The organism is Micromonospora echinospora (assembly GCF_900091495.1).
Taxonomy (GTDB): Bacteria; Actinomycetota; Actinomycetes; order Mycobacteriales; family Micromonosporaceae; genus Micromonospora; species Micromonospora echinospora.
This window is the reverse complement of record NZ_LT607413.1, coordinates 1,660,880-1,716,064: the sequence shown is the minus strand read 5'-3', so window position 1 is coordinate 1,716,064 and position 55,185 is coordinate 1,660,880. Positions and strand designations below refer to the sequence as shown.

Here is a 55,185-nt window from a genome sequence, read left to right as displayed (position 1 = left end):
GCTCTCCATCGGCGTGAACGAGATGCGCGCCCTGGTGCTGCGGGCGGCGAGCACCCCGTCCGGTGGGCGGTGGCAGGTCGTGATCATCTCCGACGCCGACCGGCTCACCGAGGCGGCCGGCAACGCGCTGCTCAAGGCGATCGAGGAGCCGCCCCCGCGTACGGTCTTCCTGCTCTGCGCCCCGTCCACCCACCCGGACGACATCTCGGTGACCATCCGGTCGCGCTGCCGGGTCGTACCGCTGCGGCAGCCGCCGCCCGGTGCGGTGGCCGAGGTGCTGGTCCGCCGGGACGGGATCGCCCCCGACGTGGCCGAGTGGGCGGCGTCCGCCGCCCAGGGCCACGTGGGCCGGGCCCGCCGGCTGGCCGGAGACGCGGAGGCCCGCGCCCGGCGGGATGCCGTGCTGGCCGTGCCGCGCCGGCTGACCGGGGTCGGGGCCGCCTTCGACGCGGCGTCCGCGCTGATCGAGGCCGCCGAGGCGGAGGCCGCTGCGGCCGTCGCGGAGACCGACGCCGCCGAGAAGGCCGCGTTGCAGACCGCGCTCGGCGCAGGCGGCACCGGCCGGGGCGCCGCCGGGGCGATGCGGGGGGCCGCCGGGCAGATCAAGGACCTGGAGAAGCGGCAGAAGTCCCGGGCCACCCGGGCGCAGCGGGACGCGTTGGACCGGGCCCTGGTCGACCTGGCCGGGTTCTACCGGGACGCCCTGGTCACCGCGCTGCGGGCCCCGGTCGCGCCGGTGCACACCGACACCGTGGCGATGGCCCGTGCCGGCGCGGAGAAGTGGGACGCCGAGGGGGCGCTGCGCCGGCTGGAGGCGGTGCTGGAGTGCCGCGTCGCGATCGAGGCCAACGTCAAGCCGAAGATCGCCGTGGAGGCGATGATGCTCGCCCTGTGGAAGGGCTGAGCCCCATCCGGTACCGCTCGACCGGCACTTCCCCTGCTCCCCGGGCCATCGACAGTGTCGATTGATTGCGGTACGGTCCCTGTGCCGTGGTGACGGCGACGGCACCCTCAGTGACACCGCTTGCGGGAGGAGTCCGCCCATGCCGCGGGGGGAGATCGACGAAGCCTGGATCGAGGAGGCCGTCCGGCGGTACCGCCGGATCGAGTCCCTCCAGGCCGAGTTCGACGCGGCGGTCGCGGGCGTCCAGGTCACCGTCCGCTCCCCCGACGGACTAGTCGAGGTGGTGGTCACCGCCGCCGGCACGATCACCGACGTCCGTTTTCTCGGCCCGCTGCACAACCGCCACCCCCGGGACGTCGCCAACTCGGTGCAGGCGGCGGTCACCGCGGCGGCCGACGCGGCGCAGTGGGCGCGGGAGAAGCTGCACAACGAGACGTTCGCCGCGTACCGACCGCTGGCGGGGGCCTGAGATGGAGAGCCTGTACGCCCTGGCCGCCCGCCTCGACGAGGCGAGCGCCACGCTGGCCGCCGTCGCCCACGCGGCGACCGTCGCCGGCCCGGCCCCGACCGCCTTCGGCGCCGACGGGCCCGGCCGTCCCGGTGACCTCGGCCGGGCCCTGCACCGACAGTGGGTCACCGCCACCGACAACCGGGCCCGGGAGGCGCGGGCCGCCGCCGCCCGGCTCGCCGCCGCCGCGTCCGCGATCCGCGACGCCGCCGACCGGTACGCCGACACCGACGCCGCCGCCCGGCACCGCCTCGCGGCCCACACCCCCGACCGGCACACCGACGCCTGGTCCCGGCCCGCCGCGCCCGACGTCGCCGACCCGTGGTCCCGGCCTGCCGTTCCCGCGCGTGACGTCGCCGACCCGTGGTCCCGGCCCGCCGTTCCCGCGCGCGACGTCGCCGACGCCTGGTCCCGGCCTGCCGTTCCCGCGCGTGACGTGGCCGACGACCCGTGGTTCGGTGCCGCCCCGACCGCTGCCCCGCTGCACGCGGCGGGCTTCCGGGCGGGGGTGGACACCGTCCCGGCCGGATCGGGCTTCCCGTTCACCGCCGACCTCCCGCCCCGGGTGCCCCGTCCCCGGTCGGGTGACGGCTGATGGACCTGCTCGACCGACTCGCCGAACCCGGCCTGGACCTGCTCGGCCGGGTGGACACGCTGCTCGCCTCCGGGGTGCCGGAGGGACACCCGGTCTGGCCGCTGCTGCGCCGGATGCAGGCCCTGCCGGGCGAGGCCGTCCGGGCCTTCCTCGACCTGCGTCCGCCCCCGCTGGCCGGCGCCGGTCGCACGGTGCGCCAGCTCGTTCGCGACTACGACGACGCCTGCGCCGCGCTGACCGACCAGGCCGCCTGGTCCGGTCCGGCCGCCACCGCGTACGGGCAGGCGCGGGCGGGGCTGCTGCGGCATCTCGACGAGGGACCGGACAGCCTGGTCGGCCGGCTCGAATCGACCGCCGGCTACGCTGACGCGCTCGCCGACTGGGCCGAGCGCAGCCGCCTGGCGCTGGCCCGTGCCCTCGCCGACGTGCTCGGGTCCGCCGAGGCGGTGACCGTGGTGGCCGCCACCCCGCCCCGGGTCGGCGCGACCGTTCCCGTGTCGACCGTCCCGCCCTGGCCCGGCGACCCCGCCGGCCCGGCCCGGACCGGCGGCGTACCCACCCCGGCCGGGCCCGGTGGGGCACCCGGAGCCGCTGCGGGCGGCCCCGGCGCGGGTGCCTCCGCCCGTGCCGCCGCCGAGATCGCCGCCCGGGTCCTGGCCGTCCTCGCCGTCGCGTACGACGGGGCGGAGACCCTGTTGCGTCAGTGGGCGCCGAGCCTCGCCGAGGTGCCCTGGCGGCCCCGGCCGACCGGCCCCGCCACGTCGGAGCCGCTCCGCGTCCGGTGGCGGGACGATTAGCCGACGGTCGATGGCTGCGAGGGGTGACCGGGTGACGACTCCGGGGTGGGTGGGGACCGTCACTTGGTCGTAGGGTGAGGGCATGGGGATGCTCTGCGCGGTCAGCTTCAACCGGTACGGCCGCCTCTACTACCTCGACCCAGGCGAGTTCCGCCCGCAGGTGGGCGACCGCGTGCTGGTGCCCACCGACGACGGCCCCGAGGTGGCCGAGTGCGTCTGGGCACCCCAGTGGGTCAGCGAGGACACCGACGGCTTCCCCAAGCTCGCCGGCCTCGCCGCCGACGAGGACCTGCGCCGCGACGAACTGCTGCGCCAGCGCAAGGCCGAGGCGAAGGTCGCCTCGAAACGGCTGATCCGCGAGCACGGCCTGCCGATGAAGGTGGTCGCCGTGGACCACGTCCCCGGTGTCGAGGTCGGCGGCAACGGTCGGACCACCATCTACTTCACCGCGCCGCACCGGGTGGACTTCCGGTCCCTGGTCCGTGACCTCGGCGCGACCCTGCACTGCCGGGTCGAGCTGCGCCAGCTCTCCGCCCGCGACTCGGCCCGGGTGCAGGGCGGGATCGGCTCCTGCGGCCGGGACCTGTGCTGCGCCACGTTCCTCAACGACTTCGAGCCGGTGACCATCCGGATGGCGAAGGACCAGGACCTGCCACTGAACCCACTGCGCATCTCCGGAGCGTGTGGCCGGCTGATGTGCTGCCTGAAGTACGAACATCCGCTGTACGCCAGGTTCCAGGAGTCCGCCCCGGCGATCGGCACCCGCGTCACCACGCCGGAAGGGGAGGGCCGCGTGGTCGGGCACAGCGTCCCGAGAGACGCGGTGACCGTCCGCCTGGAGGCCGACGGGTCGCGCTCCATGTGCTCCCGCGCCGACGTCTGCGGCTCCCGCCGCGCCTACGAGAGCCGTGACCGGTCCGGCCCGGAGGGTGCCGCGCGATGATCAGCGCGCCTCGTCGCGGGCCGACCCCGGCGGGCGACGGCACGGCGGCCGGCCACAGCATGCGGTGGACGGACCGGCGGGTCAGGGACGCAGGACCACCGGGGGCTCGGCCAGGCGGGGCGTGAGGGGAGCCTGCGGGGTGAGCCAGGAGGCGGTGCGGGACTGATCCGGGTTGACCTGCCAGCGTCGGGAGACCCGGTCCACGGCGATCGGGTAGATCGTCAGGGTGCCGTCCGGATCGATCCGCAGGCGCAGGAACGACTTGGCGTCCTCGATGCCCTGACCGGCGAAGAGTTCGTTCACGTTCACCCCGAAGCCCGACGCGACCAGCAGGTACGCCGCGGTCAGTTCGCTCGCCACGAAGCCGATCACCGGTCCGTAGAGCACTGCGGCGGCGACCACCGGCATCGGCCACGGCCAGTCGTGGAACGGCAGCGCCAACCAGAGCCAGGTGCCCCCGGCGGCGAGCGCGACGTGCGCCAGCCCGTGCGTGATGCCGAGGATCCAGTGCCGGGAGTGTCGCTTGCCGCTCGCGCTGGGCGGCTTGGCGAAGAGGCCGGCCCCGAGGACCGTCACCAGCAGCATCGCGATCAGCGGCACGCTGAACAGCCGCTGCTCGGCGCTGTCCGCCCGGTTCGCCGCCACTCCGGCCATCGCCAGCATCAGCAGGGTGTGCAGGGTGCCGAGCAGCGCGGTGAAACCGGGATTGCGGAACGGCAGCCGCTGGAAGATCCCCCAGCCGTACCGTCGGGAGCGGGCCGCCTCGGGGTAGCGGCCCGCCAGGTCGTACGGCTCGGAACGGCTGGCCCGCCGGGCGAGCGTGTCGCGCGGCGGCACCTCGATCTGCTCCGGGAGCTTGTGCGTGGGGTAGAGGTACGCCCCACCGCCGCCACAGGTGACCAGGTGCCGGTCCGGTCCCGCGTAGCGGGCGTAGTGGTGCAGGTCGCCGGTGACCACCAGTCGTACCGTCGCCCCGGTCGGCGCGACGACCGTACGGATGAAGTAGTCGAGCGAGTCGTACGCGGTGGGGGTGTCCACGGCCCGCACCCAGGTCGGCGCCGGCACCGCCAGGATCACCCGCGACTGCGGGCCGAGCCGCGCGGCGGCCGTCTCGAAGTAGGTGAGCTGCGGATCGTCCAGGTACGACCCGGACTGGTCGTCGAGCCCGAACAGCCACCAGTCGGCGGGCAGCTCGACCGCGAAGTAGGAGCGGGACTGCTCGGTGCGCCAGCCGCCGAAGTACTGGTCCCGGGAACGGACGAACAGCCGCAGGAACGCGGTCAGGCCGTCGTACCAGTCGTGGTTGCCGGGCACCGCGAACAGCGTCGGTCCGCCCGGCGTGGCCAGCGGCAACGCCGCCTGGTACGGCCCCTTGCAGCGGTCCTCGTAGGCCTCGTACCCGGCCGACGGGTAGACCTGGTCGCCACCCATGACCAGGGTCTGCGCCCGGGGTAGCCGGTGCCCGTCGACGTCCAGTTCGGGCTGGGCGATCAGGTACGCCACCGAGTACGTGGCGTCGAACCCGTCGCCCAGGTCGGCGACGTAGTCCAGCCAGAGCCCGCCGTCCGGCCCGACCTGGCGGAACACCCCGTCCCCGAAGGCGTTCTGCAACTCCCGCTTGTCGAGGTACGCCCCGAAGAACATCGCGAGCAGCGTACGGATGCCGGTGCTGATGAGCAGGAGCGGCGCGAGCCACGGCACCGCCCGGCGCGGAGTGAACCCCAGTTCGCGGGGCTCGGTGCTGCGCGGGCGGCGGGGGTGACCCTCGTCGGAGCTGGTCGCCTCCGGCGGGGTGGTGGGCGAGGGGCGGTCGTCACTCACGCCGCGGAGCGTATCCGGCCCGGATGGGTACCGCTGTCTGCTGGTGGACGCTTCGGCCAACCTTGCCCGATTCGCCGGCTGACCACCCGTGCGGGTTGGGTGGTAGCAGGGGTCCCCTGCTACCGCTTTTTGCGTAGCAGGGGACCCCTGCAACCACCTCCACCCGGCGAAGGGCGACCGTCGGCTCGGCGGGGACGGCGACGGGGGATCCCGGGAGACCCGGGCGGGGTACGTGCCGTACACTTGACGATCGTTGCCGCCTTAGCTCAGTCGGCTAGAGCGACGCACTCGTAATGCGTAGGTCGACGGTTCGATTCCGTCAGGCGGCTCCATAGGAAAGGCCCAGGTCACCGGCTTGATCGCCGATCATGACCTGGGCCTTCTTCGTGCCCCCGTGCCGCCGGCGGTGGGACGAATGCCTTCTTGCTAGGTGGCGGCTCTATCTAGATAGCTGTGCTACCTTGTCGCCCGTGGATCACGACCGGCGGGGGCAGTGGCTGTGCGGCATCCTCGATGTCTGTGTGTTGGCGCTGCTGGGCCGGCGGGAGTCCTACGGCTACGAGTTGGCGCAGGCGCTCGACCAGGCCGGATTGGGGCAGATCCAGGGCGGCACGCTCTACCCGGTGCTGCTGCGGTTGCAGCGCTCCGGGCTGATCACCGCCGAATGGCGCGAGGGCGAGACCGGCCCGGCGCGCAAGTACTACCGCCTCACGCCATCCGGCGAGCAGACCGTGCGCCGGCTGGCCGCCGACTGGACCGCGTTCGCCGGCCGGGTGGACGCCATCTTCCGGGAGGGACTGCCGTGAACAACGACAGTTGGTTGCACGCGCTCGGCCAGGAGTTGGTCCGGCACCAGCTCGGCCCGGACGTGATCGGCCACGTCATCGCCGAGGCCGCCACACATCTGCGCGACAGCGGCCAGCCTGCGCTGCGGGCCTTCGGCACACCGCAGGGCTACGCCGCCGCCGTCGCGGACAGCCTCGCCGCCCGGCGGCCACCGCGCCGCCCGCTCGGCCGCGTCCGGCTCGACGTGCGTGGGGTGACCAAGCGGTACGGCCGCCGCACCGTCCTGCACGACGTCGACCTGACCGTACGCGCCGGCGAGGTGGCGGCAGTCGTCGGCGCGAACGGGTGCGGCAAGAGCACGTTTCTGCGGGTCTGCGCCGGCCTGCTCTCTGCGGATGCGGGAGCGGTGGTGGTCGACGGCGTGCTGGGCTACTGCCCGCAGGACGCCGGGACGTACGACTTCCTCCGGCCCGACGAGCACTTCGTCCTGGTCGGTGCCGGCCGGGGCCTGGACCGGAGCCGGTCGCGGCGGCTGGGCCGAGCCGGTGCCGCCGCGCTCCAGTGGGATCCGGCGGACGGAACGCAGGCCCGGCACCTGTCCGGCGGTACCCGGCAGAAGCTCAACCTGGTGATGGCCTCGATGGGCGACCCCGACGTGCTGCTGCTCGACGAGCCGTACCAGGGCTTCGACCGGGGCACGTATCTCGACTTCTGGCAGCACGTGTGGCGATGGCGCGACGAGGGCCGGGCGATCGTCGTGGTCACTCACCTGCTCAGCCACCTGGACCAGGTCGACCAGGTGCTGGACCTGACCGTACGGGAGGCGGCAGCATGAAGATCGTTACGGTCGCCGAGATGGCACTGCGCGAGATGCTGCGCCGCCGGGGCGTACTCGTGTTGCTGCTCGCCCTGCCACTGGCGTTCTACCTGGTCCGTCGCGGCGACTACGTCGGACAGTCGATCCGGTTCCTGCTTCTCGGGATCGCCTGGGCGGTGAGCACCGCGGCGCTCTTCGCCAGCGGCACCAGCCGGCCGATCGAGCCCCGGTTGCGCCTGTCCGGCTACCGGAGCCACCACCTCTACCTCGGCCGGCTGGCGGCGATGTGGACGCTTGGGCTGTCGATCGCCGTGCCGTTCTTCGCGCTGGTCGCGGTCGACCACGGCGACCGGGTGCGACTCGGCGCCATCGCGCTGGCGATGCTGCTCACGGTCGCCGTGGCCGCGCCGTTCGGACTGCTGATCGGCGCGGCCGTGCCGCGTGACCTGGAGGGGACGCTGCTCCTGCTCGTCGTGGTCGGCGTGCAGATGATGATCGACCCAGCCGACGCGATGACCCGGCTCCTGCCCTTCTGGTCCAGCCGGGAGATCGGCACGTACGCCGTCGACCACACCGGGTCGGAGTACCTGACCCGGGGCCTGGCGCACGGCGTGCTGTTCGGCGTCCTCGCCACCGCCCTGGTGGCGGTGCTGGCGACGATCCGCCTCCGCCGCCGCCCACACGTCCGCTTCGTCACCCGCTAGCCACGGCTACCAGAAACGGACGTCCCCCCGGTGAAAACCGGCTCCAGATCTGGTTCCCTGCGTCCGTTACGCCGGGCGACCTGCAACAGGTACTCCCCGTCGAGGTCGAAGATGTGCCGAGCATGCTCCTCCAGCAGCCAGCCGGTACCGGCGGAACGCCGTCGCGATGCGCTCCTCCTCGGTGGGGAAGGTCGCACTGTCCAGGCACCCCGTCAGGTAGCCGACCAACGTCCCCCGGTCGGTGGCGACGAACAACGAGACCGGAGCGCAGAACCCGCGCACCCGGCAGCGGCACTCACGCCAGTTCGGCGATCACCGCGCGGACCATCCGACGGCCGTGCTCGGCCATCCGCGGGAAGGTGTGCCGGTAGTAGTCGATGCCCGTCAGCGACGGTGCGAGGGCCCAGCCGCAGGCACGGCGCCAGGTCGCGTCGTCGTACCCGATCGCCTCCCGGTAAGTTTCCCGCGCCGCGCCCGTGAAGGTCCACAGCGCCGGAGCCACGTCCGGTGCCGGATCGCCGACACCGAGCGCGCCGAAGTCGATGACCCCGACCAGTCGGCCGCTGTCGGTGATCAGGTTGCCCGGTTGCAGGTCACCGTGGATCCATACCGGGTTCCCGTGCCACTCGGGAGCGGCCAGGCAGGCGTCCCAGGCCGCCTTGGCCGCCGTCACGTCGAAACCGTCGTCATGCTCGGCCAACCTGGGCAGCACCCGGCGAACGGCGTCGTCGACGTGGCGCAGCGCCGACCCCCGGGATCCCGGGGGCTTGGCCGGACCTCCGCCCGGATCCACCCGGTGCAGGGCGCGTGCGAAGGCTGCCAGGTCGCGGGCCAGGCGTACGTCGTCGCAGCCGAGCCTGGGAGGCGTGCTTCCCGCGATCCACGGCACCACGGTCCACCGCCACGGGTACCCCGAGCCCGGCTCGCCCAGGTGAAGCGGAACCGGGATCCGGTGCGGCAGGCGGGAGGCCAGCAGGGGCAGCCACCGCGCGTCGGAATCGGCCTGGTCGACCGCGCCGGCAATCTTGGGCATCCGGGCGGCGAGCTCGTCGCCGAGCCGGAAGAGTACGTGGTCGGTGCCCTCGACCTCGTCGGGCAGGGGTACCACGGGAAGGCCGGCCCACTGCGGGCACTGGTCTGCTACCAGACGACGCACCTGCCCGACACTGGCTCGGATCTCGTCGTCATGCATGGGCACGGCTGGCACCGTAGTTCGGCCAGGCGGTGCGCCGCGAACCGATTAGGTCCCGCAGCCCGGCCAGCCGGCTGGGTTTCCCGATTCCGGAGGTCAGTCCAGCCAGTACCAGCCGTCACCGAGCGACCAGCGCACCCGGCAGGGGTCCGCGAAGCAGTCGAAGCTCGTGTCGCCCGGCGTATCGGCGAAGTACGCGTAGCCGGCCGCGCCATCCGGTATGCCGACCCGAACCGGCAGGAGGATTCCGGCCGGCCCGCTGCCCTCGGCGCCGATCCGCACCGCCCGCCCCTTGGACGACAGGTGCCCCAGATCCTTCGGCAGCACCTGGCCGTACCGGTCGCCGTACCGGGCCGTGACCTGGTCGGCGAGCGCGGCTGCGGCCTGGAAGTCGGCCCGGTGGAGGCGGTAGAAGCTGTGGACGAAGGTTGACGTCCAGTCGACGGCCACGATCGCCACCGGGGCCAGCACCCCGGGGACCAGCACCAGCGACAACGCCGGAACCGACCGGCCCCGACGCCACAGGGCCACCAGGGCGATCCCGGTGACGGCAACCGCCACCAGCCAGCCCAGCCCGGTGAGGAGCAGACCGAACAGCCACAGGTTGGCCAGCTTCAGGCCGAACAGGTGCAGCCCGGCGACGAGTCCCCATGCCACCACGACGCCCACCACCCATCCGACGACGACGCGACCACGCGGGCGTACGGCTGATGTGGTACCACCTGCGGCGACGGACATCGGCTCATTGTGGACCCGGACCGCAAGCCGGATGGTCACGATCCGGGTGCGAGGCGGCACCGAACTGGTGCTCGTGAGCAGGGCGTTCGAGGGCATCGAGCCGACCGGGCGCTCTCTCCTGGACTGGCGGGTGCGGCGATCGTCTGTCAATCCGCAGTCGGTTCGAATCCAATATCGAAAAATGGACGTGTGCGCGCTGGATCTGAGACGATTCCAGGGCCACGGGGGTTGGGTTCCCAACGACCGAAAGGAATGCCGTGTTGCGTCGATTCATCGCTGTGCTCGCCATGGTGGTACCGCTGGCCATTGGCGCGGCTGCAATTCCCGCGCACGCGAATGCGACCTCCCAGAAGAACGGCTTGATCGCGGAATCCGCGCCGGTGGTCCTCAGCCTCGACGGGACCTGGTCCTGTTCGGTGCCGAGCGGTTACACCTGGGACTGGGTGCAGGTCAGCAACTCCTGCGGATCGCTTCGGTACCAGTATCGACTGCGGACCCCGGTGAACGGCCTGTGGGCCTGCTCCATTCCGATGGGATGGGCGTACGACGCGATTCAGCCCACGAACCTGTGCGGTTCCAACCCCTACTATTACCGCCTGGTGGGCTGAGCGCCCGACGCGGAACACCTCGGAAGTACGCGAAGACCGACCGGGCCTGGTCGCCGGAATTGTGGGTCAGCGAACATCAGGCGACCAGGCCGGGCGGTCGGTTCTTGTGCCCAACACCGCCGCGCGGCTTCTCCCGAATCAGCCCCGCAGTTGTGCGGTGCTTCCCGTCTCCGTTGATTCCTGCCGCCGTCGGCCACTCGCATCGGGCAGCCTGTCGGCGGGCACCGGTACGTTCTCCCCGTCGCGCCGCCTCGGCGACGGCAGACAGGTGGGAGGCGATCCGTGGGTGTCCTGTACGACTACTTCCGTGCCCCGAACACCGAGGCCGTCGCGGAACTGATGGCAGCCGCGGGCGGCGGCCCCCTGGCGGGAGCGGGAGACTCCCGGCTCGCGGACGCAGTGGACGCCGTGGACGCCAAGGGAATCGACCCGTCGGTGATCCTCGGGCAGTTGGTGTCGTACGCCCTCGACGTACCGTGGGACACCCGGCTGGTCGGGGACCGGCTGGTCTGGCCGGACGGCGCGGGTCGGGACCCGGGCTACGAGGGCCCCTGGGTCGTCGTCCTCGGCGACAGCGCTCGCGACGCCCTCGCCGGCATCCCGGACGAGCGGATGTCGGCCCTGGCCGACCGGTGGTTACGCGTCGAGGAACTCTCCGACTTCGGCGACCCGCAACCGGCGGCCATGCTGGTGCTGCTCAGCGACCTCGTGGGCCTGGCCCGGAGGGCACGCGGGAACGGAGACCACCTCTACTGCTGGATGTGCCTCTGACCGGGCTGTCTCAGCTGACGTACCAGTCGAAGAGTTCCCAGCCGGGCGGCGTGGCCATCACCACGAGCATCAGCACGGTGAGGGCGCTGGCCACGGCGAGCCCGAGCGGGGAGGACCGTTCGGCCCGCAGGCGCGTGGAAGCCAGCCGGGGCAGGGCCACCGCCAGGCACAGCAGTGCGGGGACGAAGCCGATCCCGACCACGACCACGGCGGGCCACGACCATCCGGGCGGCGACTGCTCCGGGAAGAAGTCGGCATCGGTGGTGAGGTAGGCGACCGCCGCATAGGCGTACGCCGCGACGAGAAGCAACTGGATCGCCGTCAGCGGCCACACCCGCCGGGCGTCACCGGCTCGGGAGTCCGTCTCGGTTCGCACCGGTGGAGAATAGTCGGCGTCCGGATTCCGGTGTGTCTAGGCTGCCCGGGTGGATCTGAACGAGCTCACCGACCAGGTCGAGACGGTTTCCCGCAACTACGCCCGTCGGCACGGGATCACCCAGGACGCGACCTGGTTCCTGCTGAAGCTCCAGGAAGAGGTGGGCGAGCTGACCCAGGCCTTTCTGATGCGTACGGGGCAGGCGCGGGACAAGGGGCTCACCGAGCAGGAGATCGACGAGAGGTTCCGGGCGGAACTGGCCGACGTGCTGTGCCAGGTGCTGGTGATGGCCCGGCACCACGGCGTCGACCTGCGATCCGAGGTCGAACGGAAGTGGCTGAGGTGGAACCCGACCCCCGCACCGACGCCGAACCGGTGAACCCGGCGCGGCGGCGGGGTGAGCGGCAGCAGCGGTGAGCGGCACCGGTAAGCGGCGACGGCGACGGTAAAACCCGATGCGCCCTGGTGAGCCGCCGGCCACAATGCGTCGTGCTCATCGACCACTGGCCCCTGCTGGGACTGCGGGTGCGGACCGCCCGGTTGGAACTCCGACTGCCCACCGAGGACGAGCTGGCCGAGCTGGCGGAGGTCGCCGCGCACGGTGTGCACGAGCCGGGTAAGCGGCGCTTCCTGGTGTCGTGGGCGGAGGGCACACCCGCCGAACGGGCCCGCTCCGTGGTCCAGAACCAATGGCGTCGACGGGGCGAATGGACCCCCCAGTCGTGGTCGCTCGACCTCGCCGTCTTCGTCGAGGGACGGCCGGTGGGCGTCCAGGACGTCTGGGCCCGGGACTTCGCGGTACGCCGCGAGGTGGCAACCGGCTCCTGGCTCGGTCTGGCGTACCACGGTCGGGGAATCGGCACCGAGATGCGTGCCGCCGTGCTGCACCTGGCCTTCGCCGGCCTCGGGGCCGCGCACGCCACCAGCGGCTCGTTCGTCGACAACGCCGCGCCGCTCGCCGTCTCCCGCAAGCTGGGCTATCAGCCGGACGGGATCAGCCGTGACCTCTGCGACGGCGAGGTCCTCGTCTCCCAGTACCTGCGCCTGACCAGGGAGAACTGGGAACGGACGGACCGTCCGGAGGTCAGCCTGACCGGTCTCGAACCCTGCCTGGAGCTGTTCGGCGCGCGCTGAACCACCCGTCGGGCGGGTCAGGCGACCCGGGCGATCACCACGAGTTCGCCGTCGCCCGCCCCGACAGGCTCGCGCCGCCATCCGCCGTGCACATGCTCGACGGTGAACCCGCGTGCGTGCAGCGAGGCGCGGATCTGACCTTCGGTACGGAACCGGAGGGTGGCCGAACTTCGCAGCTCCAGTCCGGCATCCGCGGACGGTGATCGACTCGACTTACGGGATGTCGGGGTCTCCGGTCGACCGGAGACCCCGACATCCCGTATCTGGAGTGGATCACCGGCCGGTGACGGCGGGAACCGGTAGTGGTGGGTGAAGGAGACCAGGGCACCCCGGACCTCGGTGACCTCGGTCCACGCTTCGACCGTCCGACCGTCCAGTAGGCGCGGGTGACGCCGTGAGTCGACCGGGTTCCACCGTTCCCACCGTCGGTCGGCGGGGTCACGCGAGTCGAAGACCAGCCGCCCATCGGGCACGAGTGACCGGTGCAGGTCGGCGAGAACGCCGTCCCACGCCTCGTCAGTGGTGAAGAACTGCGCGACGTGGCTGGTCATCACCGCCACGTCGAAGGACCGGTCGGGCAGGAGCGCGGTGGTGCCCTCGATCCAGGTCACCCGGTCCGCGCCCGGCTTGGCACGGGCGGCGTCGAGGGAGGCGCGGGCCGGATCCACGCCGGTGACCCGGTGCCCGGCGGACGCCAAGGCGAGGGTGAGTCGTCCGGTGCCGCAGCCCAGGTCGAGCACGCGGGACTGCGGGGTCTCGTTGACCACCGCCAGGAAGAAGTCGTCGTCCGGCCCCCACCGGCACTCGGCGTCGTAGACGGCGACGAGCCGAGGGTCCTCGAACTCCCCGTGCCGCATGACAAGACCCCGTTCAACTCAGGTGATCGTGGTGGGAAGTGGCCCCCATATGGGCCGGAAGCCACCACGGTCCCGGCTACTTCTCCGCGACGAAGACCCCCCGCCCCGGCCGCCCCACCAGAACACCCCTGTCGCGCAGCGTGGCGACGGCTCTGCTGATGGTGGACTGGGAGACGTCGTACTCGGCGGCCAGGGCACGGCCGGACGGCAACTGGGTGCCGGGCGGATAGGTCCCGTCTTCGATCCTGCTCAACAGGCTGTCGAGCAGCTCATCCATGGTGGGCGGAATAGGCACGTCAGGGCCCCTTGCGGTTGGTTGGCCCCGCCAGTATCGATGCATCGCTCCGCCATAGGCAACATATGTACAACTGTTGACGGTAATAACTCAGTGAAAACTCTGGGTTGAAGACATCCTTGACATAGGTGGGTTGGTGGCAATAGCGTCACGGACAGCGATGCGGTGCTTGCGGTTGGTTGGCGCCTCGTGGGTGCGGCATCGGTGCTCCACCACGTACCTGCCCCGGCCGGGGTGGTCGGTCCCCTCCCCGGGCCGGCCGCCCGCCTTCCCCTGGCTGACCGGGGCGGCTCCGCCGTCGCTGCTGCTCGACGCCGCGCACGGCAGGGCGGGGGTGTCCCGGCCGGACCCGAACCAGCAGGGGCACCCCCGAACACCAGGAAACACCACTTCGGCGAACATCACCTGGCTTCCGGAAGGCGGTCACCCGTGCGCGTGCTCCTCCGTAGTCCCCGGCGACGGGGCCGACACCACCTCCGACCTCCGTCCACCAGCGACGATGCCGTCCTTCGGTATCCGCCGTTGACCCCGGAACGCATCCGGGACCACCGGTTCACCATCCGCCGGCGGGGACTGGACCCGGCCGAGATCACCGCCTTCCTCGCCCGGGTCGCCGACGAACTGGCCGTCGCCCGGACCGCCCTGACCGCCGTACGGGAGGAGAACCTGCGCATCAAGAACGCGCTGCGGACCTGGCAGACCGCCCAGGCCCCGAGCGCCCGGGGGCTGGCCCGATGGTGACCGATCCCCGGAACCCGGGCCGCTGGGTCATCCACCTGCCGATCGTGGTGCCCGACCTCACCCGGGCGCGGATCTTCGCCCGGACCGCTGCCCGGGCGCTCGCCCAGGTCACCGGCTGCGTGGACGCCGGTGAGGTGACCGTCTCCGAGGAGGACGCGCAGGGCGTACGGCACCGGGTGTTCTGCGACCGGCTGCTGCCCGGCGGCGGCCGGTGCGCCCTGCCCACCGAGCACAGCGTGCCCTGCACGGCGCGGCGGCGGCGACCCAACCCGGACCGGTTCCGCTAGCGGATCAGGCGTACATCGTGTTGACGTAGTCGGGGCCGTAGTGGCGTTCCAGGTCGGCCAGCGCCATCTCGGGGGCCTCGACCGCCTTGACGATCCGGGGCCGGGACGGCAGCACATCCGGCTGCCAGGTCTCCGGTCGCCACAGCTCGGACCGGAGGAACGCCTTCGCGCAGTGGTAGAACACCTGCTCGACGTCGACCACGATGGCGAGCTGCGGGCGGTGTCCCTGCACCACCATCCGGTCGAAGAACGGCGCGTCCCGGACCAGGGTCGCCCGGCCGTTGACGCGCAGCGTGTCGGACCGGCCGGGGACCAGGAAGACCAGCCCGACGTGCGGATTCTCCAGGATGTTGTGGAAGCCGTCGGCCCGCCGGTTGCCGGGGCGTTCCGGGATGGCGATGGTCCGGTCGTCCAGCACCAGCGTGAAGCCGGGCGGGTCGCCCTTGGGCGAGACGTCGCAGGTGCCGTCCGCGCCGGAGGTGGCGATCAGGCAGAACGGCGAGGCCGCCAGCCACTGCCGGTCCAGCTCGTGCAGGACACGGCGTTCCTTGGTGACCGCACGGGGTGTGGGCTCGCCGAGCAGTTCGCGTAGTTCTTCGGCTGAGGTGATCTCCGTCGTCACGTTGTCCCTCCCCGTGCGTTGACCTCGGTGACAGGAGCCGTGCCGAGGGCCGCCGACCAGCGTACGCCGGGCGGACCACGGCGAGGTTCGACCACCCGAGGCGGGGCAACCGCCCCACGCAGCGGATCCCACGGGCATCCGCGATCCGGAAGACCCTGGGAGGCCGCAGATGGAGAGCCGACTCAAGGTGCTCGGGCACCCCGTGCACCCGATGCTGGTGATGTTCCCGTTCGCCCTGCTGGTGACCGCCGTCTTCTTCGACGTCGTCGACACGCTCGGCGGGTCCGCCGTGTTCGGGGAGATCGCCTACTGGAACATCACCGTCGGGCTGGTCATGGGACTGCTCGCCGCGATCGCGGGCAGCTTCGACCTGCTCGCGATTCCGACCGACACGCGGGCCAAACGGATCGGGCTCACCCACGCCGCCGCCAACCTGGCGGTGATCCTGCTCTTCGCCGCCGTCTGGGTGGTGCGCTTCAACGCCGACTCACGGACGGCCGGCGGTGCGCTCATCGCCATCGAGGTGGTCGCGCTGGCCATCCTCGGCGTCAGCGGATGGCTCGGCGGTGAACTGGTCGACCGGCTCGGCGTGGGGGTCGACCGGGAGGCCGACCTGAACGCGCCCAGCTCGCTGCGCTCTCCGGCAGCCACGACACGGATCGGGGACATGCGGTGAGCGGCGGTCCGCTGCGACACGGGACCGCCGGGGCGGCCACCGCACGGATCGGGAAGATGCGGATCGGGGAGATGCGGTGAGCGAGCAGCAGGGCAGCGGCTCCGGCCGGGGCTGGCGCGGCCGGTCGTCGAGCTGGGACCCGATGGGCGAGTTGCAGTCGCTCCGCGCCGAGCTGGCCCGCCTGGTCGGTGGCCGCGCCGGGCCGCCGGAGGTGGAGCTGACCGAGACCGCCGAGGGGTGGGAGGTCGTCGTCCGGCTGCCCGGTGTGGCGCCCGAGGAGGTCGCCGTCGAGATCGACGACCGGGAACTCTGCGTACGGGCGCGGTCGGAGGCCGAGGTCAACGCCGACCACGGCATCCCCGGTGGGCTGGAGACCCGGGGCTTCGAGTACCGCGTGGACCTGCCCTCCCGGGTGGACCCCGACGCGATCGACGCCGTCATGGACCACGGGCTGCTCCGGGTCCGGCTGCCCCGGGCGACCCGCCCCGCGCCGCGCACCATCACCGTCGGCCAGCCGACCTCGCTCTCCCGGCCCGCGTCGAGGGCACGTTCCGCCAACGGCCACCCCGGGCGGGGCACGACCCCCGTCGACCCGGCCCGGGGTACGACCGCCGTCGACCCGGCCGCTGACCGGGAGCTGCACCACCCGGACGTCAAGCCCGGCTCCGCCGGACCCGCCACCGACCGGCCCGACCCCTCCGAGGGGTCGAGCGACATCGACCGGCCGTAGGGGATGGTGGATCCGTCCCTGCTCGGCCCGGTCGCCGGGCGCGTGCCGGACGTCGCACGGATCGCCGTGCTGCGCGCCAACGCGCTCGGTGACTTCATCTTCGTCCTGCCGGCACTGGACGCGCTGCGGGCCGCGTACCCGAAGGCGGAGCTGGTGCTGCTCGGCGCGCCGTGGCACGCGAAGCTGTTCCGCGACCGGCCGGGCCCGGTGGACCGGGTGCTGGTGGTCCCGCCGGCCCCGGGGATCCGGGGCCCGGACCCGGGCGAGCCGGAGTCCGCCATGGACGACTTCCTCGCCGCCGCCCGCGCCGAGCGATTCGACCTGGCGTTGCAGGTGCACGGCGGCGGGTCCAACTCGAACCCGATCGTCAACGGCCTCGGCGCACGGTTCACCGCCGGGCTGCGCGCCGAGGACGCGCCACCGCTGGACCGGTGGATCCGGTACGTCTACTACCAGCACGAGGTGATCCGCTACCTGGAGGTGGTCGCGCTGGTCGGGGCGCCGGCCATCACCGTCCTGCCGAGCCTGGCGGTGACCGACGCCGACCGGGACGAGGCTCAGGCGGTGCTCGGCGAACCGACCCGGCCCCGGGTGGCACTGCACCCGGGCGCGACCGACACCCGTCGCCGCTGGCCGGCCGACCGGTTCGCCGAGGTGGCCCGGGAACTGACCACCGAGGGGTACGAGGTGCTGGTCACCGGCACTCCAGCCGAGCAGGAGCTGGTCGACCGGGTGGTCGCGGCGGCCGGCGTGCCGGTCCGTCCCCAGGTCGGCACGCTCAGCCTCGGCGCGCTGGCCGCCTGCTACGCGGGCTGCGCGCTGGTGGTGTCGAACGACACCGGCCCGCTGCACCTGGCGGCGGCGGTCGGTACGCCGACGGTCGGCATCTTCTGGGTCGGCAACCTGATCAACACGGGGCACCCGCTACGTCACCGGCACCGGCCGATCATGTCCTGGACGGTGCACTGCCCGGTCTGCGGCGTCGACTGCACCCCGGGGGCGTACCCGGCGCGACCGGGCGACGGCGAGTGCCCGCACCGCGACTCGTTTGTCACCGACGTGCCGACGGTGGAGGTCGTCGAGGCCGCCCGCGAACTCCTCGCCACCGCCGGGTGAGCGGGGTTGGGTGGTAGCAGGGGACCCCTGTTACCGCTTTTTGCCGAGGAAGGGTCCCCTGCAAACACCTCAGCAAACGCCCTGCAAACACCTCAGCGGGTGGGCTGCGCCGTGCCGGGGGCGGCGTCGGTGAGGACGACCTCCCACGCCTCCACGTCCCGCTCGGTGACGGTGGTCGGCGACTCGAGGTGGTACGCCCCGCTGGGCAGGATGCCGGCGCCGCCGTACCGGGCCAGCACGGCGAGCTGTGCCGCCACGTCCTCGCCCTGATGCCCCTCGGGCAGCCGACGCCAGAAGTCGAAGCCGCCCGCCTCGACCAGCCGGGTCCGGTCGTAGAGCACGCAGCCCCCGATCCAGGACACCTTGTACGCCCGCCAGGTGCCCTCCGGCAGGTCCAGGCGTCCGGTCACGTGCAGCAGGTTCGCCGCGGAGTGGATGGTCGCGCGCTGCCACTCGCGGGTGCCGGGGCGTACCGTCTCCGGGACGGGTGGGCCGGTCCACTCCTCGTAGTGCCGGTGGGTCTGCGGCCGGACGTCGTCGAGGTAGGAGAGGCCGTGCACGGCGTTGCCGACGAACCCGCAGCCCAGCTCGGTGATGGCGGTGACCAGCCGGTGCAGGGCTCCCGGTTCGAGCCAGACGTCGTCGTCGAGGCAGAGCACGTACCGGGCCGCCGACCGGTCCAGCAGGTACGCCCGGTGTTCGGCCAGCCCACGCCGGGGCAGCCGACGGGTGAGCAGCACCGGATGCCCCCGGTGGCGTAACGCCCGGGCCATCGTGGCGACCGCCGGGTGGCGGAAGGCGGGTGCGCCGTCGGACTGGTCGCTGACCGCCACCCCGAATCCGGGTACGCCCTCCTGGGCGGCGAGCCCGGAGAGGGTGACCGCGAGTTCGGCCGCCCGGTTCCGGGTGGGGATCAGTACGTCCAGGGTGCGCTCGCGGCGGAAGTCGTCCGGCGAGCCCGGATCGAGCGGCCGGTCGACCACGTCGGGCGGGCTCTCGGCGCGCGGCCCGTCGGGAGTCTCGGGCGGACCCACGGTGTGTGACCGGCCGGCGGTCCCGGGTGGGGTTACGGCGTCCGGCCGGTTCACGGCGTCCGGCCGGTGAGGAAGGGGCCTCGGTTCCCCTTGCCGTGTCCGTTGCCGTTGTGGTGTCCGTTGCCGTTCGGGTGGCTGTCGGTGGAGGGGTGCGTGTTCCTGGAGCGGTCGATGCCGGCCGCGTTCGGCTTGCCAGTGCCAGTGCCAGTGCCAGTGCCGGTGCCGGTGCCGTGGCTGGTGCCGGTGGCAGTGGCGTGGCTGGTGGTGTCGAGGGGCGGCGCCTCGGCGACCTGCTGCGCGCGGATCCGTTCGATGATCGCCGAGGTGGAGCGGTCCGGGACGTAGCCGAGGGTGCGGACCTGCCCGCCGAGCCGGCGGACCAGGGGAGCCTCGGGGACCATCTCGGGCGGATAGTCGCCGCCCTTGACGTACACGTCGGGACGGATCGCCTCGATCAGCGTCGCCGGGGAGTCCTCCCCGAAGACCACCACGTGGTCGACGCAGGCCAGTGCGGCGAGCAGGGCGACCCGGTCCTCGACCGGGTTCACCGGCCGGTCCGGGCCCTTGAGCCGGCGGACGCTGTCGTCCGAGTTCACCGCCACGACGAGCAGATCGCCCAGTTCGGCCGCCTGTTCCAGATAGCGCACGTGCCCGCGGTGGAGCACGTCGAAGCAGCCGTTGGTGAAGACCACCGACCGCTCGGCGGCCCGGTGGGCGGCCACGATCGCGGCCAGGTCCTCCGGGCCGACCAGTACCGGCCGGTCGCCGCCGTCGACCGTGACGCCGAGGGCGGCGAAGAGGTCCTGTCGACGGCAGACGCAGGTGCCGGTGTCCGACACGGTGATGGTCGCGGCGAGCTGAGCCAGGTGGGCGGCGGTGGAGAGCGGGGCCTCGGCCGCGAGGGCCAGCGTCATGGCGGCCAGGTACGCGTCCCCGGCCCCCACTGCGTGGCTGGCCGGCACCGGGGTGGCATGGCTGCGCCTGGTCGAGCCCTCGGCGCTGCCGACCACGGCGCCCTCGGTGTCCAGGGTGACCGCCACGACGTCCGCCCCGGTGTGCGCGCGCAGTTCGGCCAGGCTGGACTCGGCGAGGCTCGCCCGGTCCGTGCCGGTGCCGTCGGCGGAGACGGTCACACCGGTGCCGGTGACGCTGAACCCGTCCCCGGTCAGCGCCACCCGGTCCTCGCCGGGGGTCGGCTCGCCGGTGGGTCCGGTGGGTGGCATGTCGGCCGGGCCGGGGACCGGCTCGTCGGGGTACGGCGGCCGGCCCGGGGCAGTGTCGTCGTGGGGCACGACGGCCGTCCGGGTGGTCCGTCCCTCGCCCGGGGCGGTGCCGACGACGAGTTCGGAGGGCCCGTCCGGCGGGTCGGAATGGTCGAGGTGCAGGACGTCGACGCCGGTCGGCCGGACGGTGGCCCCGGCGGCGGTGGCCCGGGCGAGCAGTCGGGTCGCCTCGGCGAAGCTCGGCGTCACCACGGTCGGTGCGAGCCCGCGCCAGTCGGCGAGGTCGTGCGCGTCCAGGGCAACGGTGGCGAAACGGTGCCGGTTGGCGACCAGCCAGGCCCGGATCGGCGCGGACAGCGCACCGAGCCCGTAGTCGCAGACCACCAGGGTCGGCGCGGCTCCGGCCGAGGCGGCCCGCAGTTCCTCGACCGCGCATCCCACGGCGGTGAGCAGCCGGGCCACCCCGTCGTCGGTGAGCGTGTCGTCCGGGTCGCCGGAGTCCTCCCGCAGCAGGATCTGGTTCCCGGCCAACATCCGGCGCTTGACCGGGGTCGGCCGGCCGGGCTGGTTGACCGTCCGGTCCCAGACGCCCGCGCGGTCCAGGCAGTCGTGCAACTCGTCCCCGGCGACGTCCGCGCCGACCGGGGCGACCAGTGCGGCGAGGCCGCCCAGGGCGGCCAGGTTCACGGCGGTGTTCGCCGCTCCGCCCGCCGCCGAGATCCGCCGCCGCAGGGTGAGCACCGGGGCGGGTGCCTCCCGGCAGAGCCGGTCGGAGTCGGCGAACCGCCACTCGTCGAGCATCGCGTCGCCGATGACCAGGACGGGGCGTCCCCGCCAGCTCTCCACGACGGTGGCGAGCCGGCGCTGTTCCGCTGCTGCTCCTGCCATGCCGTGCCGGATCCCCCTGCCTCGGCGGGTCAAACCCGCCACCGGGCGGCGTGACCCGGGCGACGCGTTTTGTCCCTCCCTCCTCGGGAACACCATCAGTGACACGGAGAACGGGACGACGGAGGAGGGCCGACTGATGGCAGGCCGAGTACTGGAGGGCAGGCGGATCGCGTTCCTCGCCGCGGACGGCGTGGAGGAGGTCGAGTACGTCCAGCCCCGCGAGGCGGTGGAGAAGGCCGGTGCCCGGACCGAACTGGTCTCCCTGAAGGGCGGGGCGATCCGGTCGTTCAATCACCTCGACCCGTCGACCAGCTACGACGTGGACGTGGCGGTGGCGGAGGCGGACGCCGGGGCGTACGACGCGCTGGTGCTGCCGGGCGGCGTGGCGAACCCGGACTTCCTGCGGGCCGACCCGGAGGTGGTGCGGTTCGTGCGGAGCTTCCACGAGCAGGGCAAGCCGATCGGGGTGATCTGCCACGGCCCGTGGACGCTCATCGATGCTGACCTGGTCCGGGGCCGGCGGATCACCTCCTGGCCGACGCTCCGCACCGACCTGGTCAACGCCGGCGCGGAGTGGGTCGACGAGGAGTGCGTGGTCGACGGCGGCATCGTCAGCAGCCGGAAGCCGGACGACCTGCCGGCCTTCTGCGCCACGATCGTCGAGGAGTTCGCCCGCCGCTGAGGACCCCGGAGCCACCGGGGAAGCAGACGTCGCGTGGGCGTCGACGAGGGATGTGTGGCCCGGGTGAGGCCCGCTCCGACCGGACCCGGCGGGGCGGTCCGGGCCGTGTGGTCAGGCCGGGGCGCGGTCGGCGGCGGTGGCCGCCCAGGCCGCGTCCTCGGCCTGTTTGCGGGCCAGACCGTCGCGGCCGTCGTAGCGGAGGAAGGCGGGCAGCGCGGCGGCGAGCGCGACGGTGCCGACCACGCAGAGGATGCCACCGGAGACGATCGAGCCGTTCACGCCGACCCATCGGGCGGCCAGGCCGGAGCGGAGCTGGCCGAGGAGCGGGCCGGTCGAGTAGGAGAGCATCTCGATGCCGGCGAGCCGACCGCGCAGGTGATCGGGGATGGTCTGGTTCCAGATGATCATGCGGAACAGGCCGGAGACCATGTCCGCCGCGCCGGCCAGGGCGAGGAAGAACAGGGCCAACCAGAGCGAGCTGACCAGCCCGAAGCCGATGATGGCCAGCCCCCAGGCCCCGGCGGCGAGGACCACCATCAGCCCGTGCCGGTGAACCCGTGCGGTCCAGCCGGAGCCGACCGTGGCGATCATCGAGCCGACGGCCGGGGCGGCGTAGAGCAGCCCGAGCACCGACGGTCCGCCCATTTTCTCGGCCATGAACGGGTAGAGCGCCTGCGGCATGCCGAAGAACATCGCGTTGATGTCGACCAGGTAGGTGCCGAGCAGTTCGGGACGGCTGCGGGCGTACCGAAGGCCGGTGACCACCGAGCGCAGCGACGGTCGGTCGGCGGCCGGCGGCGGCGGGACCGCCCGGACCATGGCCAGGCAGACCAGCGAGACCGCGAAGGTGAGCAGGTCGAACGCGTACACCCAGGCCAGGTCGACGGTGGCGATCAGCACGCCGGCCAGGCCGGGGCCGCCGAGCTGGGCGAGCTGCATCCGCAGCGAGTTCAGCGCGCTGGCCGCCGGGATCTGGTCCGGGGCGACGATGCGCGGGGTGAGCCCCTCCATGGCCGGTCGTTGCAACCCGTCCAGCGACGCGGTCAACGCGGCCACCAGGTAGAGCAACCAGAGATGCGGCTCGTCGTCGAGCGAGTTCACCAGCAGCACCCCGCAGAGCAGGGTGAACCCGATCTCGCCGCCGAGCACCAGCAGGCGGCGGTCCAGGTAGTCGGCGAGCGCGCCGCCGACGAAGGCCATCACCAGCAGGGGTACGAGCTCACAGACGCCGATCAGTCCGACCAGGAGGGGATCCCCGGTGATCTGGTACACCTGGTACGGCAGCGTGACGTAGGTGATGAAGGACCCGAAGCTGGATATGCCGGCTGCGGTGAAGACCAGCCGGTAGTCCCGCGAGGTCCGCAGCGGCGTCACGTCCAGCGCCGTACGGCGGAGCAGGCTGATCAGCACGTGCGGGATGTTCGCCGTTCCGGTGCGTCCTGTCCAGCGTTTTGCCCCGAGGTGAGGGCAACCTAACTTGGGCGTCCGGCTACTTGAGGATGAGCCGGTCGGTCTGCTCGAAGACGGCGAGGTCTTCGAGGGTCTCGGCGACCGAGGGGGAGATCGGGGCGGGGAACCCGCCCGGGTGGAAGAACCCGGCGTCGGTGGTCTCGTCGGTGATCCGCAGCAGGTCGCCGTCCCACTCGTCGACCCGGAACGCGGCGGTGAAGACCTGGTACGTGTGGCCGTACATGTTGGTGTGGGTGCGGTCCGGGCCGGTGTAGAGGGCGAACGCGCTGACCCGCAGCGCCCGGAGCCCGGTCTCCTCGCGGACCTCGCGGACCGCGCAGTCGGCGATCGACTCGCCCAGCTCCATCGCGCCGGCCGGCATCGACCAGTGACCGTTGTCCGAGCGTTGGATCAGCAGCACCCGCCCGCGCTGGTCGCGCAGCACGGCCCGCGCGCCCACGAACATGAGGGTGCGGTCGCCGGCCAGTGCGCGCAGTTGCCCGACGTACGACTCGGCCCAGGAGACACTCACCGGACCAATCTACGGGGTGGTCGGCGTGTCGTACGCCACACTACTTTGTTACCTATGCGTAGCACGATGATGGACGCCCCCCTCCAGATCGCCCGGATCCTCGACCACGGCGCCACCGTGCACGGCACGGCCGAGGTGGTCACCTGGACCGGTGCGGAATCCCGCCGGATGTCGTACGCCGAGGTGGCCCGGACGGCCGCCCGGCTCGCCCACGCCCTGCGTGACGAGTGCGGGGTGACCGGCGACGAGCGGGTCGCCACCTTCATGTGGAACAACAACGAGCACCTGGTGGCGTACTTCGCGGTGCCCAGCATGGGTGCGGTGCTGCACACCCTGAACATCCGGCTCTTCCCGGAGCAGCTCACCTACATCGCCAACCACGCCGAGGACCGGGTGGTGCTGGTCGACGCCACGCTGATCCCGCTGCTGGCCCGGGTGATCGGTCAGATGACCACCGTGCGGCACGTGGTGGTGGTCGGCGGCGGGGACCCGGCGCCCCTGCTGGCGGCGGCCGGCGACCGGATCGCCGTACATCACTGGGACGTGCTGCTGGCCGACCGCCCGACGGTCTACGACTGGCCGGAGGTCGACGAGCGCGACGCGGCGGCGCTCTGCTACACCTCCGGGACCACCGGCCACCCGAAGGGGGTGGCCTACTCGCACCGCTCGGTCTACCTGCACTCGCTCCAGGTCTGCATGCCCGAGGGGTTCGGGCTCGGCCCGACCGGCCGGGAACTGGTCATCGTGCCGATGTTCCACGCGATGGGCTGGGGGCTGCCGTACGCGGCGTTCATGTCCGGCGCGTCGCTGGTCATGCCGGACCGGTTCCTCCAGGCGGCGCCGATCGCCGAGATGATCGCTGCGGAGCGCCCGACGATGGCCGCCGCGGTGCCGACCATCTGGACGGACCTGCTGGCCCACCTGGACACCCACGACGTCGACGTCTCCGGGCTGCGGGAGGTGGTGGTCGGCGGGTCGGCCTGTCCGCCGGCCCTGATGCACGCGTTCGGCGAGCGGCACGGCGTCGAGGTGATCCACGCCTGGGGGATGACCGAGACGTCACCGCTCGGCTCGGTGGCCCGTCCGCCCGCCGGGGCGACCGGCGAGGAGGCCTGGCGCTACCGCTACACGCAGGGGCGGGTGCCCGCCGGGGTGGCCGCCCGGATCGTCGGGCCGGACGGCGACGTGTTTCCCGCCGACGGCACCTCGGTTGGCGAGCTGGAGGTCCGGGGGCCCTGGGTGACCGCCCACTACCTCGGGGACGAGACCCCGGACGGGGAGAAGTTCCACGACGGATGGTTGCGCACCGGTGACGTCGGTACGCTCTCCCCGGACGGCTTCATCACGCTGACCGACCGCTCCAAGGACGTGATCAAGTCCGGTGGCGAGTGGATCTCGTCGGTGGAGTTGGAGAACGCCCTGATGGCCCACCCGGCGGTGCTGGAGGCGTGCGTGGTCGGGGTCCCGGACGAGCGCTGGCACGAACGACCGCTCGCCACGGTGGTGCTCCGGGAGGGGGCCTCGGCGACGGCGGAGCAGTTGCGCGAGTTCCTCGCCGACTCGGTGGCGCGGTGGCAGTTGCCGGAACGGTGGGCGTTCATCGACGGGGTGCCGAAGACCAGCGTCGGCAAGTTCGACAAGAAGGTGGTCCGGGCCCAGTACGCCGACGGCGCGCTTCCGGTGCAGGTGTTGACGGCGGTGTAACGGTTTCGAAGGCCACGACGCCTGAGGAGGTAGGGGCGATACTCCTACTCCCCCTCCCCAGGAGCGGCCCCGGCGTTCGCACCGCGCCGGGGCCGCCCGCTTGTGCGGTTTCGTGCCGCACCAGCATTGTTGCGAATATCTTTCACATTTACCCGGTGGTCGCCAGCTCTGTCCCCCGGTCGGCGGAAGCTCCGGCGAACAGCTCCGACGGCAAGAAGGCCGTGATGGACGACGGCGCGGTGCGCGCCCTGGAGCACCGGTCAGGCCGCGCTGGTGTTGATCAGCACCTTGCCGACCACCGAGTCCTCCACCACGCGGTGCGCCGCCGCCGTGGCGTCGAGGGGGTAGTGGTGCAGCGGCAACCCGGCCCCCTCACCCACCCGGACGTGCCCCTGGGCGACCGCCGCCGTCACGTCCGCGATCGCCTGCTCCTTTGCCGGCCACGGGGTGGTGTAGACGAGGACGAACTGCCAGCGCGCGTTCGGCAGCATCAGCGCCCGGATCGGCAGGGTCACCTCGTCACCGCCGTCGTCGGCGTAGACGCTGACCACCGCGCCGGTGCGCAGGATCCGCACGTCGGTGGCGGCGTTCCGGGCGGCGGAGACCTCCACCACCGCGTCCACCCCGTCGGGCAAGATCCGACGGACCTCCTCGGCCACGTCCTGCTCCCGGTAGTTGACCACGTGGTCGGCGCCGGCCGCCGCCGCGAGGAGCGCCTTCTCCGGGCTGCTGACCGTGGCGACCACCGTGGCGTCCGCCCAGCGGGCGAGCTGGATGGCCGCGTTCCCCACCGCCCCGGCCCCGCCCTGCACCAGCACCACCCGGCCGGTGAGCGACCCGGCGTGCAGGCGGCGCGGCATGGTCTCGCCGGCGGTCAGGCAGCGGTGCGCGGTGAGGAACGGGATACCGAGGCAGGCCCCCAGGTCGAAGGAGGCGTCACCGAGCGGCACCGCCTGCCGGGCCGGCACCACCGTGTACTCGGCGGCAGTGCCCCACCGGCGCTGCCAGGACGCCTCCCACACCCAGACCCGCTCACCGATCAACTGCCGGTCCAGTCCGGTGCCGACGGCTTCGACCACCCCCGCGCCGTCCTGCCCCGGAGTCTGCCCGCCGTCGGGCACCGGCCAGTTGCGGCGACCCTTCCAGTCGGTCGGGTTCACCCCGGCGACCGCCAGCCGCACCAGCACCTCCCCGGGACCGGGTTCCGGCACCGGCCGGTCGACCACCTGGAGCACCGAGGGGTCACCGTTGCGCTCGTACACGATCGCCTTCATCCCGTCCTCTCCTCCCGGTCGCGCTGCCGTACCCGGCGCTGCCCCGATCATGCCGGGTACGGACGTGGGAGGGGACCCGCCGGGCACACCGTGCCGGAAAGGACCCGCCGGGTACGGCCCGTGCCGGGGGCGGGCCAGCCGGACACGCCGTGCCGGGGACGGTCAGCCCGGACACGCCCTGCCGGGGCGGATCAGCCGGCGACGACCTCCGGGGTGAGCGCGCCGATCGACGGGAGCACCACGGCGGCCAGCCGTTCGGCGTCCGGGTCCAGCGGGTACGCCCCGTGCGGCACCGCCACCACCCGCATCCCCGCCGCTGCGGCGGACCGTACCCCGTTGGAGGAGTCCTCCACCGCCACGCAGCGCGCCGGTTCCACGCCGAGGCGCGCGGCCACCGCCAGGTAGACGTCCGGAGCCGGCTTGCCGTGCGCGGTCTCCTCGGTGGAGAGGGTCGCGCCGAAGGTGTCGGTGAGGCCGGTCGCGGCCAGCGCCGCGGCGATCAGCCGGGTCGGCGAGGAACTGGCCAGCCCCAGCGGCCAGCGGCCGGCCAGCCGACGCGCCACGTCGTCGGCCCCGTCGATCAGCGGGACGCGCTCGGCGTACCGCCGGGTCATCTCCTCGACCACCTCGGCGGCGACCTGCTCGGCGGTCCGGTCGACGCCGAGGTCGTCGCTGAGGTGGCGGGACCACTCCCCGGTGCTCATCCCCATCAGCCGGCGCTGGGTGTCCGGCCGCCAGGTGCCGCCGTGCGCCGCCACGTACGCGCGGCGGACCTCCTCCCACACCGGCTCGGAGTCCACGATCACGCCGTCGAGGTCGAAGATCACCGCATCCGTCACGGCTCCCATCCTGCCGCGTCCGGGGCCGGACCGGCCCGGCAGGGCCGGCGGGTCGATCAGCCCGGCCAGGCCGACAGGGTGGGATCAGCCCGGCCAGGCCGACAGGGTGGGATCAGCCCGGCCAGGCCGGCCAGCGGGTCGGTGGGCTCAGTCCGGCATGGCCGGCAGGCCGATCGGGTTGCCCGGGGGGATCATCGTGTGGCACCGGCGGGCCAGCGGATCGAGCAGCTCGCGGAGCCGGTCGACTCGATCCGCGCCGAGCGCCTGCCACGGGTGGGCGGCGGCCCGGTCGGTGGCCTCCTCGACCGCCCGGAAGCCGGCCCGGCCCTCCTCGGAGGGCTTCCCCTCCGGGGTCAGCCAGCCGCGCCCGACCAGCCGGTCGTGGGCCGCCCGCCACTGCTCCTCGGACCAGCCCCGGCCGGTCAGCATGATCGGCTGCATGCCGTCGGCGATGCGCCAGGCCAGCGTCTCCACCGGGTCCAGGCCGGCGGCGACCAGCGCCGCGACGTGCCCGTCGCCCCGGTGTTCACGCAGCGTCGTGGCCGCCTGCCAGAGCCGGGCGAGAGGGTACTCCGCACGGGGCAGGGCGGCGTTCGCCGCGCCCATCACCCGGCCGCCCGGCTCCACCGCCACGGCGGCGGCCTCCAGCAGCTCCGCCGCCTCGGCCAGGTGCTTCTCGGGCAGTTCGTAGGTCAGCTCGGCGAGCGCCTGCACCGCTCCGGTGAGCCGGGCCCGCAACGCCTCCGCCGGGGTGGCGAGCTGCCAGACGGCCGGCAACGCCCGGCCGACCATGTGCGGGGCGAAGGTGAAGAAGACCGCGACCACCGGGGCGGCGTCGGTCGCGCCCAGCGGCGCGGCGCGCCCGGCGAAGTAGCCGCGCCAGTACCCGCGCAGCCCGACCGCCTCGAAGGCGGCCCGGGACCGGGGGTGGAAGTAGGTCACCACGTGCAGCGGCTCGTAGTGGGTCCACATCAACCGGGCGGTCCGCCCCGGATCGTCCAGTGACGTCACGTGCACCTCCGCGTCCGGCGGGTGGTCACCACGCCGCGCTGCGTGGTGGATCCTGAACCTACTGCCACCGGGCAAGCTGTCGGAAGACTCCTGTGGTCCACACCGCACCGGCCGTTCCGCCGGTCCCGGTGCCGCCCGCCACGGCGGCACGGGGAGCGGGGGCAGATGGTAGGAGGGGTCCCCTGTTACCGCTTTCTGCGGTGCAGGGGACCCCTCCTACCACCTGAACGGGTCACTGGGCGGCGAGGACGTCCACCACGAAGCGCAGCGGGCCGGCCGGACCACCGTTGGAGCCGTCGCGGTACGCCAGCTCGGCCGGGATGTCCAGCTGGACCCGGCTGCCCACGTTCACCCCGACCAGGCCCTGGTCCCAGCCGGGGATCACCCTGCCCGCGCCGACCTGGAAGGTGAACGGCTGGCCGGTCTTCCAGGAGGCGTCGAACTCCTCGCCGGAGGCGTAGAACACCCCGACGTAGTTGACGGTGAGCTGCTGGCCCGCCTTGGTGGCCGGGCCGGTGCCCTTGACCAGCGGGGTGACGGTGAGCTTGGTCAGCTCGCCCGAGCCCTTGGCCACGACCGGCTTGGTGCCCAGCGCCGGGTCGGTGTTCGGGGGCAGCTGCGGAGCGGCGGCCCCGGGCGCGTCCGCCGACGCACTCGGCGAGGAGGTCATGGCCTGGTCGGCCGGCTCGTCGTCGCCCCCGAAGACCACGAACGCCCCGACGATCACGCCGACCACGGCGAGGCCGGCGAGCGCGCCGAGCATCGACTGCCGGCGGCGCTTCGCCTCGGCGGCCTTCTGGGCGGCCAGCTTGGCGGCGAGCCGCCGTTCCGACTTGCTCGCCGGGCTCTGGCCCGAGGACCGGTTCTCCGTGCGCTCACTCACGTCGAGCACTCCCTGTCGCTGTGGAATGGTGGGTCGGCGCCGGTGCCGGGCCGAAGTCGACGCAAACGGTACCCGGATCGATGCTTCGCAGGCAGGGCCCAGCGGCTCCGGCCCCGGGCAACCGGACGGTGGGCGGGTCGTTCCGACGGTAGATTCGGCCCATGGCGTTCCTCACCGCAGACGACATTGCCCTCCTGAACGAACCGCAGCTGGCCCACGTGGCCACGATCGAAGCCGACGGCACCCCGCACGTCACCCCGGTCTGGGTGGACACCGACGGCGAGCACGTCATCTTCAACACCGCCAAGGGGCGGGTGAAGCACCGGAACCTGGAGCGCAACCCGGTCGTGGCGATCTCCGTCTCCGACCGGGCGAACGACTACCGGACGCTGTGGATCAAGGGCACCGTCGAGATGACCACCGAGGGTGCCGACGAGCACATCGACCGGATGGCGAAGAAGTACCTCGACAAGGACACGTACCCGTTCCGCAAGCCGGGTGAGGAGCGGGTGATCGTCAAGGTCACCCCGACTCAGCGCCTCAGCCAGGGCTGACGTACGACGACCGGGGTCAGGCCGTTTTGCGCGGCGCCTTCTTCGGCGCGGCCTTCCTGGCCCCGGTCTTCTTCTCCGCCGCCGGCTCGGCCTTCTTCTGCGCGGTCTTCTTCTCCGCCGCCTTCTTCGGGGCGGCCTTCTTCTCCGTGGTCTTCCCGGCCGGGGCCTTCTTCGCGGGGGCCTTCTTCGCCGGAGCTTTCTGCGCCGACCGGGCCGCCGAGATCGGGGTCGGCTCGCCGGCCTCCGGCTGTTCGCCCCGCGCCGCCCGGGCCCGCTCCACGGACGCCCGGAGCGCGGCCATCAGGTCCACCGCCGCGGCCGGGGCCTTCTCGACCTCCTCCGGCTGGACCACCTCCCGCCCCTCCACCTTGGCGTCGATGACCTCCTGCAACGCGGCCCGGTAGTCGTCGGTGAAGGCGTCCGGCTGGAACTCGCCGGCCATCGAGTCGATCAGCGAACTGGCCATCGCCAGCTCCGGTGGGCGGACGGTGATGTCCTCGTCCAGGAACCCGAAGTCCGGTTTGCGAACCTCGTCCGGCCAGAGCATGGTGTTGAGCAACAGCACGCCCTCCCGGACGCGCAACGTGGCGAGCTGCTCCCGCTGGCGCAGCGCCACCTTGACGATCGCCACCCGCTCCGCGTCGACCAGGGCGTCGCGCAGCAGCACGTACGGCTTGGTCGCCGCCCCCTCCGGCTCCAGGAAGTACGCCTTGTTGTAGAGGATCGGGTCGACCTGCTCGGCCGGGACGAACTCCAGCACGTCGATCGCGTGCGAGGTGGTCAGCGGCAGGTCGGCGAAGTCCTCGTCGGTCAGCACCACCATCTCGCCACCGCCGATGTCGTACCCCTTGGCGATGTCGTCGTAGTTGACCTCCTCGCCGCAGACCGAGCAGGTGCGCTTGTACCGGATCCGGCCGCCGTCGGCCCGGTGCACCTGGTGGAAGCGGATGTCCTTCTCCTGGGTGGCGGAGTAGAGCTTCACCGCGATCGAGACCAGACCGAACGAGACGGCACCCTTCCAGATCGCCCGCATGCTGGCGCTCCTCTCACCGCTTCTGACCAGGATCGCAAATGATCGAAGGTGGCGCGCGCCGTTCACCGGCGAACTACAGTCACACTCGTGCCGGGCCGCCCGCCGCTGAGGCCGATGCTCGCGACGACCGGGCCGCTGCCGGCCGGGTCGGAATGGGCGTACGAGTTCAAGTGGGACGGCGTACGCGCCCTGGCCGACATCTCCGCCGCCGGCCAGCGCCTCTACGCCCGCTCCGGCGTGGAGATCACCGCCGCGTACCCGGAACTGGCGAGCCTGGGCGAGCAGGTGGACGACGCCCTGCTCGACGGGGAGGTGGTGCTCCTCGGCGCGGCCGGTCAACCCTCGTTCACCGCGTTGGCCGAGCGGATGCACGTACGGGACCGGAACCGGGCGGCCCGGCTGGCGGCGGTCGCCCCGGTGACGTACATGATCTTCGACCTGTTGCGGCTGCGCGGGGCGGACCTGACCGGCCGCCCGTACGCCCGGCGGCGCGCGGAGTTGGAGGCGCTGGGGCTCGGCGGGGCCCGGTGGGCGGTGCCGCCGAGCTTCCCCGACGGCCCGGCCACCTACGAGGCGGCCGGTGAACACGGGCTGGAGGGGGTGATGGCCAAGCGGCTCGACGCGCCGTACCGCCCGGGGGTGCGCTCGTCGGACTGGGTGAAGGTCAAGCTGGAGGTGACCGGGGACTTCGTGGTGGGTGGCTGGCGGCCCGGTGCGCGGAAGATCGGCGGACTGCTGGTCGGGGTGCCCGGCCCGGACGGCCGGCTCGCCTACCGGGGCCGGGTCGGCGGCGGGATCGGGGCGGCCCTGGAGCGGGCGCTGCTGGCCGAGTTGGAACCGCTGCGCACCGCCGACTCGCCGTTCGGCCCCGGCGTGCCCCGGGAGGACGCCCGGGGCGCGATCTGGGTGGAGCCCCGGGTGGTGGTCGAGATCAAGTACGGCCAGCGCACCCCGGACGGTCGGTTGCGCTTCCCCCGGGTACTCAGACTGCGTCCGGACAAGCCCCCCGAGGAGGTCGACGATGCCGGGTGAGCGGCTGCGCGTGGAGGTGGAGGGGCGTTCGCTGGAGCTGTCCAACCTGGACAAGGTGCTCTATCCGGATGCCGGGTTCACCAAGGGCGAGGTGATCGACTACTACACCCGGATTGCCCCGGTGCTCCTGCCGCACCTGCGGGACCGGGCGCTGACCCGGATCCGCTACCCGAACGGCGTGGCCGACAAGTCGTTCTTCGAGAAGAACAAGCCGGCCGCCACCCCCGACTGGGTCCGGGTGGAGACCCTGCCCGCGCCCGGTTCGACCAAGGGGCGGGAGACCATCGACTACGTGGTCGCCGACGACCTGCCCACCCTGGTCTGGCTGGCCAACCTCGCCGCGCTGGAACTGCACACGCCGCAGTGGCGGATCGGCGCGCACCCGGACATGCTGGTCGTCGACCTCGACCCGGGGCCACCGGCCGGACTGCGCGAGTGCTGCCAGGTGGCGGTGCTGCTGCGCGACCGGCTCGCCGACGACGGCGTGGCGGCGTACCCGAAGACCTCGGGCAAGAAGGGGATGCAGCTCTGCTGCCCGGTGGCCGGCACCCAGTCCGCCGACGTGGTGTCCGACCACGCCCACCGGATCGCCCGCGAGCTGGAGGGCGCACACCCGAAGCTGGTCGTGTCGCGGATGGCGAAGAACCTGCGTCCGGGGAAGGTCTTCATCGACTGGAGCCAGAACAACGCGGCGAAGACGACGGTGGCGCCGTACTCGCTGCGGGCCCAACCGGTCCCGTCGGTCTCCACGCCGCTGACCTGGGACGAGGTGGAAGCGGTCGCCGCCGACGGCCGGCGTCGGCTGCGTCCGTACACCGCCGCCGAGGTCCTGACTCGGGTCGACGAGTACGGCGACCTGCTCGCCCCGCTGCTCGACGGCGGCCCGGAGCTGCCCACCCGCTGACGCCGCCCCTGTTGCCCCTTGGCCGCCCACCGCCGGCGCCCGGTTGCTATTTGACGTCCATCGATGCGAGGCTGGCGGGGATCTCAGTCGGCGCGTCGAGTGGGGGATCGTCATGAAGCGGCTCGTGTCCCGACTGTTCGCGGCAGCGTGCCTCCTGCCGCTGCTGGCCGTGCCGGCCCAGTCCGCCGCCGCCTCGACCCCCTTCCGCAACCCGCTCAACCCGGGCGCGGACCCCACCATGACCTACTTCGACGGTGCCTACCACCTGGCCACCACCCTCGGGGACCGGATCGGCATCTGGTCCTCGCCGACCCTGGCGGGCCTGGCCAGCGCCGGAGAAAGGACGGTGTGGCGCGACCCGGACCCCAGCCGCAACAAGCAGGTGTGGGCCCCCTCGATCCACCGGTTCGTCCGGCCCGAGGGTCCCCGCTGGTACATCTACTACACCGCCAGCGACGGTGTCGACGCCAACCACCGCAACTACGTCATCGAGTCCGAGGGCGACGACCCGCGCGGCCCGTACCACTTCAAGGCCCGGATCGCCGACGACGGGGAGTACGCGATCGACGGTGAGCCGTTCGTGCACAACGGCACGATGTACTTCGCCTGGTCCGGCCCGGGGCGGGGCATGGGCGGACCGCAGCAGATCTACCTGCGCCGGATGACCAGCCCGTGGACGACGACCGGCAGCCGGGTCGCCCTGCCCGCCGACGGTGGCTGCCACGAGGTACGCGAGGGACCGACCGGACTGCGCGGCCCGGGACGCCTCTTCCTCGTCTACTCCACCTGTGACACCGGCAAGCCGGACTACCAGCTCTGGATGAAGTCCATCGCGGACGGCGCGGACCCGCTGGTGGCGTCGAACTGGCGGCAGCACCCCGGCCCGGTGCTGTCCCGCAACGACGCGGCCGGCGTCTTCGGCCCCGGCCACAACGGCTTCTTCCGCTCGCCCGACGGCACCCAGGACTGGATCGTCTACCACGGCAAGACCACCTCGGCGTACACCTACGAGGGCCGGACCACGCGCGCCCAGCCGGTCGTCTGGAACGCCGACGGCACCCCGAACCTCGGCCGTCCGCTTGCGCTGGCCGCCACCCAGACACCGCCCTCCGGGGACCCGTGGGCCAGCCAGGAACCGGGCGCGACCCGCAGCTACGTCTCCGCCGAGCAGCGGCACCACTTCGACCGCGCCCCCGACGGCAGCCTCACCCACTGGTGGTGGGACCCGGTGGACCGGACGGTGCGGCGCGACGTGTGGGGCGGCCCGATCGCCGGTCGGCCGGTCGGCTACCCGGTCGGTGCCGAACAGCACGTCTTCGCCCGTACCCCCGACGGACGTCTGCGGCACTGGTGGTGGACGCCGGGCGGGACCGTCCGGCAGGAGGACTGGGGGCCGGGCCTGGCCGGCGACCCGACCGGAATGGTCACCCCCAACGGGCAGAAGCACGTGTTCGGCCGCGCACCGGACGGCCGCCTGGGCCACTGGTGGGCCGAGTCCGACGGCACCGTCCGCCGGGACACCTGGACCGGCGGCGACGTGGTCGGCACACCCGTCGCGTACGCCGTCGGCAACGAACAGCACGTCTTCGCCCGGGGCAGCGACAACACCCTGCGCCACTGGTTCTGGTTCCCCGGCATCGCGAACAACCTGCCGGGGCTGGACGACTGGGGTGCGGTCGGCCGGGTGCACTCCGACCCGACCGGGTTCGCCTTCGGCGACCAGCAGCACGTCTTCTACCGGACCGCCGACGGCAGCCTCGAACACCGCTTCTTCGACCACGGCGACTGGGTCGTACGGACCGACAACTGGGGTGGCGCGGTCGTCGGCTCGCCCTTCGCTCTCCGGCAGGGCCAGACGCAGCAGGTCTTCGCGCGGGGCACCGACGGCGCGCTGTGGCGGCTGTCGTGGCGGCCGGGCGGCGCGGTGACCGCCGACCGGACGACCGGCGGGGCCACCACCGACCCGGTGGCGCTCGCCTGGCGCGACGAGACCCACGTGCTGGCCCGGGGCGCGGACGGGTCCCTGGTCGACTGGCACTGGCCGCCCTCGGGCGGTGCGGTGCCGACGTCCTGGGGCGGTCAGGTAGCTCCCTGACCCCCCGCCCCGCCCCCGTCGTCCCCCGCCCCCGCCCGCGCCCGGCCCACGCCTGCGCCCGCCGCGCCCGCCCCGCCCGCGCCGCCCCGCCCGCGCCGCCCCGCCCGCGTCCGCGCGAGCGCGGACTGCCTCTCGCTTCGCGAATCTTGGACACTTACCGTCCTTATACGACGGTAAGTGTCCAAGATTGGCTGCTGCGGCGACCGGCGGTGCGGCAGTGGGGCGAGGTTCAGGCAGCTTCGGGGTGCCAGCGCACGGCTGCGGCGGCGGCGAGATCGCCGGCGTGTGCGAAACCGGCCAGCACCACCAGGTCCCCACGGTTCGGTCGGCCCTGCCGGAGCATCTCGTGCAGGGTGACCGGCACGGCCGCGCCGAAGAGATTGCCGTACTCGTCGAAGGTGTCCGGATGCCGGGCCGCGTCGACGCCCAGCGACTCCCGCCAGTTGGCGAGGAAGAGCCGGTTCGGCTGGTTGGTGACCAGCAGGTCGATCGCCGAGGTGGGAACGTCGAGGCGGTCGCAGAGCCGGCCGACCACCTCCGGTACGAGAGCGTTGCCTCGCTCGATGATCTTTCGTACCTTGTCCGGCGTGAACGAGACGTCGAGCTGGCTGCGCCCCGGCTCCCAGTAGCGGCGCCCGTCCTCCAGCCGGACGCCCATGTCCCCGGCGAACTCGCCGAGGTTGCGCAGCTCGACGTCGAGGATCGGTGACTCGTCCCCCACCCGCAGGTAGCCGACCCCGCAGCCGTCCCCGGGCACCGAGGCGTGCGAGCGGCGGCGTACCTCGGACTGGGCGAACATCTGGCCGGCGGTGTTCTGCACGCAGCAGATCAGCGCGGTGCGGGCCTCACCGGTGCGCAGGATCTGCCGGGCGCTGCGGAGCATGTGGACGAAGGAGGCGCAGCCGCCGTTGTGCACGTCCAGCACCCAGTCCGGGTCCTGCCCGAGCCGGTGCGCCACCGCCGATCCCGCGCCGGTCCAGGGCAGGTCGGGTAGTTGCACGTTGGTGAGCAGGACGTCCAGTGGTCCGTCGCCCCGGGCGGCGGCACGGTCCAGGACCGGTCGCGCGGCCTTCTCGATCATGTCCACGGCGCTCTCGCCCGGGGCCACATGTCGCCGGTACCGCGGCGACTTGAACATCACGCTCTCCCGGAGCGCGTCGTCGTCGCCACCGTAGAAGTCCACGGTCACCCGTCGTTCCGGCAGGTAGCTGCCGACGTCCACCAGGCTGACCGGGCTCACGCGACCTCCCGGTCTCGGTGGGGACGGCCGACCAGCCGGAACCGCAGGTCTGCTGTGCTCATCGAGGATCGCCCCTGTCGTGCGGTGGGTGCGGACGTCCTTCGTGATCATCGTCGCCGGGAAATCGATCCCGCACAAGCCCCGCTGGACCGGCGTGTCCGCTGGCAGCGAGCGCCCGGGACGGAGCGGAAAAGGAAGCGGGCGGCTACCGCTGCCGATGTCGGCTTAGCCCCGACCGGGTGCACGGCGAGGTGTGGTCGGTGGGCAGGGTGCACCGGCCGCCACCGGCCAGTCGCCGGTCGCAGAAGACTCGATGCCGTACGCCCTGGGCGTCCTCGGCCGAGACGGTCACCTCCCCGGCGTCGATCCGCGAGGTGAGCAGGGCCAAGGCGCGGGTGGCCGTGCGGGCGAAGATCCGGGCGCGGTTCAGGTCGGATGCGACGACCGGCACGTGGATCACCCAACGCTCCTCGGGCGTGGTCATCGCCGGTCCCGGGAGGCCGGGCGCAGGGCGTACGTGGTCTGCCAGTCGCGGAGCGCGTCCTTGATCCGCTTGTTCTCGTCGAGCACGGCCTCCAGCGCCGTCTGTGCGACGGTCAGCTCGTCGGCGACCCGGTGCAGGAAGACCCGTATCTCCTCCGGGTCGAGCCCGTGGCGGCGGGTGCTGAAGCAGCGGGCGCGGACCTGCCAGGGGCGCATCGGCTGGTACGCGGACGGCGGGGCCGCGTTGACAGTGTGCCGGTACGCCGGCCGACGCCGGTGGTGCCGGCCGAGCAGGCGACGCAGGAGTGTGCGCATCAGTTGACCGCCCTTCGGGGTGTCCGCTCTCGTCTCGGTCTGTCCTCCGGCCCGACCGCCGCCACATCGATCGCCGGGCGGTGAACGGACGCTTGGTGTCCGGTGAGGTTGGGTGCCGACACGGCTGGCGAGAGGAGCCAGCCGTGTCGGCACTGTGGGCACCCAACCGGGAGGCCGGTTGCCTACCAGGCGTTCCGATGCCGGGACCCGTGGCGATCCTACAATGCAAACCATGCAAAGTGGAAGGCTGGGCATGGTTACCACGCAAAGTCTTGGCCGGCCGGTGACGAGCGTGGGAAGATCTTGGGGCCTACCAGGAGTCGCCCATGCCCCGAATCCCCGACCGCCAACGCATCGCGCAGGACATCCGCGACAAGATCGCCTCCGGCGAGTACGGACCCGGTGCGAAACTGCCGTCGTTGCGCGAGCTGATCGCGCACTACGGTGTCTCTGCGGAGCCTGTTCGCTCTGCCCTGCTCATTCTCCAGGCGGAGGGCCTGGTGGAGGGACATCAGGGCAAAGGCGTCTTCGTGGCCGACCGTTCCTGATCTTTGCCGGGTGCCGCATCTTTGCCGGGTGCCGCTGCCCCGTCTGTGCGGGCAGCTCCAAAGGACTCGGACGGAGTACCCATGACCCGGCCGGACCGGGTAGTCGCGCGTCGGCCCCTTCCGGTCACACTGCTGGCGTGAAGCGAGTAGCTGACCGCGTGCGGTGGTGGTGGATCGGGCCGGCCGTGGGGACGGCGCTGGGTGCCGTCGACTCGGTGGTGAACCACGTGCCCATCTGGCTGGGCGAGGTCGGCACCGCTCGCGCCGAACGGGGCGTCCGGTCGCAGGTCGCGGAGTTCGCCAGCCTGATCCTCGACGCCGGGTGGGCGTGGGCGGCGACGGCCGTGCTGGTGGGCTGGCTGGTCAGCCGGCAGGCACGACCCGCTGCGGGAATGCTGCGCGGCGCGGTGGGCGGCGGCCTCGCGCTGGTGTTCGCCACCACCGCCTACTACGCCATGGACGTGCTCTTCGACGGCGGCGTGTGGTGGGGCATGGCGACCCGGTACTGGCTGGTTGGCAGCGTGCTGCTCGGCCCCGCGCTGGGGGTTGCCGGCGCGTCGGTCCGGCGACCCGGTCCGGTCGGGGCGCTCGCCGCACTGCTGGTGCCCGCTGGGGCCGCCGTGCAGATGGTGGTGCTGCCCCCACCGCCGGAGAGCCTGATGGCGCTGCCGGTGCGGCTGACCGTCTGGATGTCGGCGGCGGTGGCGACTGTGCTGGTCATCCGGGCGAGGGGGCGTCGGGAGGGACTGGCAGCGTCGGTCAGGCCGGGCTGAGGCGAGACCGCCCGGTCAGTCGACGGTGGGAAGCTTCGGGCCGAGGACGTCGTCGGCGTCGACGATCGTGTACGCATACCCCTGCTCGGCGAGGAAACGCTGCCGGTGCGCGGCGTACTCGGTGTCGATGGTGTCCCGGGAGACCACCGTGTAGAAGTGCGCCTGTCGACCGTCGGCCTTGGGTCGGAGCACCCGCCCGAGCCGCTGCGCCTCCTCCTGCCGGGAACCGAACGTGCCGGAGACCTGGATCGCCACCGCCGCCTCGGGCAGGTCGATGGAGAAGTTGCCGACCTTCGAGATGACAAGGGTCCGGATCTCGCCCGACCGGAAGGCGTCGAAGAGCCGCTCCCGTTCCTTGTTCGTGGTCGAGCCCTGCACGATCGGCGCGTCGAGGTACTCGCCGAGCTGGTGGAGCTGGTCGATGTACCCGCCGATCACCAGCACCTGGTCGTCCGGGTGCCGCTGCACGAGCGCGCGGACCACCGGCAGCTTCGTGCGGGCGGTCGCCGCCATCCGGTAGCGCTCCTCGCTCTCGGCGGTCGCGTACGCCAGCCGCTCGGCGTCGGTCAGGGTGACCCGTACCTCGGTGCACTGGGCCGGGGCGATCCAGCCCTGCGCCTCGATGTCCTTCCACGGCGCGTCGTACCGCTTGGGGCCGATCAGGCTGAACACGTCACCCTCCCGGCCGTCCTCGCGGACCAGGGTGGCGGTCAGGCCGAGCCGACGGCGGGCCTGGAGGTCCGCGGTGAACCGGAAGATCGGCGCGGGCAGCAGGTGCACCTCGTCGTAGACGACCAGGCCCCAGTCGCGGGCCCCGAACAGGTCCAGGTGGGTGAACGCGCCGCCGCGCCGCGAGGTGAGCACCTGGTACGTGGCGATGGTGACCGGGCGGATCTCCTTGCGCTCGCCGGAGTACTCGCCGATCTCGTCCTCGGTCAGCGAGGTGCGGGCGATCAGCTCGCGCTTCCACTGCCGGCCGGCGACCGTGTTGGTGACCAGGATCAGGGTGGTCGCCTTCGCCTCGGCCATCGCCGCCGCCCCGACCAGCGTCTTGCCCGCGCCGCAGGGCAGCACCACCACACCCGACCCGCCGGCCCAGAACGCCTCCACCGCCGCCCGCTGGTACGACCGCAGCGTCCACGGCTTCCTGCCGTCCTTGCCGGCCTCGGCCAGCTCGATCGGGTGCGCCTCGCCGTCGACGTAACCGGCCAGGTCCTCGGCGGGCCAGCCGAGCTTGAGCAGCGCCTGCTTGAGTCGACCCCGCTCGGACGGGTGCACCGCGATCGTGTCGTCGTCCAGCTTCGCGCCGAGCATGCCGGCGAGCTTCTTGCTCTTGGCGACCTCGATCAGCACCAGCCGGTCCAGCGCCCGCAGCACCAGCCCGTGCACCGGGTCGTTGGCGAGCTGGAGCCGGCCGTACCGGTCCATGGTCTCGGCCACGTCCACCAGCAGCGCGTGCGGCACCGGGTAACGGGAGTACTTCAGCAGCGCGTCGACCACGCCCTCGGCGTCGTGCCCGGCGGCGCGGGCGTTCCACAGCCCCAGCGGGGTGAGCCGGTAGGTGTGCACGTGCTCGGGTGAGCGCTCCAGCTCGGCGAAGGGCGCGATGGCCATTCGGCAGGCCTGCGCGTCCGGGTGGTCGATCTCCAGCAGCAGGGTCTTGTCCGACTGCACGATCAATGGTCCACCGTTCACGCCGGGTCCTCCCGCTCTCACCAGGTGTTTTGCCGTCTGCCGCCTCGTCGCCCCCGTGCGACGACGGAATCTGGGCGACCCTCCAGTCTTGCACGCAGGGGGAACGGCCAGAAAAATTCACTACAGGGTGCAACCTTCGCGGCACTCACATACGTCTAGCGAAGGGACGGCTGTGCCCCTAGGAGGACACATGAACAGAGTTCGGTCCACCATCCGGGTCGCCGCCCTGGCAGTGGTCACGCTGGTCGGTGCGAGCGCGTGCGCGCTCGACCCGCAGGCTGATCCGGCCGGCGACGACCTCGCCGCGGTCAGCGTGTCGGGACGGTTATCGGGGGAGAGCGCCGTGCTCGGCTCCGACCAGCTGACCGGCCTGACGTCCGCCAGGACGACGACCGCGACACTCGCGACCACCCGATCCACCGTCCAGACCACCTCGAACAAGACCAAGGCCGCCGCCTGCCCGCAGGGGGAGTACCAGAAGGCCGTCGAGACCTATCTCGCCAAGCTGGGCACGTTCGGCAAGGTCATCGTGGACGGCAAGCAGTCCGCCACCGACTGCGCCGCGATCAAGAAGTTCCAGCAGCGGTACGACATCCGCCCGGTCCAGGGCCGTGCCGGACCCACCACGCACGACGTGTCGAAGCGGCTGGCCACGACGAACGTGAACAGCTGCAAGACCGGATCCGGTGTCACGTTCTGCATCGACCTGACCCGGCAGACCACCTGGGTCATGCGGGACGGGAAGGTCATGGTCCCGCCGACGGTGACCCGGACCGGGATGCGCGGCTACGCCACCCCCACCGGCACCTACAAGATCAACAAGCGGACCGTCAAGGAGTGGTCCGACCCTTACGAGGTGTGGCTGCCCTACTGGCAGCGCTTCGTGGGTGGCATCGGGTTCCACCAGACCACCACCTACCTGCACGACAAGTCCATCGGCTCGCACGGCTGCATCAACCTGCTGCCGTACGACGCCAAGCGGTTCTGGGACTGGGGCAAGATCGGCTACCGCGTGGTCGTGTTCGGCAAGCGGCCCGGCACCTGATCCGATCCGACCGCGTCCACCCTGTCACTTCGTCCCCTCAGGTGACAGGGTGGACGCAGGGGGCGGCGACGGGGAGGTCAGCAGATGACGGTCGACCGGGACACCACCGCCGAGAGCGAGCGGGCCGCACCCGTGGCGGAGGTGTCCTCAGCCGACGACACCCGACGCGCGAAAGCCGACGACACCCGACGCACGGACGGAGCCGCCGCGACGCCCACGGTGTCCACCGCGACCGTGGTGGCGTACGCGGTGGCCGGCGCGGCGGTCCTCGGCTGGTTCCTCTTCGGTTGGCTCGTGCTCCAGCAGGGGTTCATCGACTCGCTGGGCGAGTCCGCCGGGGCGGCCTTCGCCCTGCTGCTGATCGTCTCGATCGTCGGCACCGTCCGACGCGGCCGACGCCGCTGACGACCTACCCGTCCCGCACCGCCGCGGTGATCCGGTGCAGGGCGAAGGTGTGCAGCATCTCCGTCCGCTCGTCCTCCGCGCGCAGGTAGCCCGCACCGATCGACACCGGACGCACCAACCGGGACGCGGTCGCGCCGTGCGCGTCCACGTACCCCACCCAGACCAGGGCCTTGTCCCGGACCGCCTGTTGCAGCACCGCCAGCGCGTCCCGGTGACCCGGCACCGCGACCGGGCCACCCCCCTCCGGCGCCACGCCGCGCAACACCGACGGGGCCCGTCGGGCCACCCGCGCCGCCGCCTCGCCCCGCCGGATCTGCTCCACGATGCCGAGCAGCCGGGGTGGGGTGAGCCGGGGCCCAGCCAGCGGGTCGACCGAGCGGGTGGTCACCGGCACCCGGGCCGGGGCCCGGCGTGCCTTCGGCCGGGCCAGCACCGCCGCCCCGGCCGCGTCCTCCGGCACCGGCGCGTAGCCGGCGTCCCGCAGCGCCCCCAGCAGCCGGCCGATCTGGTACGGCGTGACCAGCACGGTCGGGGCGAGCCGGCGCATCGACAGCCCCTCCAACCGCCGATCGGCGAGCACCTCGACCAGCAGCGCCTCGTCGTCACTGCGCAGGTACGCCCCGGCCGAGCCGACCCGCAGTCCGCCGTGCCGGCGGGCCACGTCGTCCACCAGGTACGTCAGCCCCTGCGGCACCGGGGTCCGGGACCGGCGACGGAACAACTCGTGCAGGTCCTCGGCGGACCAGCCGGCGTCCAGCGCCCGGCGCACGCTCGCCGTGGTGACCCGGTGCACGCTCGCCCCGCCGGCCGACTCGTGCTCGGCGACCACGTCCAGTTCGGCGGCGAGCGCCGGCTCCGGTGGACCCGGCACCACCACGGTCAGGTCGGCCTGGACGAGGAAGTGGTCGACCGGCTCGGGGAGCAGCGCGTCCAGGGCCCGGACGGCGGTGGACTGCTCGTCGGGATCGGTCCGTACCCCCAGCGGGTCGTCGCTCCCCGTCCCCTGGGACTCCGTGTCGGCCAGCAGCAGTCGCCCGTACGAGGTGAGCGCCCCCAGCCCGGTCACGCCCAGCGTGGCCGCCTCCGCCAGCACCTCCCGGTGGGCCGTCTCCCGTCCCCGGCTGCGTCGGGGTGCCCGCCAGTCGAGTAGCCCCAGCACCTCGTCGGGGGTGGGGGCGGTCGCCGGGGGCAGATCGGCGAGGACCCCGAGCACGGCCCGGCGGGCGGCCGGCGCGCCGGCCCGTTCCGCCTCGGCGGAGAGCGCACTGATCGGCCGGTCCCGGTCGTCCCGTTGCCCGACCAGGCCCACCTGCCGGGTCATCGCCAGCCAGGCGCGGGCCAACTGCTCCCAGCGCCGGGCCAGGGAGAGCGCCCGCCACACCTCGTACCCGCCGGTGGGCAGGACCTGCTGGTCGGCCCCGTACCGGGTGGTGCTGGCCCCGGGGAGGTCCAGCTCACCGAGGAGCCCGGCCGCGTACGCCGTCTCCAGCAGCAGCGCGGTGGTCGGCTCGTCCAGCCCGGTGACCTTGGCCAGCCGGCGCAGGTCCCGCACCCCGAGCCCGCCGGTCCGCAGCACCGGCGCCGGGTCGGCGGCCAGCGCGTCCAGCAGCGCCTCGGTGTGGCGGACCACCTCCATGGTCTGCCCGGTCCCGGCGTTGTCCACGATTTTCGGCTCACGGGGCGCGGCGGCCACCGTCGGCGGCTCGGTCCGCAGCGGGCCGAGCGGGCCCGTCTCCCGCCGCAGCAGCAGGCCGACCTCGCGGGGCAGCTCCACCGCGCCCGCCCCACCCGACTCGGCCCCGGAGACCGGCACCAGCAGCCGGTGGTCGACCAGCCAGCGCACCGGGGAACCGGTCGGCGGGCCACCGTTGGTCGGATCGGCCGGGACGACGTCCTGCACCCCGGAGGCGGGTGCGCGCAGCGCGCCCGGGGGCACCGTGCCGACCGGCGGTCCGGCGGCGAGCCGGTCCAGGATCGCCCGCGCGGAAGGAGGGGCGGCCAGCAGCGTCCGCCGCAGCTTCGCCGGGTCCGCGCAGAGCGCGGCGGTCGCCGGGTCCAGCTCCGCCGCCGGCCGGCCCAGCCCCGCCGGGTACGCGGACACCTCGTCCACACTCGCCACCACGTGCAGGTCGTGCTCCGGGCCGTACACCAGGAACAGCTCGCGCAGCCGCGACAGGGCGGCCCGGACGGCGGTCGGCGCGGGCGGACGCGGACCGGCGGTGGCCATCGCGAGCACCGCCTCGACGGAGGTGCCGCCCCCGTCGGGGCCCCGGGTCAGCCGGGCGGCGTCGAGGATCTGGAGGGTGAACTGGTCCAACCCGTCGAGCGCGCGGGCCACCGAGACCCGCGACTGTGCCCGGACGGCGAGGGCCGAGAGGTCGGCGGGCACCGGCACGACGAGGTCCGGCCGCCGGGCGAGCAGCGCGGCGAGCGCCTCGTCGTCGAGGGTGCGCAGGTGATCGGCGAGTGAGATGGTCATCGTCGTTCCACGCTAGCCCGCCGAGGGGCCGTCGCGCCCCTCGGACGTCCGGTCGGTGCCCCGGCGACGGTAGGTTCGCAGCATGCCCCCACTGACGGTCGGATTCGACCTCGACATGACCCTGGTCGACTCGCGTCCCGGCATCGCCGCCGCCTTCCGGGCGCTCACCGCCCGGACCGGCGTGCACGTGGACGTCGAGGCCGTGGTCGGCCGGCTCGGGCCGCCGCTGCGCACCGAGATCGCCCACTGGTTCCCGCCGGACGAGGTCGAGAAGGCGGTGACCCTCTACCGTGAGCTCTACCCGGCGTACGCGATCACCCCGACGGTGCCGCTGCCCGGCGCGCGCGCCGCCCTCGACGCGATCCGCGCCCACGGTGGACGGGTCCTGGTGGTCACCTCGAAGCACGGCCGGCTGGCCCGGCTGCACCTGGACCACCTCGGACTCTCCGTCGACGAGCTGGCCGGGGACCTGTTCGCCGAGGAGAAGGCGACCGCGCTGGTCGCTCACGGCGCGACCCACTACGTCGGCGACCACGTGGCGGACATGGTGGCCGCCCGCACGGCCCGGATCCCGGGCATCGGAGTGACGACCGGTCCCTGCACGGCCGAGGAGCTACGCGCCGCCGGAGCGGACACCGTGCTCGATGATCTCACCGGATTCCCGGCGGCGATGGGGCGGTGGATCCGGCTAGCCTGAGGGGAGTAGACGTCTCAAACGAAGCAGAGGTTCTCAGGTGCCGACGGGTCGAGTGAAGTGGTATGACGCGGCCAAGGGATACGGGTTCGTCACCAGTGACGAAGGTGGCGACGTGTTCCTGCCCAAGGGCGCGCTGCCGACAGGGGTCACCGATCTGAAGGGCGGTCAGCGCGTCGACTTCAGCGTCGTGGACAGCCGCCGGGGCGCGCAGGCGATGGGGGTCAAGCTGCTCGACGCCCCGCCGTCCGTCGCCGAGCTGCGCCGCCGGCCGGCGGAGGAGCTGCACGGCCTGGTCGAGGACATGATCAAGGTGCTGGAGGCCAAGGTCCAGCCGGACCTGCGGCGGGGTCGCTTCCCCGACCGGAAGACCGCGCAGAAGATCGCTCAGCTGGTCCACGCGGTCGCGCGCGAACTGGAGGTCTGAGGCACCAGCCCGGCGTCGGCGGCCCGGCCCAGCAGCGCCTCCACGGCGGCGAGACCGTCCGTGCCCAGGTCGGCGGTGAACTCGTTGACGTAGAGGCCGATGTGCTGGTCCACCACGTCGGGCTCCAGTTCCTGGGCGTGGGCCAGCACGTAGTCCCGGGTCGCCGCCGGGTTGGCCCACGCCCGCTCCACCGAGGCGCGGATCCACCCGGCGGCGGCCAGCGGGTCCACCACACCACGCCGGGCCAGGATCGCCCCGAGCGGGATGGGCAGGCCGGTGGTGGACTCCCACCACTCGCCGAGGTCGACGAGGGCGGTCAACCCGTGCCGGGGGTACGTGAACCGGGCCTCGTGGATCACCAGTCCGGCGTCGTACCGGCCGGCGGCCACCCCCGGCATGATCTGGTGGAACGGCACCACCTCGATCCGGGCCGGCGGCCGCTCGGCCGACCAGAGCCGGAACAGCAGGTACGCCGTGGTCCGGTCACCCGGTACGGCGACCGTCCCGCCGGTGAGGTCCCCGGCCCCCGGGCGGGTGAGCAGGAGCGGACCGCAGCCCCGGCCGAGCGCCCCGCCGCAGGGCAGCAGATGGTAGTCGTCCAGCAGCCACGGCAGTGCCCCGTAACTCACCTTGACCAGGTCGAACGCGCCCTGCTCGGCAGCGTTGTTGGTCACGTCCACGTCGGCGTAGGTCACCTCGACCGGCGGTGCGCCGGGCACCAGGCCGTGCACCAGCGCGTGGAACACGAAGGTGTCGTTGGGGCAGGGCGAGATCGCCAGCGAGAGTGCCACGCCCTCACCGTAGCCCGTTGACCTGCCGCTCCGGCCATGCCCCTCCACCACGGTCCCGACCCCCGATCCGCTCTCCTCATTCGCTCTCCCCGCTCTCCCCGGCTCGCTTTCCCTGCTTCCCCCGGCTCGCTTTCCCTGCTCTCCCCGGCTGGCTCTCCGCGGTCCTCGTCGCCCGGCCCGTTCGGCCTGCCACCCGTTGCGGCACTGACGGGGCCCTAGCTCCGGGCGGCCGGTTCCCCGCCCCCTGGCGGCCGGGTTCCCGGCCCCGGGCGACATGCCCCTTCGAGTCCTTTGGAGCTGCCCGCACAGACGGGGCAGTGTCCGACCGCCCACCGCCCACCGCCCACCGCCCGGTTGGTTGGTTGGTTGCAGGGGACCCTTCCTCGGCAAAAAGCGGTAGGAAGGGTCCCCTGCAGGCAACCGGCTGCCCGCTCGCCGTCCGGCGGCTGCCCGCTCGCCGTCCGGCGGCTGCCCGCTCGCCGTCCGGCGGCTGCCCGCTCGCCGTCCGGCGACGGCCCTTTGGGCGCACAGGCGGGGCAGCTCCAAAGGGGCCGAGCGGGCAGCATCCACCGCCGGTGTGCGTTGTCCACAGGTTTGTCCACAGGTTCGACGAGGCTGTTGAGGACGGCGACGACCACTCGGACGATGGGGGTGTGACGGAGCACGCGGTGAGCCTGGACGGACCGAACGAGGATCGACCGACCGCCGGGCTCGGGGGCGGGCGCGAGGGCGGAGGCGGAGGCAGGGGCGGGGGTGGGGCGGAAGGTGAGGGTCGGGCGGAAGGTGACGACGAACGGAACAGGGCGGGTGTCGAGTTGGGGGCGGTGCTGCGCGCTCTGCGTCGCCGGGCCGACCTGAGCCAACGGGAACTGGCCGGGCGGGCCGGGGTGCCGAAGAGCACGGTGGCCCGGATCGAGTCGGGCGGGTTGGTGGATCCACGGTTCCGTACGGTCGAGCGGTTGGTCCGCGCCGCCGGGGGCGAGGTGGCGGTCGGCGTCGCTGGCAGGGACAGGGAACGGCTGGCGGCGGTGCCGCCTGTGCCGCACGACGGGTGGCGGGATGACGCGGACCGCCGCTACCCCGCCCACCTCGATGTGCGGGAGGTCCGCACTCTCAAGGACTGGCCGGGGGCCTGGTGGGCGGACTGGTACAACCTGCCGCCGGAACGGTGGCCGTTGCCGGTGCCCCCGGCGACCTACGACCTCGACCGGCGTCGTCGTGACCGACGGCGGGAGGTCGACCGGATTCTCCGGTGCCTTCGTTACCGGCGTGACGACGTCGGCCTGCCCGCCACCTCGTGGCGGCTCGTTGCGGAGTTGCCCGATGGTGCGCTGGTGGGGGAGTTGCGAGCCCACGAGCGCAGCGTCGACCTGCTGTCGGCTCGCCCCGGCGACGGTGCGCGGGAACTGGTGCTCGACGGGGTGCTGGTCGCACCGGGCCTGCACCGGGTGGGCATCGGGCGGCGGCTGGTCACCCTCCTCGTCGAGGGGATGGATCGGGCCGGGATCGGCGCGGTCCACGCGATCGCCGAGGGTGGCGGGGTCGAATTCCTGCTCGCCTGTGACTTCCGACTGGGAGGCAGCCGGCTGTGGACGCTCAGCCTCCGTCGGCCCCCAGGGCGTCGAGGGCCGCCGCCGCCGAACCCAGGGCGGTGAGGGCCTCCCGGAGCCGCCACGCGTCCCGGTCCCGGGGCCCGATCGGGTTGGAGATCGTCCGGATCTCCACGAAGGGAAGCCCGGCCTGGGTGGCGGCGACCGCCACGCCGTGCCCCTCCATCGCCTCGGCCACCGCGTCGGGATGCCGTACGGCGAGGGCCCGGGTGCTGGCCGCGGTGCCGGTCACGGTGCCGACGGTCAGCACCGTTCCGACCACCGCGTCCGGCAGGGCCGACCGCAGGGCGGCGAGCAGGGCCCGGTCCGCCTCGACGGCGACCGCGCCGCCGAGTTGCTCGGCGGTCATGCCCAGCTCGTCGATCGGGATGAACCCCTCCGGTGACTCCGCGCCCAGGTCGGCCGCGAGGCTGCGCTTGGCGAGCACCGTCCCGCCCACCGCCACCCGGTGGGCGAAGCCGCCGGCCACACCGGCGCTGACCACGCCGCGGTACGGGCGTCCGGCGGCCTCGGCGAGCGCCAGCAGTCGTGCGGTGGCCGCGCCCGCCACGGCCGGCCCGACCCCGACCGGGACGACCGTCGCCGTCGGATCGGTCAGTCCGGTACGCACCGCCTCCGCCTCGGCGGGAACCGCGGTCACCACGAGGAGGCCGGTCACGCCACCGGCCCCTGGGAGTCCTGGCGGTCCTCGCCCTCCGACCGGTCGGCTGCCGGCGAGGGACGGTAGAGGTGGAAACCGGGAGGGACCAACCGTTCGTCCTCGGGCGAGGTGGGTGCCGGCGGACGGGCCGGAGGCGGGGATGGAGGCTGGGGCCGGGGCGGGGTGGACGCGGACGGTCGTGCCGGTGCGGACGTGGTGGTGGCCGGGCCGGTCGGAGCGGAGGTGGTGGTCGGGCCGGTGGGCGGGGCCGTCGAGCCGGCCGGAACGGGCTCGGGGGTCGGTGTCGCCGCCGGGCCGGACGGATCGGTGGCGCCCGACGGGGCCGGGCCGGGATCCGCCGGGTCGGTGGTGTCGGCGAGTTCCTCGTCGCCGAGCGGTCGGCCGAGCAGGCGTTCCCCGCGCAGCCGGTTGGTGACCAGCATGCCCCGGACGGCGGCGAGCGTGCCGGCGGCGGCGGCCACGCCGATGCCGATCCGCCCGTCGAAGGGAACCAGCCCGAGGCCGCCGCCGGCCACGAAGGCGAGCATCAGCGCGGTCTCGGAGTGGGCGAAGGAGCTGGCCCGCAGCCGCTCCGGGATGCGTTCCTGGATCGACGCGTCCACGGCGAGCTTGGCGATACCGCTGCTCAGGGCGGCCACCAGGCAGAGCGCGGCCACCATCTCCAGGGAGAACCGGATGGTGGCGAAGACCGCCACCCCGGCCACGATGACCATGCCGCTGGACTGGATCAGCGCCGGGTGGTGGATGCGGAGCCGGGTGCCGACGGCGGTGGCCAGGAAGGTGCCCACGGCCAACGCCGCGCCGACCAGACCGAGGGCGGCCTCGTCTCCGAGGTCCCGGCCGAGGACCACGGTGGGCAGGTCCCCGGCCTTGATCGCGAAGGCGAGGAAGAGCAGTAGGAAGCCGTACACGGCGCGGAGGGTGGCAGCGCCGATCAGGGTGGCCAGCACCAGCCGGCCCGCCGGGCGTCCACGCCCCAGGGGCCGTTCACCGTCGCGGCCGAACGCCCGACGCAGCGGGCGGGGAACGCGTTCCGGCGGTTCGGAGTCGGCGCGGGGCGGGAGGCGCAGGGCGATCACCATGCCGGCCAGGAAGATGAGCGAGGCGACCCGGAGCGGCCACTGCGGGCCGAACCAGAACGCGGCGAGCCCGATCGGTGCGACGAGGCCGCCGGCGATGGTGCCGTAGACGCTGGCCCGTGCGCCGACCTGGGAGAGGCCGAGCCCCTCGGGGAGCAGCCGGGGCACGGCCGCGGACCGGGCCACCCCGTAGGCGCGGGAGAGGGCGAGCACCCCGAACGCCGCCGGGTAGAGCCCGAAGCCGTGGATGTAGTCGGAGATCATCCAGGCCAGGAACGCCCGGCCCAGCATGGTGGCCGCCAGGGCGTAGCGCCGGCCGTGCCGGAAGTGGTCGAGTAGCGGACCGACCACCGGCGCCAGCATCGCGAACGGCACCATCGTCACCAGCAGGTAGATCGCGACCTTGCTGCGGGCCTCGCCGAGCGGGACGTTGAAGAAGATCGTTCCGGCCAGGCCGATCGCGATGAGCGTGTCCCCGGCGCAGGAGACGGCGTGCAGGTCGAAGAGGCGGACCATGCCGATCTCGCCCCCGGCGCTGCGGGCCCGGGCCCGGCCGAACCGTCGTCCCATCCACATGCCGCCGTTGACCGACCCCCGGAAGAGTCTGCGGGTGGTGCGGACGCCCGTGCCGACGGTCGTCCCGAGGACGGAGCGCCCGGAGCGGGAGAACAGCGGCATGTGCACCATCCTCGCCCATCGTCCCGGCCGACGTCGCAACTGCCCGGGAAGACGTGTGTCGGGGAGTCCCTGTCGGTCCGCGCCGCGCATGGGGGACAATGGACAGGTGACCAGGCCCGCCTCCGCCCGCGCCCGTCTCGACCAGGTCTGCGCCGCCGCCGTCGAGGTGGCCCGCGACGGCATCACCGAGGTGGAGCCCTCGGATGTCGGCGACCACTTGAAGGCCGTCGCCGAGGGTGACCGGCTCGTCACCCACTACTTCGAGTGTCGGCTTCCGGGCTACCGGGGTTGGCGTTGGGCGGTGACCGTCACCCGCGTCCCGCGCAGCCGTAACGTCACGATCTGTGAGACCATCCTGTTGCCCGGCCCGGACGCGCTGCTCGCGCCGGGCTGGCTTCCCTGGCAGGAGCGGCTCCAGCCGGGTGATCTCGGCCCTGGCGATCTGCTGCCCACCCCGCCGGACGACGAGCGACTGGCCCCGGGCTACGTGCTCTCCGACGACCCGGCGGTCGAGGAGACCGCCTGGGAGCTGGGGCTCGGCCGGTCCCGGGTGTTCTCCCGGGAAGGGCGGATGGACACCGCCCAGCGGTGGTACGACGGCGACCACGGTCCCGGTGCGGCGATCTCGGTGGCCGCTCCCGCCCCCGCGCGCTGCGGGTCGTGCGGGTTCTACCTCCCGCTGGCCGGGGCGCTGCGGCAGTCCTTCGGCGCCTGTGGCAACTTCTACGCTCCCGACGACGGTCGGGTGGTCAGCGTCGACCACGGGTGCGGCGCGCACTCCGAGGCCCTGGTCGAGACGGCCGAGGCCGCGGTCGACGAGCTGCCCACCATCTACGACGACAGCGCGGTCGAGGAGCTGTCGGTGAGCCGGGCGCCCGGCTCGGTCGAGGCCACCGAGCCAGGGGAGCCGTACGGCCACCCCTGAACCCGAGTGGCCGGCGTCAGCGGGTGACGGCTCTCCGGCGGCCCGGGTAGGTCAGCGGCGCGCGCGGCGGCGTCGCCGGTTCGCGTCGTGCCGCATCATCACGGCCAGACCGGGAAAGCCCCACAGGAAGCCGGCCAGGCAGGTCCAGAGCCAGTTCTCGTGACCGTTCGTAATGAGCCAGTCGCGGAAGAAGACCAGGAGTGTCAGCCCGACGACGGCCCAGATCGCCAACCCGGCGAGGGCGAAAGGCACCATCGGCGGGTCGAGCGGCTCCGGCCGCGGTGGCTGTTGTCTGGGCACGTGGGAAGCGTACCTCGATCAACTTTTCCTGGTAGCCCCTGATCTGCGACGATGCGGCCCGACATACGGAAGATCAGTTGCGAGGACCCGATGGACAAAGCCCCGTCCGAGACCGGAACACCGCTCGGCTCCGCCCACCCCCGCAGCGGCTTCGACCGGTTCTTCGAGATCTCCGCCCGAGGCTCGACGGTGGGCCGCGAGGTGCGCGGCGGTCTCGCCACCTTCTTCACCATGGCCTACATCGTGGTGCTGAACCCGCTGATCATCGGTGGCGCGGTCGACGGCGAGGGTGAGCGGCTGGCGATCCCCGCCCTGGCGGCGGCGACCGCGCTGGTCGCCGGGGTGATGACCCTCCTGATGGGTGTGGTGGGCCGGTTCCCGTTGGCGCTCGCCGCCGGGCTCGGCGTGAACGCGCTGGTCGCGTACGAGATCGCGCCCCAGATGACCTGGGCGGACGCGATGGGCCTGGTGGTGATCGAGGGTGTGATCATCGCCGTGCTGGTGCTCACCGGGCTGCGGACCGCGGTGTTCCGCTCCGTGCCGACCCAGATGAAGACCGCGATCGGGGTCGGCATCGGCCTCTTCCTGACCATCATCGGCCTGGTCGACGCCGGGTTCGTCCGTCGGGTGCCGGACGCGGCGAACACCACCGTGCCGGTCGGGCTGGGCATCGGCGGCAAGCTGGTGAGCTGGCCGATGCTGGTCTTCGTGCTCGGCCTGCTGCTCACCCTGGTGCTGGTGGTACGCAAGGTCCGGGGCGCGATCCTGATCGGCATCCTCGCCTCGACGGTGCTGGCGATCATCGTGGAGGCGGTGGCGAACGTCGGCCCGTCGGTGGTGAACGGGGAACCCAACCCGAAGGGCTGGGCGCTCAACGTGCCGGAGCTGCCGAAGACCGTGGTGGACGTGCCGGACCTCTCCCTGCTCGGCAACTTCAACGTGCTGGATTCGTGGAGCCAGGCCGGCTGGTTGGTCGTGCTGATGTTCGTCTTCACCCTGCTGATCACGGACTTCTTCGACACGATGGGGACGATGGTCGCGGTCGGCCAGGAGGGCGACATGCTCGACGAGCGTGGCACCCCGCCCCGGGCCAAGGAGATCCTGCTGGTCGACTCGATCGCGGCGGCGGCCGGTGGCGCGGCGAGCACGTCGAGCAACACCTCGTACATCGAGAGCGCCGCGGGTGTCGCGGAGGGTGCCCGGACCGGCGCGGCGAACCTGGTCACCGGCGGGCTGTTCCTGCTGGCGATGTTCCTCGCGCCGCTGGTGGTGATCGTGCCGTTCGAGGCGGCGTCGACGGCGCTGGTGGTGGTCGGCTTCCTGATGATGACCGCGGTGCGGACCATCGACTGGACCGACTACGAGATCGCCATCCCGGCGTTCCTCACCATCGTGCTGATGCCCTTCACCTACTCGATCTCCAACGGGATCGGCGCGGGTCTGATCACGTACGTGGTGGTGAAGCTGGCGAAGGGGAAGGCCCGCGAGGTCCACCCGCTGTTGTACGGGGTGGCCGCCCTCTTCGTGGTGTACTTCCTTCGCGGGCCGGTCGAAGCCGCCCTCCTGTGACACCATCCCGGCCCGGGACACCTCCGGGTGTTTCGGGCCGGGATGGGACGAAATGCCTGGTGAGCCTACTCATATCAGATGTCGTTAGCTCGGCTCATTAGCTAGGCTAACCAACGTGACGGAGCGGACGGTGACGACGAGGCGCGTGGCACCGACGCAACTGGCGCAACAACTGCGTGATGCGCTCACCCGGCTCAACCGGCGGGTCCGCCAGGCCCGCCCGGTGGGTGACCTCACGGTGACTCAGCTCTCCGCCCTGACCAGCCTCCGGCTGGCGGGCGCGCTGACCCCTCGGGAACTGGCCGACGTCGAACGGGTGCAACCGCCGACGATGACCAGGATCGTCGCGAAGTTGGAGGAGCGGGGCCTCGTGCGCCGCACCCCCCACCCGACCGACGGCCGGCAGGTCATCCTGGCGGCCACCGAAGGGGGGCAGGCCGTGCTCGACCAGTTCGAGCGGGCCCGCGACGAGTGGCTGGCCAGCCGGCTGGCCGACCTCACCGAAGAGGAACGCGACACTCTGCGGCACGCCGCCGAGATCCTGCAGCGACTCGCCCGCGGCTGAACGCCACCGGGTCCGCACCGTCCGCCCTGGATGACGCGTACCCGAGGAGGCGCACCGAGCGTGCGGACGAAGCTGAGCACGATGTTCCAGTCCCTGCAGATCCGAAACTACCGGCTCTTCGCGTCCGGGCAGCTGATCAAGTTGATCGGCGTCTGGATGATGTTCATCGCCCAGGACTGGCTCGTCCTCGACCTCTCCGGCGACTCTGCCACCGCGCTCGGCATCGTCACCGCGCTCCAGTTCGCCCCGGTCCTGCTCCTCACCCTCCTCTCCGGCCGCCTCGCCGACCGGTACGACAAGCGCCTGCTCCTCTTCGTCGCCAACGCGTTCTGGAGCGTGCTCGCGCTCGGGATGAGCCTGCTGGTTCTCACCGGCCTGGTGCAGCTCTGGCACGTCTACCTCTTCGCCGTGCTGCTCGGCGTCGCCAACGCGGTGGAGGTCCCGGTCCGGCAGGCGTTCGTCTCCGAGCTGGTCGGCACGCCGCTGCTGCCGAACGCGCTCGCCCTCTCGGCGGCCACCTTCAACAGCGCCCGGATCATCGGCCCCGCGCTCGCCGGCATCGCCATCGCCCTCGTTGACGTCGGCCCGGTCTTCCTGGTCAGCGCGCTCAGCTCGCTCGCCCCGCTGGCCAACGTGGTCCGGATGAACCCCGCCGAGCTGTACCGGGAGGACCTCCGTCCGGTGAAGGAGCGCGACTCGGCCAAGGTGGTCGACGGACTGCGCTACGTCGCCAAGCGCCCCGACCTGCTGCTGCCCATGGCGCTGATGTCGATCATCGGGATGAGCCTGTTCAACTTCCAGATCACCCTCGCCGCCCTCGCCAAGACCGTCTTCGACACCGGCGCGGCCTCGTTCGGCCTCTTCACCACCACGCTCGCGGTGGGCTCGCTCGCCGGTGCCCTGGCCGGTAGCGGACGGCGCAGCCGACCGTCGGTCTGGACGGTGCTCGGCGCGGCGGTCGCCTGCTCGGTGTTCGGCGTCCTGGTCGGGCTCGCACCCGCGTACTGGCTGGTCGTCGCATTGCTCCTGCCGACCGGGTTCTTCGTGCTCTACTTCGCCCAGGCCGCCAACCAGCGGGTGCAGCTCGGCACCGACGCCGCCTTCCGGGGCCGGGTGATGGCGCTGTGGGTGCTGGTCTTCCTCGGCACCAACCCGGTCGGCGCGCCCCTCATCGGCTGGGTCGCCGAGACGTACGGCGCGGGCGTGAGCATCTGGGCGGGCGGGCTGATCTCGCTCACCGTCGCCCTGATCGCCCTGACCTGGCAACTGCGCCGCTCGGGTGCCCGGATCCGACTGCGGGTCAATCCGCTGCCCCGCCTCTACGTCGTTCCGCCGCCGACCGTCGACCTGCCCGGTCGCGGCACCTGTGGGACGCGCGTACCCGCGGAGGCCGGTGTCCGCTGAAACGTCCCCGCCCGGATACCGGCATTCCGCTGGCACGGGGGGTCGCGGCGGATTAGCGTCGATGCGTGGAGGCCGGCCGGGCGATGCTGCTGGTGCTGGCGATCCTCCTCGTGGTGTGCGTACCGGCCGCAGTTGCCCTGGTCTGCTGCGGCGACGACCGCCTCGACCGGATCGCCGGCGCCTGGTCGCGTCGACGGGCAGCTCGGCGCGACCGGCGGATGATCGCCCGCCTCGACCGGGCCGTCGGGGCCGACGCCCTTACCCGCGACATCGACCTCACCGAGTTCGACCGACCGGACCGTCGGCCGCTGGAGCAGATCGCCGCCGACCTGTGGCGGCTCCGC

The 55,185-nt window shown here is 72.8% G+C and carries 58 protein-coding genes, 1 tRNA gene and 2 pseudogenes (2 of these 61 only partly in view); 36 read left to right on the top strand and 25 right to left on the bottom strand.

The features are described from left to right. From GA0070618_RS07740 to GA0070618_RS07720, 5 genes and pseudogenes are all read left to right on the top strand, one after another. Window positions 1-904: the 3' portion of a DNA polymerase III subunit delta' gene (locus GA0070618_RS07740; RefSeq protein WP_088981035.1), read on the top strand. 341 nt of this gene lie to the left of the window's left edge; only the last 904 of its 1,245 coding nucleotides appear in the window; its start codon lies off the left edge, out of view; it ends in the stop codon at window positions 902-904. Between the two features lie 139 nt (window positions 905-1,043). Further along, window positions 1,044-1,373: a YbaB/EbfC family nucleoid-associated protein gene (locus GA0070618_RS07735; RefSeq protein WP_088981034.1), complete on the top strand. Its 330-nt coding sequence runs from the start codon at window positions 1,044-1,046 to the stop codon at window positions 1,371-1,373. A gap of 1 nt (window position 1,374) precedes the next feature. Beyond that, window positions 1,375-1,677: pseudogene (locus tag GA0070618_RS07730) on the top strand (hypothetical protein); the annotation flags it as partial. 329 nt (window positions 1,678-2,006) lie between these two features. Further along, a complete protein-coding gene (locus tag GA0070618_RS07725) occupies window positions 2,007-2,804 on the top strand; it encodes a hypothetical protein (RefSeq protein ID WP_088981033.1) in 798 nt (265 codons plus the stop codon). Between the two features lie 82 nt (window positions 2,805-2,886). Further along, complete coding sequence (locus GA0070618_RS07720; protein ID WP_088981032.1) at window positions 2,887-3,747, top strand: PSP1 domain-containing protein; 861 nt, start codon at window positions 2,887-2,889, stop codon at window positions 3,745-3,747. Between the two features lie 81 nt (window positions 3,748-3,828). On the opposite strand, the gene GA0070618_RS07715 is transcribed toward GA0070618_RS07720, so the two are convergent. Continuing rightward, the gene (locus GA0070618_RS07715; protein ID WP_088981031.1) at window positions 3,829-5,568 is read right to left on the bottom strand and encodes a metallophosphoesterase family protein; all 1,740 of its coding nucleotides are present in this window, start codon (window positions 5,566-5,568) and stop codon (window positions 3,829-3,831) included. 255 nt (window positions 5,569-5,823) lie between these two features. Between GA0070618_RS07715 and GA0070618_RS07710 the strand changes: the two genes are divergently transcribed. The 4 genes from GA0070618_RS07710 to GA0070618_RS07695 all read left to right on the top strand — a co-directional run bounded on the left by GA0070618_RS07710 (window position 5,824) and on the right by GA0070618_RS07695 (window position 7,875). Beyond that, window positions 5,824-5,900: transfer RNA gene (locus GA0070618_RS07710), tRNA-Thr, on the top strand. A 138-nt stretch (window positions 5,901-6,038) separates the two neighbouring features. Beyond that, a complete protein-coding gene (locus GA0070618_RS07705; RefSeq protein ID WP_088981030.1) occupies window positions 6,039-6,374 on the top strand; it encodes a PadR family transcriptional regulator in 336 nt (111 codons plus the stop codon). Then, complete coding sequence (locus tag GA0070618_RS07700; RefSeq protein ID WP_088981029.1) at window positions 6,371-7,189, top strand: ATP-binding cassette domain-containing protein; 819 nt, start codon at window positions 6,371-6,373, stop codon at window positions 7,187-7,189. Before GA0070618_RS07705 ends, GA0070618_RS07700 begins: the two co-directional genes overlap by 4 nt. Continuing rightward, window positions 7,186-7,875, top strand: a complete 690-nt coding sequence (locus GA0070618_RS07695; protein WP_088981028.1) for a hypothetical protein — start codon at window positions 7,186-7,188, stop codon at window positions 7,873-7,875. Before GA0070618_RS07700 ends, GA0070618_RS07695 begins: the two co-directional genes overlap by 4 nt. Window positions 7,876-8,170: 295 nt before the next feature. Here the strand turns inward: GA0070618_RS07695 and GA0070618_RS07690 are convergent, their stop codons facing one another. Together GA0070618_RS07690 and GA0070618_RS07685 are read right to left on the bottom strand one after the other, a co-directional pair. Next, window positions 8,171-9,067, bottom strand: coding sequence for an aminoglycoside phosphotransferase family protein (locus tag GA0070618_RS07690; protein WP_088981027.1), 897 nt, complete (start codon window positions 9,065-9,067; stop codon window positions 8,171-8,173). Between the two features lie 96 nt (window positions 9,068-9,163). Next, entirely contained in the window at window positions 9,164-9,805 is a 642-nt protein-coding gene (locus GA0070618_RS07685; RefSeq protein ID WP_143740435.1) for a hypothetical protein, read from the bottom strand. Window positions 9,806-10,062: 257 nt separating this feature from the next. Between GA0070618_RS07685 and GA0070618_RS07680 the strand changes: the two genes are divergently transcribed. Beyond that, on the top strand, window positions 10,063-10,413 hold the full coding sequence (locus tag GA0070618_RS07680; RefSeq protein WP_143740433.1) for a hypothetical protein: 351 nt from the start codon (window positions 10,063-10,065) through the stop codon (window positions 10,411-10,413). Window positions 10,414-10,695: 282 nt separating this feature from the next. After that, window positions 10,696-11,184 carry a hypothetical protein gene (locus tag GA0070618_RS07675; RefSeq protein ID WP_088981024.1) on the top strand — a complete coding sequence of 163 codons (489 nt, stop codon included), beginning with the start codon at window positions 10,696-10,698 and terminating at the stop codon, window positions 11,182-11,184. 10 nt (window positions 11,185-11,194) lie between these two features. Here GA0070618_RS07675 and GA0070618_RS07670 read toward each other — a convergent pair whose 3' ends face one another. After that, window positions 11,195-11,560, bottom strand: a complete 366-nt coding sequence (locus GA0070618_RS07670; protein ID WP_088981023.1) for a hypothetical protein — start codon at window positions 11,558-11,560, stop codon at window positions 11,195-11,197. A 49-nt stretch (window positions 11,561-11,609) separates the two neighbouring features. Between GA0070618_RS07670 and GA0070618_RS07665 the strand changes: the two genes are divergently transcribed. Both GA0070618_RS07665 and GA0070618_RS07660 read left to right on the top strand, forming a co-directional pair. Further along, the gene (locus GA0070618_RS07665; protein WP_088981022.1) at window positions 11,610-11,939 is read left to right on the top strand and encodes a nucleoside triphosphate pyrophosphohydrolase family protein; all 330 of its coding nucleotides are present in this window, start codon (window positions 11,610-11,612) and stop codon (window positions 11,937-11,939) included. 110 nt (window positions 11,940-12,049) lie between these two features. Continuing rightward, the gene (locus tag GA0070618_RS07660; protein ID WP_088981021.1) at window positions 12,050-12,694 is read left to right on the top strand and encodes a GNAT family N-acetyltransferase; all 645 of its coding nucleotides are present in this window, start codon (window positions 12,050-12,052) and stop codon (window positions 12,692-12,694) included. 17 nt (window positions 12,695-12,711) lie between these two features. Here the strand turns inward: GA0070618_RS07660 and GA0070618_RS07655 are convergent, their stop codons facing one another. Together GA0070618_RS07655 and GA0070618_RS07650 are read right to left on the bottom strand one after the other, a co-directional pair. Next, the gene (locus tag GA0070618_RS07655) at window positions 12,712-13,551 is read right to left on the bottom strand and encodes a class I SAM-dependent methyltransferase (RefSeq protein WP_088981020.1); all 840 of its coding nucleotides are present in this window, start codon (window positions 13,549-13,551) and stop codon (window positions 12,712-12,714) included. 76 nt (window positions 13,552-13,627) lie between these two features. Then, entirely contained in the window at window positions 13,628-13,828 is a 201-nt protein-coding gene (locus GA0070618_RS07650) for a GntR family transcriptional regulator (RefSeq protein WP_088981019.1), read from the bottom strand. Between the two features lie 447 nt (window positions 13,829-14,275). Here GA0070618_RS07650 and GA0070618_RS07645 point away from each other — a divergent pair, with 447 nt between their 5' ends. Both GA0070618_RS07645 and GA0070618_RS07640 read left to right on the top strand, forming a co-directional pair. Then, window positions 14,276-14,587: a DivIVA domain-containing protein gene (locus GA0070618_RS07645; protein WP_088981018.1), complete on the top strand. Its 312-nt coding sequence runs from the start codon at window positions 14,276-14,278 to the stop codon at window positions 14,585-14,587. Further along, entirely contained in the window at window positions 14,581-14,874 is a 294-nt protein-coding gene (locus tag GA0070618_RS07640) for a hypothetical protein (protein ID WP_088981017.1), read from the top strand. Before GA0070618_RS07645 ends, GA0070618_RS07640 begins: the two co-directional genes overlap by 7 nt. A gap of 4 nt (window positions 14,875-14,878) precedes the next feature. Here GA0070618_RS07640 and GA0070618_RS07635 read toward each other — a convergent pair whose 3' ends face one another. Continuing rightward, window positions 14,879-15,496, bottom strand: coding sequence for a pyridoxamine 5'-phosphate oxidase family protein (locus GA0070618_RS07635; RefSeq protein WP_088981016.1), 618 nt, complete (start codon window positions 15,494-15,496; stop codon window positions 14,879-14,881). A gap of 169 nt (window positions 15,497-15,665) precedes the next feature. On the opposite strand from GA0070618_RS07635, the gene GA0070618_RS07630 reads away from it, so the two are divergent. From GA0070618_RS07630 to GA0070618_RS07620, 3 genes are all read left to right on the top strand, one after another. After that, the gene (locus GA0070618_RS07630) at window positions 15,666-16,172 is read left to right on the top strand and encodes a DUF2231 domain-containing protein (RefSeq protein WP_088981015.1); all 507 of its coding nucleotides are present in this window, start codon (window positions 15,666-15,668) and stop codon (window positions 16,170-16,172) included. Between the two features lie 142 nt (window positions 16,173-16,314). Further along, window positions 16,315-16,902 carry an Hsp20/alpha crystallin family protein gene (locus GA0070618_RS07625; protein WP_172900370.1) on the top strand — a complete coding sequence of 196 codons (588 nt, stop codon included), beginning with the start codon at window positions 16,315-16,317 and terminating at the stop codon, window positions 16,900-16,902. Between the two features lie 3 nt (window positions 16,903-16,905). Further along, window positions 16,906-18,018: a glycosyltransferase family 9 protein gene (locus tag GA0070618_RS07620; RefSeq protein WP_088981013.1), complete on the top strand. Its 1,113-nt coding sequence runs from the start codon at window positions 16,906-16,908 to the stop codon at window positions 18,016-18,018. A 92-nt stretch (window positions 18,019-18,110) separates the two neighbouring features. Here GA0070618_RS07620 and GA0070618_RS07615 read toward each other — a convergent pair whose 3' ends face one another. Both GA0070618_RS07615 and rfaE2 read right to left on the bottom strand, forming a co-directional pair. Continuing rightward, window positions 18,111-19,001 carry a glycosyltransferase family 2 protein gene (locus GA0070618_RS07615; RefSeq protein ID WP_088985358.1) on the bottom strand — a complete coding sequence of 297 codons (891 nt, stop codon included), beginning with the start codon at window positions 18,999-19,001 and terminating at the stop codon, window positions 18,111-18,113. 347 nt (window positions 19,002-19,348) lie between these two features. Then, window positions 19,349-21,163: pseudogene (gene rfaE2 / locus GA0070618_RS07610) on the bottom strand (D-glycero-beta-D-manno-heptose 1-phosphate adenylyltransferase); the annotation flags it as partial. 136 nt (window positions 21,164-21,299) lie between these two features. Here rfaE2 and GA0070618_RS07605 point away from each other — a divergent pair. After that, entirely contained in the window at window positions 21,300-21,845 is a 546-nt protein-coding gene (locus GA0070618_RS07605) for a type 1 glutamine amidotransferase domain-containing protein (RefSeq protein ID WP_088981012.1), read from the top strand. Between the two features lie 111 nt (window positions 21,846-21,956). Here the strand turns inward: GA0070618_RS07605 and GA0070618_RS07600 are convergent, their stop codons facing one another. Together GA0070618_RS07600 and GA0070618_RS07595 are read right to left on the bottom strand one after the other, a co-directional pair. Further along, window positions 21,957-23,255, bottom strand: a complete 1,299-nt coding sequence (locus GA0070618_RS07600) for an MFS transporter (protein ID WP_231931649.1) — start codon at window positions 23,253-23,255, stop codon at window positions 21,957-21,959. Window positions 23,256-23,334: 79 nt separating this feature from the next. After that, entirely contained in the window at window positions 23,335-23,826 is a 492-nt protein-coding gene (locus GA0070618_RS07595) for an NUDIX domain-containing protein (RefSeq protein ID WP_088981011.1), read from the bottom strand. A 54-nt stretch (window positions 23,827-23,880) separates the two neighbouring features. Between GA0070618_RS07595 and GA0070618_RS07590 the strand changes: the two genes are divergently transcribed. Next, window positions 23,881-25,530: a fatty acid--CoA ligase gene (locus GA0070618_RS07590; RefSeq protein WP_088981010.1), complete on the top strand. Its 1,650-nt coding sequence runs from the start codon at window positions 23,881-23,883 to the stop codon at window positions 25,528-25,530. A gap of 260 nt (window positions 25,531-25,790) precedes the next feature. Here the strand turns inward: GA0070618_RS07590 and GA0070618_RS07585 are convergent, their stop codons facing one another. The 4 genes from GA0070618_RS07585 to GA0070618_RS07570 form a co-directional block, all read right to left on the bottom strand. Continuing rightward, on the bottom strand, window positions 25,791-26,804 hold the full coding sequence (locus tag GA0070618_RS07585; protein WP_088981009.1) for an NADPH:quinone reductase: 1,014 nt from the start codon (window positions 26,802-26,804) through the stop codon (window positions 25,791-25,793). Between the two features lie 191 nt (window positions 26,805-26,995). Further along, complete coding sequence (locus GA0070618_RS07580) at window positions 26,996-27,643, bottom strand: HAD family hydrolase (RefSeq protein ID WP_088981008.1); 648 nt, start codon at window positions 27,641-27,643, stop codon at window positions 26,996-26,998. A 147-nt stretch (window positions 27,644-27,790) separates the two neighbouring features. After that, a complete protein-coding gene (locus GA0070618_RS07575) occupies window positions 27,791-28,615 on the bottom strand; it encodes an SCO6745 family protein (RefSeq protein ID WP_088981007.1) in 825 nt (274 codons plus the stop codon). 271 nt (window positions 28,616-28,886) lie between these two features. Next, a complete protein-coding gene (locus GA0070618_RS07570) occupies window positions 28,887-29,537 on the bottom strand; it encodes an FKBP-type peptidyl-prolyl cis-trans isomerase (RefSeq protein ID WP_088985356.1) in 651 nt (216 codons plus the stop codon). Between the two features lie 161 nt (window positions 29,538-29,698). Here GA0070618_RS07570 and GA0070618_RS07565 point away from each other — a divergent pair, with 161 nt between their 5' ends. Further along, window positions 29,699-30,091: a PPOX class F420-dependent oxidoreductase gene (locus GA0070618_RS07565; protein WP_088981006.1), complete on the top strand. Its 393-nt coding sequence runs from the start codon at window positions 29,699-29,701 to the stop codon at window positions 30,089-30,091. 16 nt (window positions 30,092-30,107) lie between these two features. Here GA0070618_RS07565 and ku read toward each other — a convergent pair whose 3' ends face one another. Then, window positions 30,108-31,124 (bottom strand): non-homologous end joining protein Ku, encoded by a 1,017-nt coding sequence (ku, locus tag GA0070618_RS07560; RefSeq protein ID WP_088981005.1) that lies wholly within the window; start codon window positions 31,122-31,124, stop codon window positions 30,108-30,110. 87 nt (window positions 31,125-31,211) lie between these two features. Between ku and ligD (GA0070618_RS07555) the strand changes: the two genes are divergently transcribed. From ligD (GA0070618_RS07555) to GA0070618_RS34225, 3 genes are all read left to right on the top strand, one after another. Next, window positions 31,212-32,156, top strand: a complete 945-nt coding sequence (ligD, locus tag GA0070618_RS07555) for a non-homologous end-joining DNA ligase (protein ID WP_088981004.1) — start codon at window positions 31,212-31,214, stop codon at window positions 32,154-32,156. Beyond that, on the top strand, window positions 32,146-33,060 hold the full coding sequence (gene ligD / locus GA0070618_RS07550) for a non-homologous end-joining DNA ligase (RefSeq protein ID WP_088981003.1): 915 nt from the start codon (window positions 32,146-32,148) through the stop codon (window positions 33,058-33,060). The genes ligD (GA0070618_RS07555) and ligD (GA0070618_RS07550) overlap by 11 nt, the downstream gene beginning before the upstream one ends. A gap of 112 nt (window positions 33,061-33,172) precedes the next feature. After that, complete coding sequence (locus tag GA0070618_RS34225) at window positions 33,173-35,155, top strand: family 43 glycosylhydrolase (RefSeq protein ID WP_143740432.1); 1,983 nt, start codon at window positions 33,173-33,175, stop codon at window positions 35,153-35,155. A gap of 229 nt (window positions 35,156-35,384) precedes the next feature. Here the strand turns inward: GA0070618_RS34225 and GA0070618_RS07520 are convergent, their stop codons facing one another. The 3 genes from GA0070618_RS07520 to GA0070618_RS07510 form a co-directional block, all read right to left on the bottom strand. Further along, window positions 35,385-36,395, bottom strand: coding sequence for a 3-oxoacyl-ACP synthase III family protein (locus GA0070618_RS07520; protein WP_088981002.1), 1,011 nt, complete (start codon window positions 36,393-36,395; stop codon window positions 35,385-35,387). Between the two features lie 205 nt (window positions 36,396-36,600). Beyond that, a complete protein-coding gene (locus tag GA0070618_RS07515; protein ID WP_088981001.1) occupies window positions 36,601-36,879 on the bottom strand; it encodes a hypothetical protein in 279 nt (92 codons plus the stop codon). Then, window positions 36,876-37,193, bottom strand: a complete 318-nt coding sequence (locus GA0070618_RS07510) for a DivIVA domain-containing protein (RefSeq protein WP_088981000.1) — start codon at window positions 37,191-37,193, stop codon at window positions 36,876-36,878. The genes GA0070618_RS07515 and GA0070618_RS07510 overlap by 4 nt, the downstream gene beginning before the upstream one ends. A 326-nt stretch (window positions 37,194-37,519) precedes the next feature. On the opposite strand from GA0070618_RS07510, the gene GA0070618_RS07505 reads away from it, so the two are divergent. Both GA0070618_RS07505 and GA0070618_RS07500 read left to right on the top strand, forming a co-directional pair. After that, window positions 37,520-37,741, top strand: coding sequence for a winged helix-turn-helix domain-containing protein (locus GA0070618_RS07505; protein ID WP_088980999.1), 222 nt, complete (start codon window positions 37,520-37,522; stop codon window positions 37,739-37,741). Window positions 37,742-37,878: 137 nt separating this feature from the next. Next, window positions 37,879-38,514, top strand: a complete 636-nt coding sequence (locus tag GA0070618_RS07500; protein WP_143740467.1) for a DUF6518 family protein — start codon at window positions 37,879-37,881, stop codon at window positions 38,512-38,514. Between the two features lie 15 nt (window positions 38,515-38,529). On the opposite strand, the gene GA0070618_RS07495 is transcribed toward GA0070618_RS07500, so the two are convergent. Next, a complete protein-coding gene (locus tag GA0070618_RS07495; protein WP_088980997.1) occupies window positions 38,530-40,209 on the bottom strand; it encodes a DNA repair helicase XPB in 1,680 nt (559 codons plus the stop codon). Window positions 40,210-40,399: 190 nt separating this feature from the next. On the opposite strand from GA0070618_RS07495, the gene GA0070618_RS07490 reads away from it, so the two are divergent. Then, the gene (locus GA0070618_RS07490; protein WP_088980996.1) at window positions 40,400-41,254 is read left to right on the top strand and encodes a L,D-transpeptidase family protein; all 855 of its coding nucleotides are present in this window, start codon (window positions 40,400-40,402) and stop codon (window positions 41,252-41,254) included. A gap of 84 nt (window positions 41,255-41,338) precedes the next feature. Then, a complete protein-coding gene (locus GA0070618_RS35465; RefSeq protein ID WP_414467565.1) occupies window positions 41,339-41,659 on the top strand; it encodes a hypothetical protein in 321 nt (106 codons plus the stop codon). Between the two features lie 4 nt (window positions 41,660-41,663). Here GA0070618_RS35465 and GA0070618_RS07480 read toward each other — a convergent pair whose 3' ends face one another. After that, window positions 41,664-44,138 carry a helicase-associated domain-containing protein gene (locus tag GA0070618_RS07480; protein ID WP_088980995.1) on the bottom strand — a complete coding sequence of 825 codons (2,475 nt, stop codon included), beginning with the start codon at window positions 44,136-44,138 and terminating at the stop codon, window positions 41,664-41,666. 82 nt (window positions 44,139-44,220) lie between these two features. Here GA0070618_RS07480 and GA0070618_RS07475 point away from each other — a divergent pair, with 82 nt between their 5' ends. Beyond that, entirely contained in the window at window positions 44,221-44,835 is a 615-nt protein-coding gene (locus GA0070618_RS07475; protein ID WP_088980994.1) for an HAD family hydrolase, read from the top strand. A 37-nt stretch (window positions 44,836-44,872) separates the two neighbouring features. Continuing rightward, window positions 44,873-45,259, top strand: coding sequence for a cold-shock protein (locus tag GA0070618_RS07470; protein ID WP_088980993.1), 387 nt, complete (start codon window positions 44,873-44,875; stop codon window positions 45,257-45,259). Here the strand turns inward: GA0070618_RS07470 and GA0070618_RS07465 are convergent. Further along, complete coding sequence (locus GA0070618_RS07465) at window positions 45,220-46,050, bottom strand: 1,4-dihydroxy-6-naphthoate synthase (protein ID WP_088980992.1); 831 nt, start codon at window positions 46,048-46,050, stop codon at window positions 45,220-45,222. The two genes, GA0070618_RS07470 and GA0070618_RS07465, sit on opposite strands and share 40 nt — an antisense overlap. A gap of 824 nt (window positions 46,051-46,874) precedes the next feature. On the opposite strand from GA0070618_RS07465, the gene GA0070618_RS33330 reads away from it, so the two are divergent. Next, complete coding sequence (locus tag GA0070618_RS33330) at window positions 46,875-47,705, top strand: helix-turn-helix domain-containing protein (RefSeq protein WP_231931648.1); 831 nt, start codon at window positions 46,875-46,877, stop codon at window positions 47,703-47,705. On the opposite strand, the gene GA0070618_RS07455 is transcribed toward GA0070618_RS33330, so the two are convergent. After that, a complete protein-coding gene (locus GA0070618_RS07455) occupies window positions 47,647-48,318 on the bottom strand; it encodes a futalosine hydrolase (protein WP_088980990.1) in 672 nt (223 codons plus the stop codon). The genes GA0070618_RS33330 and GA0070618_RS07455 overlap by 59 nt on opposite strands. After that, window positions 48,315-50,078 carry an MFS transporter gene (locus GA0070618_RS07450; RefSeq protein ID WP_088985354.1) on the bottom strand — a complete coding sequence of 588 codons (1,764 nt, stop codon included), beginning with the start codon at window positions 50,076-50,078 and terminating at the stop codon, window positions 48,315-48,317. The genes GA0070618_RS07455 and GA0070618_RS07450 overlap by 4 nt, the downstream gene beginning before the upstream one ends. Between GA0070618_RS07450 and GA0070618_RS07445 the strand changes: the two genes are divergently transcribed. Then, on the top strand, window positions 50,077-51,003 hold the full coding sequence (locus tag GA0070618_RS07445) for a DUF3027 domain-containing protein (RefSeq protein WP_172900270.1): 927 nt from the start codon (window positions 50,077-50,079) through the stop codon (window positions 51,001-51,003). The two genes, GA0070618_RS07450 and GA0070618_RS07445, sit on opposite strands and share 2 nt — an antisense overlap. Window positions 51,004-51,054: 51 nt before the next feature. Here GA0070618_RS07445 and GA0070618_RS07440 read toward each other — a convergent pair whose 3' ends face one another. Then, entirely contained in the window at window positions 51,055-51,303 is a 249-nt protein-coding gene (locus GA0070618_RS07440) for a DUF2530 domain-containing protein (RefSeq protein ID WP_088980988.1), read from the bottom strand. A gap of 90 nt (window positions 51,304-51,393) precedes the next feature. On the opposite strand from GA0070618_RS07440, the gene GA0070618_RS07435 reads away from it, so the two are divergent. The 4 genes from GA0070618_RS07435 to GA0070618_RS07420 all read left to right on the top strand — a co-directional run. Then, on the top strand, window positions 51,394-52,872 hold the full coding sequence (locus tag GA0070618_RS07435; protein ID WP_414467564.1) for an NCS2 family permease: 1,479 nt from the start codon (window positions 51,394-51,396) through the stop codon (window positions 52,870-52,872). Window positions 52,873-52,987: 115 nt separating this feature from the next. Further along, on the top strand, window positions 52,988-53,437 hold the full coding sequence (locus tag GA0070618_RS07430; RefSeq protein ID WP_172900269.1) for a MarR family winged helix-turn-helix transcriptional regulator: 450 nt from the start codon (window positions 52,988-52,990) through the stop codon (window positions 53,435-53,437). 60 nt (window positions 53,438-53,497) lie between these two features. Then, a complete protein-coding gene (locus GA0070618_RS07425) occupies window positions 53,498-54,841 on the top strand; it encodes an MFS transporter (protein ID WP_088980986.1) in 1,344 nt (447 codons plus the stop codon). A 65-nt stretch (window positions 54,842-54,906) separates the two neighbouring features. After that, a protein-coding gene (locus GA0070618_RS07420; protein ID WP_088980985.1) for a hypothetical protein crosses the window boundary here: on the top strand, window positions 54,907-55,185 show its 5' portion. The gene runs 231 nt beyond the window's last position; 279 of the gene's 510 nt are visible here — the first part of the coding sequence; the start codon lies at window positions 54,907-54,909; the stop codon falls past the right edge of the window.

Coding starts and splice junctions, on each gene's coding strand:
- GA0070618_RS07735 (WP_088981034.1), top strand. CDS start 1,044: ATGCCGCGGGGGGAGATCGACGAAGCCTGGATCGAGGAGGCCGTCCGG.
- GA0070618_RS07725 (WP_088981033.1), top strand. CDS start 2,007: ATGGACCTGCTCGACCGACTCGCCGAACCCGGCCTGGACCTGCTCGGC.
- GA0070618_RS07720 (WP_088981032.1), top strand. CDS start 2,887: ATGGGGATGCTCTGCGCGGTCAGCTTCAACCGGTACGGCCGCCTCTAC.
- GA0070618_RS07695 (WP_088981028.1), top strand. CDS start 7,186: ATGAAGATCGTTACGGTCGCCGAGATGGCACTGCGCGAGATGCTGCGC.
- GA0070618_RS07690 (WP_088981027.1), bottom strand. CDS start 9,067: ATGCATGACGACGAGATCCGAGCCAGTGTCGGGCAGGTGCGTCGTCTG.
- GA0070618_RS07685 (WP_143740435.1), bottom strand. CDS start 9,805: ATGTCCGTCGCCGCAGGTGGTACCACATCAGCCGTACGCCCGCGTGGT.
- GA0070618_RS07655 (WP_088981020.1), bottom strand. CDS start 13,551: ATGCGGCACGGGGAGTTCGAGGACCCTCGGCTCGTCGCCGTCTACGAC.
- GA0070618_RS07650 (WP_088981019.1), bottom strand. CDS start 13,828: ATGGATGAGCTGCTCGACAGCCTGTTGAGCAGGATCGAAGACGGGACC.
- GA0070618_RS07640 (WP_088981017.1), top strand. CDS start 14,581: ATGGTGACCGATCCCCGGAACCCGGGCCGCTGGGTCATCCACCTGCCG.
- GA0070618_RS07630 (WP_088981015.1), top strand. CDS start 15,666: ATGGAGAGCCGACTCAAGGTGCTCGGGCACCCCGTGCACCCGATGCTG.
- GA0070618_RS07625 (WP_172900370.1), top strand. CDS start 16,315: ATGGGCGAGTTGCAGTCGCTCCGCGCCGAGCTGGCCCGCCTGGTCGGT.
- GA0070618_RS07620 (WP_088981013.1), top strand. CDS start 16,906: ATGGTGGATCCGTCCCTGCTCGGCCCGGTCGCCGGGCGCGTGCCGGAC.
- GA0070618_RS07605 (WP_088981012.1), top strand. CDS start 21,300: ATGGCAGGCCGAGTACTGGAGGGCAGGCGGATCGCGTTCCTCGCCGCG.
- GA0070618_RS07590 (WP_088981010.1), top strand. CDS start 23,881: ATGCGTAGCACGATGATGGACGCCCCCCTCCAGATCGCCCGGATCCTC.
- GA0070618_RS07585 (WP_088981009.1), bottom strand. CDS start 26,804: ATGAAGGCGATCGTGTACGAGCGCAACGGTGACCCCTCGGTGCTCCAG.
- GA0070618_RS07575 (WP_088981007.1), bottom strand. CDS start 28,615: ATGTGGACCCACTACGAGCCGCTGCACGTGGTGACCTACTTCCACCCC.
- GA0070618_RS07565 (WP_088981006.1), top strand. CDS start 29,699: ATGGCGTTCCTCACCGCAGACGACATTGCCCTCCTGAACGAACCGCAG.
- ku (WP_088981005.1), bottom strand. CDS start 31,124: ATGCGGGCGATCTGGAAGGGTGCCGTCTCGTTCGGTCTGGTCTCGATC.
- ligD (WP_088981003.1), top strand. CDS start 32,146: ATGCCGGGTGAGCGGCTGCGCGTGGAGGTGGAGGGGCGTTCGCTGGAG.
- GA0070618_RS34225 (WP_143740432.1), top strand. CDS start 33,173: ATGAAGCGGCTCGTGTCCCGACTGTTCGCGGCAGCGTGCCTCCTGCCG.
- GA0070618_RS07515 (WP_088981001.1), bottom strand. CDS start 36,879: ATGACCACGCCCGAGGAGCGTTGGGTGATCCACGTGCCGGTCGTCGCA.
- GA0070618_RS07510 (WP_088981000.1), bottom strand. CDS start 37,193: ATGCGCACACTCCTGCGTCGCCTGCTCGGCCGGCACCACCGGCGTCGG.
- GA0070618_RS07505 (WP_088980999.1), top strand. CDS start 37,520: ATGCCCCGAATCCCCGACCGCCAACGCATCGCGCAGGACATCCGCGAC.
- GA0070618_RS07490 (WP_088980996.1), top strand. CDS start 40,400: ATGAACAGAGTTCGGTCCACCATCCGGGTCGCCGCCCTGGCAGTGGTC.
- GA0070618_RS35465 (WP_414467565.1), top strand. CDS start 41,339: ATGACGGTCGACCGGGACACCACCGCCGAGAGCGAGCGGGCCGCACCC.
- GA0070618_RS07480 (WP_088980995.1), bottom strand. CDS start 44,138: ATGACCATCTCACTCGCCGATCACCTGCGCACCCTCGACGACGAGGCG.
- GA0070618_RS07475 (WP_088980994.1), top strand. CDS start 44,221: ATGCCCCCACTGACGGTCGGATTCGACCTCGACATGACCCTGGTCGAC.
- GA0070618_RS07445 (WP_172900270.1), top strand. CDS start 50,077: ATGTGCACCATCCTCGCCCATCGTCCCGGCCGACGTCGCAACTGCCCG.
- GA0070618_RS07450 (WP_088985354.1), bottom strand. CDS start 50,078: ATGCCGCTGTTCTCCCGCTCCGGGCGCTCCGTCCTCGGGACGACCGTC.
- GA0070618_RS07435 (WP_414467564.1), top strand. CDS start 51,394: ATGGACAAAGCCCCGTCCGAGACCGGAACACCGCTCGGCTCCGCCCAC.